The sequence below is a fragment of the Prevotella heparinolytica genome (assembly GCF_004342845.1).
In the GTDB taxonomy this organism is placed as follows: Bacteria; Bacteroidota; Bacteroidia; order Bacteroidales; family Bacteroidaceae; genus Bacteroides; species Bacteroides heparinolyticus.
The window spans coordinates 57,349-115,019 of sequence record NZ_SLXB01000002.1 but is presented as its reverse complement, the minus strand read 5'-3'; the positions used below and the strand labels follow the sequence as shown (position 1 = coordinate 115,019).

51 protein-coding genes, 2 tRNA genes and 2 pseudogenes (2 of these 55 only partly in view) are annotated in these 57,671 nt (G+C 43.1%); 21 read left to right on the top strand and 34 right to left on the bottom strand.

Annotation, left to right across the window (positions count from 1 at the left end):
* The 5 genes from EV202_RS01995 to galE all read left to right on the top strand — a co-directional run.
* A protein-coding gene (locus tag EV202_RS01995) for an RnfABCDGE type electron transport complex subunit D (protein ID WP_106068595.1) crosses the window boundary here: on the top strand, window positions 1-978 show its 3' portion. The gene continues 15 nt to the left of window position 1, outside the view; only the last 978 of its 993 coding nucleotides appear in the window; its start codon lies off the left edge, out of view; it ends in the stop codon at window positions 976-978.
* On the top strand, window positions 975-1,640 hold the full coding sequence (locus EV202_RS01990) for an RnfABCDGE type electron transport complex subunit G (RefSeq protein WP_106068596.1): 666 nt from the start codon (window positions 975-977) through the stop codon (window positions 1,638-1,640). The genes EV202_RS01995 and EV202_RS01990 overlap by 4 nt, the downstream gene beginning before the upstream one ends.
* 15 nt (window positions 1,641-1,655) lie before the next feature.
* Window positions 1,656-2,243 (top strand): electron transport complex subunit RsxE, encoded by a 588-nt coding sequence (gene rsxE / locus EV202_RS01985; RefSeq protein ID WP_106068597.1) that lies wholly within the window; start codon window positions 1,656-1,658, stop codon window positions 2,241-2,243.
* 38 nt (window positions 2,244-2,281) lie between these two features.
* Window positions 2,282-2,860, top strand: coding sequence for an electron transport complex subunit RsxA (gene rsxA / locus EV202_RS01980; RefSeq protein ID WP_106068598.1), 579 nt, complete (start codon window positions 2,282-2,284; stop codon window positions 2,858-2,860).
* Window positions 2,861-2,993: 133 nt separating this feature from the next.
* On the top strand, window positions 2,994-4,028 hold the full coding sequence (galE, locus tag EV202_RS01975; RefSeq protein WP_106068599.1) for a UDP-glucose 4-epimerase GalE: 1,035 nt from the start codon (window positions 2,994-2,996) through the stop codon (window positions 4,026-4,028).
* Window positions 4,029-4,396: 368 nt separating this feature from the next.
* On the opposite strand, the gene EV202_RS01965 is transcribed toward galE, so the two are convergent.
* Window positions 4,397-4,951, bottom strand: a complete 555-nt coding sequence (locus tag EV202_RS01965) for a DUF3332 domain-containing protein (RefSeq protein ID WP_106070445.1) — start codon at window positions 4,949-4,951, stop codon at window positions 4,397-4,399.
* A 145-nt stretch (window positions 4,952-5,096) separates the two neighbouring features.
* Window positions 5,097-5,534 carry a DoxX family protein gene (locus EV202_RS01960; RefSeq protein WP_131925077.1) on the bottom strand — a complete coding sequence of 146 codons (438 nt, stop codon included), beginning with the start codon at window positions 5,532-5,534 and terminating at the stop codon, window positions 5,097-5,099.
* A 528-nt stretch (window positions 5,535-6,062) separates the two neighbouring features.
* Here EV202_RS01960 and EV202_RS01955 point away from each other — a divergent pair.
* Window positions 6,063-8,711, top strand: coding sequence for a hybrid sensor histidine kinase/response regulator transcription factor (locus EV202_RS01955; RefSeq protein ID WP_234878225.1), 2,649 nt, complete (start codon window positions 6,063-6,065; stop codon window positions 8,709-8,711).
* Between the two features lie 1,531 nt (window positions 8,712-10,242).
* Here the strand turns inward: EV202_RS01955 and EV202_RS01945 are convergent.
* The 9 genes and pseudogenes from EV202_RS01945 to uxaC form a co-directional block, all read right to left on the bottom strand.
* On the bottom strand, window positions 10,243-10,668 hold the full coding sequence (locus EV202_RS01945) for a DUF1893 domain-containing protein (RefSeq protein ID WP_106068603.1): 426 nt from the start codon (window positions 10,666-10,668) through the stop codon (window positions 10,243-10,245).
* Window position 10,669: 1 nt separating this feature from the next.
* Window positions 10,670-12,067 carry an aldo/keto reductase gene (locus tag EV202_RS01940; protein ID WP_106068604.1) on the bottom strand — a complete coding sequence of 466 codons (1,398 nt, stop codon included), beginning with the start codon at window positions 12,065-12,067 and terminating at the stop codon, window positions 10,670-10,672.
* Window positions 12,068-12,087: 20 nt separating this feature from the next.
* Window positions 12,088-13,635 (bottom strand): annotated as a pseudogene (locus tag EV202_RS01935) (4Fe-4S dicluster domain-containing protein).
* Window positions 13,636-13,667: 32 nt separating this feature from the next.
* On the bottom strand, window positions 13,668-14,423 hold the full coding sequence (locus tag EV202_RS01930; protein WP_106068605.1) for a LytR/AlgR family response regulator transcription factor: 756 nt from the start codon (window positions 14,421-14,423) through the stop codon (window positions 13,668-13,670).
* A gap of 7 nt (window positions 14,424-14,430) precedes the next feature.
* Window positions 14,431-15,453: a sensor histidine kinase gene (locus tag EV202_RS01925; RefSeq protein ID WP_131925069.1), complete on the bottom strand. Its 1,023-nt coding sequence runs from the start codon at window positions 15,451-15,453 to the stop codon at window positions 14,431-14,433.
* 112 nt (window positions 15,454-15,565) lie between these two features.
* A tRNA-Lys gene (locus tag EV202_RS01920) sits at window positions 15,566-15,638 on the bottom strand.
* Window positions 15,639-15,732: 94 nt separating this feature from the next.
* Window positions 15,733-16,536, bottom strand: coding sequence for an MBL fold metallo-hydrolase (locus EV202_RS01915; protein ID WP_106068607.1), 804 nt, complete (start codon window positions 16,534-16,536; stop codon window positions 15,733-15,735).
* 105 nt (window positions 16,537-16,641) lie between these two features.
* Complete coding sequence (locus EV202_RS01910; RefSeq protein WP_131925066.1) at window positions 16,642-18,024, bottom strand: peptide MFS transporter; 1,383 nt, start codon at window positions 18,022-18,024, stop codon at window positions 16,642-16,644.
* A gap of 370 nt (window positions 18,025-18,394) precedes the next feature.
* A complete protein-coding gene (gene uxaC, locus EV202_RS01905; protein WP_131925063.1) occupies window positions 18,395-19,801 on the bottom strand; it encodes a glucuronate isomerase in 1,407 nt (468 codons plus the stop codon).
* 233 nt (window positions 19,802-20,034) lie between these two features.
* Here uxaC and EV202_RS01900 point away from each other — a divergent pair, with 233 nt between their 5' ends.
* The gene (locus tag EV202_RS01900; RefSeq protein ID WP_106068610.1) at window positions 20,035-21,096 is read left to right on the top strand and encodes a LacI family DNA-binding transcriptional regulator; all 1,062 of its coding nucleotides are present in this window, start codon (window positions 20,035-20,037) and stop codon (window positions 21,094-21,096) included.
* A 68-nt stretch (window positions 21,097-21,164) separates the two neighbouring features.
* Entirely contained in the window at window positions 21,165-22,604 is a 1,440-nt protein-coding gene (locus EV202_RS01895) for a tagaturonate reductase (protein ID WP_131925060.1), read from the top strand.
* A gap of 46 nt (window positions 22,605-22,650) precedes the next feature.
* On the opposite strand, the gene EV202_RS01890 is transcribed toward EV202_RS01895, so the two are convergent.
* Together EV202_RS01890 and EV202_RS01885 are read right to left on the bottom strand one after the other, a co-directional pair.
* On the bottom strand, window positions 22,651-23,172 hold the full coding sequence (locus EV202_RS01890) for an FHA domain-containing protein (RefSeq protein WP_131925057.1): 522 nt from the start codon (window positions 23,170-23,172) through the stop codon (window positions 22,651-22,653).
* 41 nt (window positions 23,173-23,213) lie between these two features.
* Window positions 23,214-24,266 (bottom strand): HU domain-containing protein, encoded by a 1,053-nt coding sequence (locus EV202_RS01885; protein WP_106068613.1) that lies wholly within the window; start codon window positions 24,264-24,266, stop codon window positions 23,214-23,216.
* Window positions 24,267-24,540: 274 nt separating this feature from the next.
* On the opposite strand from EV202_RS01885, the gene rfbC reads away from it, so the two are divergent.
* Window positions 24,541-25,089, top strand: a complete 549-nt coding sequence (gene rfbC, locus EV202_RS01880; RefSeq protein WP_131925054.1) for a dTDP-4-dehydrorhamnose 3,5-epimerase — start codon at window positions 24,541-24,543, stop codon at window positions 25,087-25,089.
* A gap of 3 nt (window positions 25,090-25,092) precedes the next feature.
* The gene (locus EV202_RS01875; protein ID WP_131925051.1) at window positions 25,093-26,406 is read left to right on the top strand and encodes a UDP-glucose dehydrogenase family protein; all 1,314 of its coding nucleotides are present in this window, start codon (window positions 25,093-25,095) and stop codon (window positions 26,404-26,406) included.
* Window positions 26,407-26,530: 124 nt separating this feature from the next.
* Here the strand turns inward: EV202_RS01875 and EV202_RS01870 are convergent, their stop codons facing one another.
* Window positions 26,531-27,043 carry a DUF6155 family protein gene (locus EV202_RS01870; RefSeq protein ID WP_106068616.1) on the bottom strand — a complete coding sequence of 171 codons (513 nt, stop codon included), beginning with the start codon at window positions 27,041-27,043 and terminating at the stop codon, window positions 26,531-26,533.
* 90 nt (window positions 27,044-27,133) lie between these two features.
* Window positions 27,134-27,961 (bottom strand): GIY-YIG nuclease family protein, encoded by an 828-nt coding sequence (locus EV202_RS01865; RefSeq protein ID WP_106068617.1) that lies wholly within the window; start codon window positions 27,959-27,961, stop codon window positions 27,134-27,136.
* Window positions 27,962-28,084: 123 nt separating this feature from the next.
* Between EV202_RS01865 and EV202_RS01860 the strand changes: the two genes are divergently transcribed.
* Window positions 28,085-28,294, top strand: a complete 210-nt coding sequence (locus EV202_RS01860; protein WP_131925048.1) for a helix-turn-helix domain-containing protein — start codon at window positions 28,085-28,087, stop codon at window positions 28,292-28,294.
* Window positions 28,295-28,382: 88 nt separating this feature from the next.
* Window positions 28,383-28,601, top strand: a pseudogene (locus EV202_RS01855) (hypothetical protein); the annotation flags it as partial.
* Window positions 28,602-28,871: 270 nt separating this feature from the next.
* Here EV202_RS01855 and mnmE read toward each other — a convergent pair.
* The 5 genes from mnmE to EV202_RS01830 form a co-directional block, all read right to left on the bottom strand.
* Window positions 28,872-30,260, bottom strand: a complete 1,389-nt coding sequence (mnmE, locus tag EV202_RS01850) for a tRNA uridine-5-carboxymethylaminomethyl(34) synthesis GTPase MnmE (RefSeq protein WP_131925045.1) — start codon at window positions 30,258-30,260, stop codon at window positions 28,872-28,874.
* 398 nt (window positions 30,261-30,658) lie between these two features.
* A complete protein-coding gene (locus EV202_RS01845; protein WP_106068620.1) occupies window positions 30,659-31,537 on the bottom strand; it encodes a nucleoside phosphorylase in 879 nt (292 codons plus the stop codon).
* 34 nt (window positions 31,538-31,571) lie between these two features.
* Window positions 31,572-32,573, bottom strand: coding sequence for a flotillin-like protein FloA (gene floA, locus EV202_RS01840; protein ID WP_106068621.1), 1,002 nt, complete (start codon window positions 32,571-32,573; stop codon window positions 31,572-31,574).
* Window positions 32,574-32,597: 24 nt separating this feature from the next.
* A complete protein-coding gene (locus tag EV202_RS01835) occupies window positions 32,598-33,068 on the bottom strand; it encodes an NfeD family protein (protein ID WP_106068622.1) in 471 nt (156 codons plus the stop codon).
* 10 nt (window positions 33,069-33,078) lie between these two features.
* Entirely contained in the window at window positions 33,079-34,509 is a 1,431-nt protein-coding gene (locus tag EV202_RS01830) for a tetratricopeptide repeat protein (protein ID WP_131925043.1), read from the bottom strand.
* Window positions 34,510-34,668: 159 nt separating this feature from the next.
* On the opposite strand from EV202_RS01830, the gene EV202_RS01825 reads away from it, so the two are divergent.
* Complete coding sequence (locus EV202_RS01825; RefSeq protein WP_131925040.1) at window positions 34,669-35,424, top strand: ATP-binding protein; 756 nt, start codon at window positions 34,669-34,671, stop codon at window positions 35,422-35,424.
* Between the two features lie 13 nt (window positions 35,425-35,437).
* Window positions 35,438-35,806, top strand: coding sequence for a DMT family protein (locus EV202_RS01820; RefSeq protein WP_131925037.1), 369 nt, complete (start codon window positions 35,438-35,440; stop codon window positions 35,804-35,806).
* A 392-nt stretch (window positions 35,807-36,198) separates the two neighbouring features.
* On the opposite strand, the gene EV202_RS01815 is transcribed toward EV202_RS01820, so the two are convergent.
* The 7 genes from EV202_RS01815 to EV202_RS01785 all read right to left on the bottom strand — a co-directional run bounded on the left by EV202_RS01815 (window position 36,199) and on the right by EV202_RS01785 (window position 40,824).
* Window positions 36,199-37,212 carry an FAD:protein FMN transferase gene (locus tag EV202_RS01815; protein WP_131925035.1) on the bottom strand — a complete coding sequence of 338 codons (1,014 nt, stop codon included), beginning with the start codon at window positions 37,210-37,212 and terminating at the stop codon, window positions 36,199-36,201.
* Window positions 37,213-37,238: 26 nt separating this feature from the next.
* Entirely contained in the window at window positions 37,239-37,820 is a 582-nt protein-coding gene (locus EV202_RS01810; protein WP_106068627.1) for a manganese efflux pump MntP, read from the bottom strand.
* A gap of 5 nt (window positions 37,821-37,825) precedes the next feature.
* Window positions 37,826-38,587, bottom strand: coding sequence for a DUF6048 family protein (locus tag EV202_RS01805; protein ID WP_131925032.1), 762 nt, complete (start codon window positions 38,585-38,587; stop codon window positions 37,826-37,828).
* A complete protein-coding gene (locus tag EV202_RS01800; RefSeq protein WP_106068629.1) occupies window positions 38,556-39,041 on the bottom strand; it encodes a DUF6452 family protein in 486 nt (161 codons plus the stop codon). Before EV202_RS01800 ends, EV202_RS01805 begins: the two co-directional genes overlap by 32 nt.
* Before the next feature lie 2 nt (window positions 39,042-39,043).
* A complete protein-coding gene (locus tag EV202_RS01795; RefSeq protein WP_106068630.1) occupies window positions 39,044-39,997 on the bottom strand; it encodes a glycosyltransferase family 2 protein in 954 nt (317 codons plus the stop codon).
* 71 nt (window positions 39,998-40,068) lie between these two features.
* Entirely contained in the window at window positions 40,069-40,605 is a 537-nt protein-coding gene (locus EV202_RS01790) for a DUF4199 domain-containing protein (protein WP_131752932.1), read from the bottom strand.
* Between the two features lie 145 nt (window positions 40,606-40,750).
* Window positions 40,751-40,824, bottom strand: a tRNA-Thr gene (locus EV202_RS01785).
* A gap of 761 nt (window positions 40,825-41,585) precedes the next feature.
* Here EV202_RS01785 and EV202_RS01775 point away from each other — a divergent pair.
* The gene (locus tag EV202_RS01775; protein ID WP_106068633.1) at window positions 41,586-44,474 is read left to right on the top strand and encodes a triple tyrosine motif-containing protein; all 2,889 of its coding nucleotides are present in this window, start codon (window positions 41,586-41,588) and stop codon (window positions 44,472-44,474) included.
* A gap of 236 nt (window positions 44,475-44,710) precedes the next feature.
* On the opposite strand, the gene spt is transcribed toward EV202_RS01775, so the two are convergent.
* Complete coding sequence (gene spt / locus EV202_RS01770) at window positions 44,711-45,898, bottom strand: serine palmitoyltransferase (RefSeq protein WP_131925026.1); 1,188 nt, start codon at window positions 45,896-45,898, stop codon at window positions 44,711-44,713.
* Window positions 45,899-46,104: 206 nt separating this feature from the next.
* Here spt and EV202_RS01760 point away from each other — a divergent pair, with 206 nt between their 5' ends.
* Both EV202_RS01760 and aspS read left to right on the top strand, forming a co-directional pair.
* Window positions 46,105-47,148, top strand: coding sequence for a diacylglycerol/lipid kinase family protein (locus tag EV202_RS01760; protein WP_125239321.1), 1,044 nt, complete (start codon window positions 46,105-46,107; stop codon window positions 47,146-47,148).
* 165 nt (window positions 47,149-47,313) lie between these two features.
* On the top strand, window positions 47,314-49,071 hold the full coding sequence (gene aspS / locus EV202_RS01755) for an aspartate--tRNA ligase (RefSeq protein WP_131925020.1): 1,758 nt from the start codon (window positions 47,314-47,316) through the stop codon (window positions 49,069-49,071).
* A gap of 116 nt (window positions 49,072-49,187) precedes the next feature.
* On the opposite strand, the gene EV202_RS01750 is transcribed toward aspS, so the two are convergent.
* The 3 genes from EV202_RS01750 to EV202_RS01740 form a co-directional block, all read right to left on the bottom strand.
* Window positions 49,188-50,072, bottom strand: coding sequence for a carbon-nitrogen hydrolase (locus EV202_RS01750; RefSeq protein WP_106068638.1), 885 nt, complete (start codon window positions 50,070-50,072; stop codon window positions 49,188-49,190).
* A 62-nt stretch (window positions 50,073-50,134) separates the two neighbouring features.
* Window positions 50,135-51,244: an agmatine deiminase family protein gene (locus tag EV202_RS01745; RefSeq protein WP_106068639.1), complete on the bottom strand. Its 1,110-nt coding sequence runs from the start codon at window positions 51,242-51,244 to the stop codon at window positions 50,135-50,137.
* Between the two features lie 86 nt (window positions 51,245-51,330).
* Window positions 51,331-51,873, bottom strand: coding sequence for a ferredoxin domain-containing protein (locus tag EV202_RS01740; RefSeq protein WP_131925017.1), 543 nt, complete (start codon window positions 51,871-51,873; stop codon window positions 51,331-51,333).
* 93 nt (window positions 51,874-51,966) lie between these two features.
* On the opposite strand from EV202_RS01740, the gene EV202_RS01735 reads away from it, so the two are divergent.
* The 4 genes from EV202_RS01735 (at window position 51,967) to EV202_RS01720 (ending at window position 55,461) form a co-directional block, all read left to right on the top strand.
* Entirely contained in the window at window positions 51,967-52,590 is a 624-nt protein-coding gene (locus EV202_RS01735) for an ABC transporter ATP-binding protein (RefSeq protein WP_106068641.1), read from the top strand.
* Between the two features lie 36 nt (window positions 52,591-52,626).
* Window positions 52,627-53,427 (top strand): ABC transporter permease, encoded by an 801-nt coding sequence (locus EV202_RS01730; RefSeq protein WP_106068642.1) that lies wholly within the window; start codon window positions 52,627-52,629, stop codon window positions 53,425-53,427.
* Window positions 53,428-53,527: 100 nt separating this feature from the next.
* A complete protein-coding gene (locus EV202_RS01725) occupies window positions 53,528-54,622 on the top strand; it encodes a Nif3-like dinuclear metal center hexameric protein (protein WP_131925014.1) in 1,095 nt (364 codons plus the stop codon).
* 5 nt (window positions 54,623-54,627) lie between these two features.
* The gene (locus tag EV202_RS01720; RefSeq protein ID WP_106068644.1) at window positions 54,628-55,461 is read left to right on the top strand and encodes a zinc ribbon domain-containing protein; all 834 of its coding nucleotides are present in this window, start codon (window positions 54,628-54,630) and stop codon (window positions 55,459-55,461) included.
* Window positions 55,462-55,554: 93 nt separating this feature from the next.
* On the opposite strand, the gene cobC is transcribed toward EV202_RS01720, so the two are convergent.
* The 3 genes from cobC to cobT all read right to left on the bottom strand — a co-directional run.
* Complete coding sequence (gene cobC, locus EV202_RS01715; protein ID WP_106068645.1) at window positions 55,555-56,094, bottom strand: alpha-ribazole phosphatase; 540 nt, start codon at window positions 56,092-56,094, stop codon at window positions 55,555-55,557.
* An 85-nt stretch (window positions 56,095-56,179) separates the two neighbouring features.
* The gene (locus EV202_RS01710; RefSeq protein WP_131925012.1) at window positions 56,180-56,938 is read right to left on the bottom strand and encodes an adenosylcobinamide-GDP ribazoletransferase; all 759 of its coding nucleotides are present in this window, start codon (window positions 56,936-56,938) and stop codon (window positions 56,180-56,182) included.
* Between the two features lie 66 nt (window positions 56,939-57,004).
* A protein-coding gene (gene cobT / locus EV202_RS01705; RefSeq protein ID WP_131925006.1) for a nicotinate-nucleotide--dimethylbenzimidazole phosphoribosyltransferase crosses the window boundary here: on the bottom strand, window positions 57,005-57,671 show its 3' portion. 371 nt of this gene lie beyond the right edge of the window; 667 of the gene's 1,038 nt are visible here — the last part of the coding sequence; its start codon lies off the right edge, out of view — the gene reads right to left on this strand; its stop codon occupies window positions 57,005-57,007.

Genomic DNA, 57,671 nt, shown 5'->3' with positions numbered 1-57,671 from the left:
GTATCCCTTTCGCCCCACGTTCATGGAGGCGACAGCGTGAAGAAGAATATGTACGGCGTACTCGTGGCATTGATGCCGGCCTTCCTCGTGTCGCTCTACTTTTTCGGACTGGGTGCGCTGATTGTTACGGCCACTTCCGTAGCAGCCTGCCTGTTTTTTGAATGGGCCATCGGCAAATATCTTTTAAAGAAAGAAACCGCAACTATCACCGACGGGTCTGCCGTTATCACTGGTGTATTGCTGGCATTCAACCTACCTTCCAATCTTCCTGTCTGGATTATCATCTTAGGTGCACTGTTTGCTATCGGTGTAGGTAAGATGTCTTTCGGCGGTTTGGGAGCCAATCCGTTCAACCCCGCATTGGCCGGGCGTGTGTTCCTCTTGCTCTCATTTCCCGTGCAGATGACTACTTGGCCGGTAGTTGGTCAACTAACCGCATATACCGATGCCACCACGGCCGCCACTCCTCTGGCCATAATGAAAGGAGTCATCAATGGTGCTCCGGGCATGTCGTTGAGCGACCTTCCGGGAGCTTTCGACCTGCTGATTGGTAACAATGGCGGTTGCCTCGGCGAAGTCAGCGCATTGGCCTTACTGTTAGGACTGGTCTATATGTTATGGAAAAGAATTATTTCTTGGCATATTCCCGTGTCTATTCTTGCAACAGTGTTTGTTTTTTCCGGCATCATGCATTTGGTGAATCCCGGTCTTTATGTATCTCCGTTTGTACAGCTGCTCTCAGGTGGTTTGATGCTGGGAGCCGTCTTCATGGCAACGGACTATGTCACTTCTCCGATGAGCCACAAAGGAATGTTGATTTATGGTGTATGCATCGGCTTGCTGACAGTCGTTATCCGTCTTTTCGGAGCTTATCCAGAAGGTATGTCGTTCGCCATTCTGATAATGAATGCGTTTACTCCGTTAATTAATACGTATGTCAAACCTAAACGCTTTGGGGAGGTAGCGAAGAAGAAATGAAAAAGTTAGAATCATCCTTGAAGAATATGTTGCTGGTGCTTACGGGTGTCACTGTCATCTCCGTAGCGTTGCTGGCTTATGTGAACGAACTCACCAAAGAACCCATTGCGAAGGCCAACGCCAAAACCCTGAGCGATGCGGTCAGTGCAGTAGTGCCGGGATTCGACAACGACCCCATAGCCGAAAAGAAAATGCAGGAAGTGGATGGAGTGGAATATGCCGTATATCCGGCCACTAAAGCCGGCCAATATATCGGTGCGGCCATCGAAGCTACAAGCATGGGCTTCGGTGGTGAGCTGAAGGTACTGGTAGGCTTCGATGCCGATGGAAAGGTTATAGACTATTCCTTGTTGTCGCATGTAGAGACACCGGGATTGGGTTCCAAGGCCTCCGATTGGTTCAAGAAAGGCAATAAGGGCGATATCACCGGTATGAATCCGGGTGAAACGCCGCTGACAGTCAGCAAAGACGGAGGTAAGGTAGATGCAATCACGGCTTCTACCATAACCTCGCGTGCTTTCCTTAAAGCCGTGAATGCTGCCTATGCCGCTTATGCCGGACAAAACACGGCCGACGGCACTACGAGCGCTACTCAAAAGAATGTTGAACAACCCGCCGACACCGTAGCTACCCAAGCTGCGGATACGCTCGGTGCTAAATAAGAAAGGAGTAGAGATATGAATAATTTTAAAGTGATGATGAACGGGATTGTGAAAGAAAATCCCACATTTGTGCTCCTGTTGGGCATGTGTCCTACACTTGGTACTACCTCCTCGGCCATCAATGGTATGGGCATGGGACTTGCCACCATGTTCGTACTGATTTGTTCCAATATAGTGATTTCTGCCATCAAGAATCTGATTCCCGACATGGTGCGTATCCCTTCTTTCATTGTGGTAATCGCCTCTTTCGTGACATTGCTTCAAATGGTGATGCAGGCCTATGTGCCGGCACTGTATGCCACACTGGGGCTTTTCATTCCGCTGATTGTGGTGAACTGCATTGTGCTGGGGCGTGCCGAAGCTTTTGCAGCGAAGAACGGTCCTGTGGCATCCATGTTCGATGGTTTGGGTATGGGACTTGGTTTTACGCTTGCACTGACGTTGCTGGGAGCCGTTCGCGAATTCCTCGGTACCGGAAAAATTTTCAACTTCTCCATTCTGCCCGAAGAATACGGTATGTTGGTTTTTGTCCTTGCCCCGGGTGCATTTATTGCTCTGGGATATCTGATAGCCTTGATTAACAGCCTGAAGAAGAGCAATTAAAGTGAAGGATTGAAAGAACGAAATAAACAATTAGAATTATGGAATATATATTGATATTTATCTCGGCAATCTTTGTAAACAACATCGTATTGTCGCAATTTTTGGGAATCTGCCCGTTTCTGGGCGTTTCCAAGAAAGTAGAGACGGCATTGGGCATGTCGGCGGCAGTGGCATTTGTGCTAACCATTGCTACTATTGTCACATTTCTTATTCAGAAGTATGTACTCGATGCCTTCGGATTGGGATATTTGCAGACAATTACTTTCATTCTGGTGATTGCCGCTTTGGTACAGATGGTGGAAATCATTCTGAAGAAAGTTTCTCCATCATTGTATCAGGCATTGGGTGTATTCCTCCCGTTGATAACCACCAACTGTTGTATTCTCGGTGTGGCTATCCTCGTTATCCAGAAAGACTATGACCTGCTTACGGGTGTGGTTTATGCTTTCTCTACCGCGCTCGGCTTTGGGTTGGCGTTGACCCTGTTTGCCGGCTTGCGCGAGCAGATGAGCTTGGTGGATATCCCCAAAGGCATGCGAGGCACTCCCATAGCCCTGATAACTGCCGGTCTGCTGGCAATGGCATTCATGGGTTTCTCTGGGGTCGTAAAAATCTGAGAAACAGAAACTATAAAAGATAGAAGAGGAGATAAACAAAATTTTATCTCCTCTTCTATCTTTTATATTAAAATATTTTCGTACATTTGCATCGTAATTCATAACTCTAAAGGCTAAATCGCTTAATTTGAATATGAAAGAAAAGATATTAGTTACGGGAGGAACCGGATACATCGGTTCACATACTGTGGTAGAGCTTCAGAGCGCCGGTTACGAAGTGGTTATCATCGATAACCTGTCGAACTCTTCCGCAGACGTCGTAGATAATATAGAAAAAGTGTCCGGCATACGTCCTGTGTTCGAGAAACTGGACTGTCTGAACTTTGAAGGTCTCGATGCTTTGTTTGCAAAGCACAAAGGAATCAAGGCCATCATTCATTTCGCAGCCAGCAAGGCTGTGGGCGAATCTGTTCAAAAGCCGTTGATGTATTATCGCAATAACTTGGTGTCATTGATAAACCTGCTGGAATTAATGCCGAAATATGGAGTAGAAGGTATCGTGTTCTCCTCATCTTGTACGGTCTATGGCCAGCCGGACGAACTTCCGGTAACGGAAAAAGCACCTATCAAGAAAGCAGAGTCTCCTTATGGCAACACGAAGCAGATAAACGAAGAAATTGTTCGTGACACAGTTGCTTCGGGCGCTCCTGTCAAGGCTGTCTTGTTGCGTTACTTCAATCCGATTGGTGCACACCCCACTGCATTATTGGGTGAGTTACCTAACGGTGTGCCGCAGAACCTGATACCATATCTAACCCAGACGGCCATCGGCATTCGCGAGAAATTGAGTGTATTTGGTGATGATTACAATACTCCCGATGGTTCTTGCATCCGCGACTTCATCAATGTGGTAGATTTGGCAAAGGCGCACGTAGTGGCCATCCGCCGCATATTGGAGAACAAACAGAAAGAAAAAGTAGAAGTGTTTAATATCGGTACGGGACGTGGACTTTCAGTTTTGGAATTGATAAACGCTTTTGAAAAAGCTACCGGAGTGAAGTTGAACTATCAAATTGTGGGTCGTCGTGCCGGTGATATAGAGAAGGTATGGGCAAATCCGGAATTGGCCAACAATGAATTGGGATGGAAAGCGGAAACCGGAATCGAAGATACATTGCTTTCCGCATGGAAGTGGCAGTTAAAGCTTCGTGAAAGAGGAATACAATAAATGTATATATAGTTTAAACTGACTATGAACAAATGTTCTCTACATTTGTTTATAAAGAGACAATCCGCCTGAAGCTATCGATGTATATGTGAATATCCATAAGGTAGTACGTATGTCTCCCCGACATAGACAGGTGCGATTGCATAGTAGTTTTGTCGTGTTTTATTTTGTGTTTGTGTTGTGAGTGGGCCTTATCGAGAGATAAGGCCCATTTTTTATATGAGAAATAGGCTCTGTAAGTATGGCTATAAAAAATACAGATCTCACAGAATTGACATGCTTAAAATTATATAGAAGCATGCGTTTTCTGTGCAATCTGTACTTAAAAAAATGAGAGTTTTTATTCTTACTCTCTTTCCTATCGGGAATTATCTTGCTGCATAATAAGTGTTGATCATTGTTGCCTGATGAGCTGCTGCCACACCATTAGCATCCAATGTAACCGTCATTTCTTCACCGTTAGGGAGAGTGATCTGTGCAGTACCGTCATTGTTCATCTGCAAAAGTTCGGTGCTGACACCTTCGGTCACAATATTCCAAGTATTTAATTCTTTGTTGTATATCAACTCCATAGAAGTACTTTCACCTTCTTTTGTGATAGAGTAACCATTCTCAAGAGTTTGTACCAAGTAATTGCCGTTTTCACCTTTTACTTTTTTTACATCACCTACACTGGCTATAGGATTGTTACCACTCCAGAATTCGATGGAGTTGATAACCAAAGCATCGGCTACATAACATACACCATATACCGGAACAATGTTGAATGCAAGGAAAATCAATTCGTTCACAAACTTGTTGCTGACATTTTGATTCCAATTTACCAATTTACCATGCAAAGCAAAAGAGCCAATGCAGGAACTCAAAAGGAAAGCACCACAAACCATTACAGTGGCAGCCATCTTGAAATTAAGCTTTTTCATAATCATTCTTTTTTAAAGTTTAATGATATTTTATTATGGATAGCTCTTTGAGAGAGCCATTGTTAATTACCTGCAAATATATACTTTTTCAAATAAAAAGTACATAACTCTTGAAAAAAAACTGTTTATTAAAAATAAATAACAACTATTTATCTCTTTTTTGATATATAAACTTCTCAAGCCAACTGTCTATTGCATACTTCCCCGAACCCACAATATACATCAGGATAAATACTGCCAAATAGATAAAAGCAAGTCCTTTGGCGGCAAAAGGGTCGTTAGCATGAATGATGAAGAAAGCGACTATCATTGTGAATATCATGGGGATCATTGACAAATGGTATAAGAAACCTAAAATAAAAGCAATGGAACATGCCAATTCTCCAAAAATGGCTAAACTTAAAGAAAGGGAAGAGCCTACCCCTAAGGGATCGGGAAAAACTGCGGATAACTCTTGAAAATCTGTCCATTTCCGGATACCATGAGTCATCATTAATATACCAAACACTATTCTTGCCATTAGCAGTATAACAGATACGATTTTTCCATCCGGTTGAGTAGGAAATAATAATTGTCTAAACATAATTTTCTCTTTTTTGGTTTATATAGAGAGTGTAACAAAAAATAATTCTGAAAAGTTTATTCCTGTTTCAATAAATGAAAGATGAATCGAATCGGTATTCTTTTGTTTTCAGCAATTGCTCTTTCCTTGACTTATTTGTCTTTCGCTTTGTAACCACAAGGTATAGATTCTCCTGTTAATGTCGTACATTTGAATTATTATGTTCGGTCCAAATACAGAATACATAGTGCACATTCTTAGCAGCAGCATCCGTGAGGAGGATTCATGAATGAACCTTGTCACGGAAGAATATGTCTGTTTCATTGTAGTTAGCAGAAAGTAAATATAAATAAACAGCTATAGGAAGTGTAATTTATTGAAAAAAATGTATATTTGCAACGTTCTCTTATAATAATCACTTTTGATTTCATATCCGATTGTGTTATGAGGAAAAAGACTATATATAAACTAGCAATTCTAGCTATAACAGGTTTATTGTTACTTTCGTGCTGGGATACTGATAAAAGCAGGCTTATTACTCAGGAACATTTGGATATAGATAGTTTAGAGGTACAAGGTGTGCGCTATCGCGAGCATGCACGTTTCAATGAAGCCATCGAATGCCATCGCAAAGGATTGCAAATAGCAATGCATCTTAAGGATACATTTGCAATTGTGCGAGCTTTGAATAATATTGGTACAAACTTTCGCCGTTTAGGTATTCTGGACGAAGCATCCACTTATCATTATCACGCGTTGCTGCTATGTGAACAATTTAAAGACAAAAGCAGTGTTCAAGCCAGAAAGAATAGGGTTATCACATTGAGTGGCATTGGGAATATACACCTGACATTAGATAATCGAGATACGGCAGACAGCATTTTCCGGGTAGCATTGATGGAAGAAAAAAAGCTGAATAGTAATCTCGGACTGGCCATGAATTATGCCAATCTGGGGTATATTTTTGAGCAGAAAGGGATGCTGGACTCCGCATTGGTTTATTATCAGCATTCAATGGAGCATAACCGCATGGCCAAATCCATTGTGGGGATTTCTCTTTGCCACAATCATTTCGGACGCTTGTATGAGAAAGAGAAGCGTTGGGACGACGCTTTGCGTGAATATCGCAATGCTTACAATCTGATGGTGGATAAAAGTGACCTCTATCATTGGCTGGAAGCTTGTTTGGCATTGGCGCGAGTAAATCTGTCGAAAAAGAATCTGCCGGACGCACGGTCTTACTTAGAACGTGCTAAGAAAGCAGCAAAAGAAATGAATTCCTGGGAACATTTGTCCGAAGTGTATCTGTTGAATTATCTTTATCATGAAGAAACGGGAGATTGCCGTCGTGCCCTAGACAGCTATATCCTGAATAGGACTTATGCTGATAGTATAAAAAATGCCAAGAACCAAAATCATATACAGAATTTGCGTATTGATTATGAACGAGAGAAGAATAACAGGGAATTATTGTCGGTTCGTGAAAACTATCGAATGGAACAGCGCACAAAAAACATTATTTTGAATAGCACGTTCTTTATCTTGTTCATTATGCTGGTGGCACTTGGCTTTTTGTGGTATGCTTTTCGCATGAAATCGCGTAGCCAACGGGTTATGCGGCACATGGAAAACGTACGTAACAGTTTTTTTACTAATATTACCCACGAGTTTCGCACACCATTGACGGTGATATTGGGGCTATCGGAACAATTACAGGAGGGAAAGCTGACACAGGAAGAGCAAAAGCAGGGGTTGGCCACCATTGTACGTCAAGGCAAAAGCCTGCTTGAACTGGTGAACCAATTATTGGATATCTCTAAAATAAAATCAGAATTAGGCACTCCGGAATGGCGCAATGGTGATTCGGTAGCATATATGCGTATGGTTATGGAGAACTATCGTGCTTATTCGCGACAAAAACAGATAGAGTTGCGTTTTATTCCTGCCGAAACCGTGATTATGATGGATTTCGTTCCCGAATATTTTTGTAAAATAACTCGTAACCTGCTTTCTAATGCCTTCAAGTACACTCCCAAAGGAGGAAGCATTCTTGTAACTATGAAGCAAAAGGAAGAACGGCTTATGCTATGTGTTACAGATTCCGGTATGGGAATCAGCAAAGAAGATATTCCTAATATATTCAACCCTTTCTACCAAGGAGTGAACAGCAAAGAAGGCCTTAGTACCGGAATAGGTCTTCCATTGGTAAGGCAGATAGTAGAAAGTATGGGCGGCGATATCAACGTGGAAAGTATGCCTGGAAAAGGGACTACATTTACAGTTTCTCTGCCTTTGAAACATGGAAGCACAGCTTGGAAAGCATGGACTACAGAAGAACTGTCAGAAGAAAAAGGTTGTATGGCAGAGTGTTTTGATACAAACAATTTTTCTGATATACAGGCCACATCCGAAACTTCGGAATCGCCGCTTGTCCTGATAGTGGAAGACAATGAAGATATCTCTTACTACATTGGGAGGTTGCTAAAGGAGAAATATCGCCTGCTGTATGCCCGCGACGGCGAAGAAGGGTTGGAAAAGGCAAATGAGTTTATTCCCGACCTGATAATTACAGACCTAATGATGCCCCAAAAAGACGGTTATGAATTATGCCGGGAAGTGCGCAAATCGGAACTGCTAAACCATATTCCCATCATTATCGTTACTGCCAAAAATAATGACAGCGACCGTATCGAAGGGCTTGATGCCGGAGCGGACGCTTATTTGCAAAAGCCTTTCAACCCCGACGAACTGCACATTCATGTTCAGCATCTGCTGGAACAACGCCGCATGTTGCGCGAAAAGTATTCACGCGCAACAAACGAATGCGAGAAACAAGCTGTAGAACTAAGCCTTAACGACAAGAACTTTTTAATGCGCTTGAATGATGTGATCTACTCCATGCTAAGTAATCACGATTTGAGTTCGGACATCGTGGCAGACCGTATGTGTATGAGTCTTTCACAACTAAACCGTAAGGTAAAGATCATCACAGGTTTCAGTACTTCGGGGTATGTCCTTCAAATGCGGTTGGACAAATCGAAACGTCTATTGGCCTCCACCGAAACACCGATAGGGGACATTGCCTTGAAATGTGGATTTCCGGAAATATCTTACTTTTCACGTATATTCAAGCAGACATTCCAAATGACACCTTCGCAGTATCGCAAAAGTAACAAAGAATATCTCAGTCGAGGATAAAAGTTCATTTTCCTTTCTCATGAATGCATCCGCAATGCCCGTTCATAAATACTGTGCATACTAAATCAAGCTGTTTGAGTGAACAGTAATCATTGAGTTTGTGTATTGTACTTATAGGATAAATCTGCCGGATTCATAGAATAAAACCGTTTGTGGCAAACTGTAAACTTGTTCGAAGCCTGAACAAATCTCTGTTCGCGCCGTGCGAATACAAATTCGCAGCCTGCGGTCAACACGAAGAGGTCATAGTGCCAATGTGTGATTTATGAATGTCATGGTCTTGCGGGCTGCTTGAAAGCACGTTAAAAACACTCTGTATGGAAAGCATAAAATAGAATGAAGCGGATTATCCAAGAATAGTTTTAGTTGACAGCAATCATACGACATCTTGATTATTGCAATCTAAAAATGATAGATGGTACTTTTATTGTATTTTTATTTTTGTTTAAAACAACGTCTGTAAATCAAACGATTATCTTGTATTAATGCGCATATTAGTCAAATGCTTTCAATGAAAAATGCGCAGTAGATACCAATTATTGCGTATCAGATGCAAACATTGATAGGGGCTATAGGCTACCTTTGCCAACAGAAAAACCGATGTTTTACTCAACCGTTATTCAGAATATGGATAAAAAGAAAAAACCATTACTGACATACGAACAAGTGGTAGATATAATTGACGAGCGCATTTCATGTGATGAAGACGATGCATGTGATGAGCGTATAGTACGGGTTGAAAAAGCAGCGGAGGAACTTGAACATAAGAATATGAGAAGAAAGTGGAGCAGGAGGTTGCGCCTATGCCTACGACAGTTTTGGAAAATATTCTTCAGGAATCGTTCTCAACAATAAGATAGGTTATAGGCGAAAGCTAAAAAGAACCTCTATTAAATAAAAAAGCGAACTATAATTTTAGGTATTAGATATTCGCAATGATGTATAGCACATCTTGCTTTTTAGGAAGCCTGTGAAGGTGAACATTTTTTCTTGAGGGAGATGTCCTTATAACGTTTTGTTTTGTTTGAGTTATATACTAAGGCTCCATCTCCCTCTTTATTTTTTCGTAAGGGAAGTAGAAAGTGAAATTGAAATATAACTTGGTGAGCTAGACTAGACATTCGGTATAACGTTAACAGAGAGTTCTTTTATTCTAATTCTCTCGATAAGGGCATAAGCTCTGTGAATGAAGGTCTGCCGCTGCGGCAACATCAGTGGTAGATTCTTCAATTCAAATGTTCTCAAAGGTATTGATTGAATGGAGCCTGTTTAATATTGTCCGGCACTCTCTTGATGAAATATAAAGAAACTCCGATTAAATAGAAGAAACTATTAAACAGGCTCTCAATCAAAAAAACAGCTTTTTCTTCGTGTAAGAAAAGCATATCTTTATTCTGAAGAGTAAACAGTCATAAGACTTCAAGATATTCCTGATTGTGAAATCAGATTTTTAATGAAAACTGGTGTTGGGTTCTCTCCTTCAGTAACATTTCTCAACTTTGAGCAATGGCTCTGGAGGAGAGATTATATTTTAGGTATTAGGAATAGAGCGAATTCCGGATATAAAGCTTCGTATCACAGGAAACATCTCTTCTGCTGATTTTAACCCGCTGCAAGCAGCCTCCAAAGGACATTGCCCTGTACCCATTCGGTTTATAATATGCGGCACTTCTTCTGCAAAAGCCACATCTATATCTGCTTTGCGCAACAGCCCCAATGCCGGGCTACTGATGACATCGGCATAAACTTTTTTGATTCCTCCCAATACTATCAGAGCAGCCGCCCCTTTTCCTATTATCTTGTCGGCAATGGCAGCCCCACGCATAAATGCAGGGTCTGCCTGATACAAATCGTATAAATCCATCACCCCTCGTCGGGTAAAGGTGCGAATTTCCTTATCATTTCTCATCACACAAGAGTATCCTCCTTTATGAAGCATGTCGATGGTGCATTCCATCTTACAGCGTTTCTTGTTTCAAATGTTCTACAAACCTGTCTATGCGATGTAACTCCTTGGGAATGTCAATTGTTTGCGGACAATGAGGGGTGCACTGATTGCAACCAATGCAATGGTTGGCCTGCCTCAGTTTGGGTACACTACGGTCGTAGCCCACAAGAAATGCCCGGCGTGCTTGCCGATAGTTTTCGTCCTGACTGCTTTCGGGTATATTTCCTTCGTTGACGCATTTGTTATAATGAAGCAGTACTGCCGGAATGTCGATGCCATACGGACAAGGCATACAATACTTGCAGTCATTGCAGGTTATGGTTGGATATTCCATCATCAAGTCTGCCGTATCATACAGAAATTGGGTTTCTTCGTCAGTCAGCGACACCAATGGCGAGTAGGTGCGTATATTATCTTGCAGATGCTCCATATAGGTCATCCCGCTCAACACCGTAAGCACATCTTCAGGCGAACCGGCATAACGGAACGCCCAAGAAGCCACACTGTTGTCCGGTTCGCGTTGCTTCAGCCGTGCCACAATGTGATCGGGCACTTTGGAAAGCCGTCCTCCCAATAGAGGTTCCATTACGACAGCCGGGATATTGCGTTTAGCCAATTCGTTATAAAGGTATTCGGCCTTGAAATTGCTGCCCGAAGCATGTTTCCAGTCTATATAATTCAACTGGATTTGCACAAAATCCCAATGCACCTCTCCACGGTCGTGCATTTGCAAAGCATAGTCATACGCCTTGATATCTCCATGAAACGACCACCCCAAACGACGGATGCGTCCTGCTTCACGCTCTTTGACAAGAAAATCAATCATGCCGTTGTCAATATAGCGTTTTTTGAATTGTTCCATTCCACCACCGCCAATCATGTGCAGCAAGTAATAGTCGATATAATCCACCTGCAATTCTTTGAACGACTTGCGATACATGGCAATAGAGTTCTCGCGGCTCCAAGTGTCGGGATGAAAATTGGAGAGTTTGGTTGCTATATAGAAAGACTCCCGCGGATGACGTTTCAATGCAATTCCCGTAGACTTTTCGCTCCATCCCTGTACATATACCGGAGATGTATCAAAATAATTCACACCATGGGCAATGGCATAATCCACCAGTTCATTAACAGCATCCTGATCTATCATATCACCCTTACCGTCCGAAGCTGGAACGGTGGGCCAACGCATGCATCCATATCCCAAGATGGAAACTTTGTCATCTCCCAAGCCCGAGAAGCTTCGGTAGGTCATTTTATCCGTAGGGATGGGTCCCAATACTTTGTTGCTTTTATTACTTCCTTCTTCAGATTTGCAACCATAGAGAGCGGCGGTAGAGCTAACGGTCGTAATACCTACGATTTTCAGGAAATCACGACGATTCATATTTTTGTTCTGTTCTTCCATAACGATAAAAGTTCTAAAGATTATACAATCCGATGTCTTTCATGCCCTTCCACATAGATGGCTGTGAACGGACGGGCCGGACAAAGATTCTCGCATGCGCCACAACCAATACAGCGCTCGACATTAATCGCCGGTATTTTCGTGGAATTTCTGTCTTCCGCCACATTCGGCACCATTTGTATAGCTCCCACGGGGCAATGACGGGCACAATTGCCACACTCCACACCATCCGTCAGCGGGATGCAGTTTCTCTTCACCCATACGGCATGGCCTATCTGAACAGACGATTTATCAACCCTGCTAATGGGTAATATAGCCCCTGCCGGACAAACTTCAGAGCACTTCACGCACTCCGGCCTACAATAACCACGTTCATACGACATCTCCGGCTGCATCAACTTCATCAAGTCAGTAGAAGGACGAAGAACTTGATTGGGACAGACTGATACGCAGAGTTGGCAGGCCGTACAATGCTGCGCCATATTATGTGCACTCAACGCCCCCGGAGGAGTGATGGGCGTATTGCGATGGGGAATTGCTTTATCTTCAATTGTAGCCAGTCCGCCATCAACTTTCTTCTCCTGAGCTTTTACGAGAGAGGTGGCGGCAACCAAAGCTGTAGCCGTGAAGAAGCTGCGACGAGTATTATCCATATTATTATCTGAAGATATATTCGTGGCAGAAGAAGCTGCCGTTACAATGCTTTCTCCTTTTTGACTCCCGGCTGCATGATAGCTGCCTATGGGGTGATACTTATAAGAGATAGCACCGTGATTGCATGTTCCGATGCAATCCATACACGTCACGCAACGGCTGTTGTCTATGCGATATGATTTAAAATCAATGCATGCAGCCTTGCAACGACGGGAACATAGACTACACTTGTTACATTTCTCCGGATCTATCGTGATACGAAAAAGAGAATATCGTGAAATAAATCCCAAGACGGTGCCCACAGGACAGATTGTATTACAATAGGTTCTCCCGTTGCGCACGGCCAAAATGATGAGTAAAACGAAAGTTGCAACGGCAATGAGCAATGTAGGCAAACTCTTTATCCAGACCTCTGTTTCATAAAAGGCATAGCTGTCTGCACGCTCGGCCAAGTAAGCTAATCCGTTATTAGCCCATTGCCATATCGGTTGGAACAGGTTATTGGCTATGCGTCCATACGAACTGTAAGGTGCAAGTAAGGCAACGAACGAGCCAACACCGGCAATCAATGCAATTACAAACACTCCCAGTACACCGTAGCGCAACCATGACAAGGCGGGCGAGTAAGAGTAGGGGAGTTTTCTGCGTTTCGGGATTCTTCGTCCCAGCCATGCCATGACGTCCTGAAGGACACCCTAAGGACAAATGACGGAGCAATAAATACGTCCGCATACCAATGTGAGGATAACGAGCAACAGTATCACTCCCACGTTTAACGCCAATACGGCGGGGAGGAACTGAATTTTGGCCAGCCATCCGAACCACCCGTGCAATGTCCCTGTAAAGTCGAGGAACAATAAGGTGATAAGTGCAAAGAAAATCAATGCAAGAGTTAGTCTAATCTTCCGTAACATGATATTTTGATTTTAGGGTTTCTACAAGGGTATCAATAACCGGCGGTGAGCCATGTCTTAAATTCTGCTGCTTTATTTTTACTGATATAAATTCGTTCAGGCACTTCTGTATCAAGAGTGACAAGCAAGCGATTATCAAACCAGATTGTTATATTGACCACATTGTCTCGTCTGATTATAAATTGCTTGTTGGCACGAAAAAAGTTATTGGAATCAAGTGTTGTCATTATTTGATCCAATGTTTTGGAATAAGGATAATGAGTACCGTTTTTCAAATATATAAAAGAATTCTTATCGGCAGTATAAAAGAATGCAATATCGCTGAAACCTATCGGAATCAATTTATCTTTATAAGGTATCAGCATCTTGCTTTTATGCATTGAAGAGGGAGCAAGTTGCAGCAACTGCGATAAATAATGGCTAACATCAGTGTGGCTTAGTCTCTTGAACTTATCAATGGCGTGTTTCACTTCGCAGACTTTGATAGGCTTCAGCAAATAATCTATACTATTCACTTTAAAGGCCTCAATGGCATACTGGTCATAAGCCGTAGTAAATATAATGGGAGTTTCCACCTCCATTTTATCAAATATGGCAAAGGCTGAATCATCGGAAAGATGTATATCCATAAATATTAAATCGGGAGCAATTCCGGTTTTTAACCAATTGATGGTCTGCACCACACTTTCCGTATTGCCCACAACTTCAATATCCGGATCTATTTCACGCAGAATTTCCCTCAGATTTTCATACGATGATGTCTCATCCTCAACAATCAATACTTTCATTGCCACTTCATTTTAGAGGTAGATAAACAGTAAACCTTTTCTCTGTCATTTCAACCCTGATTTTTCGATTGGTCAACAATAGGAATCTGTTTTCCAGGTTTTTCAAACCGGTGCCGTTTGTCAATGGAACGGACAGTTTGGGATGTATCGGGTTAGAAACAATCAATTCGTCGCACTCATTCATAAATATGGAGATTTCCATTTTATGATCCGCATCTATTTTATTATGTACTATTACATTATCTACCAGTGGGAGCAAGGAAAGGACCGGCAAGGTCAAGGAATCTTTCGCAGCATTATCTATGTCGATTAAAAAAACGAGTTTATTGGCAAAACGTACTTCGGCGACAAATTGAAAGGCTTCAATAAATTCCAGTTCTTCGCGAAGAGAGACCACTCCTTTACGGTCGCTCTGCAAAATATACCGGAACATGTCCGACAGCTGGTCTACATATTCCAGTGTTTTTTTATCGTCCTTTTTACGGATCAATGATGAGATTCCACTGAGTGAATTGAAAAAGAAGTGAGGATTGATCTGATTAGTCAAAGCGTCACAACGGCTTTGCAGATTCTCCGTGCGCAAGCGTTCTATCTCTATTTCCTTTTCCTGCTGGGTTTTGTATAGCATAATGATATGTCCCAACAAAGTGGATATACAACAAACCACAAAGAATTGAAAGATGAGTATGCTTCCTATCGCATCGCGTGCCCCACAAAATTTAAAATTCAACGAGATAGGAACAAAAATGACATAGGCTGCCACTGCAATCATGAAATTGTAGAAAAACCTACGTTTGAGTTGATATAACGTGGCCTTGCGTAAATTGAAACGAAGTAATAAAGTGAATAAACCGGCGATATAAAGATAGCGGAAGATAAAAAACAAGCTGAAAACGATCCGATGACTTTGTGCAGCAGGAGAGTAAAATTCCCATGGCAGACATATTACGTTGGGATAGATAATGAGCATAGCCCCTATCAATCCGATAAGTAAAATCCTCCGGGAAATGTGTGCTGCGAATGAATTCATGGAATAACTGATAGTTCTTCATGCAAATGTACACAAAAAAAGGAGGAAGCTATGATTCGGTGGGAATTAAAACGAAAGAAAAGAGGATAAAAGCGAATTTACTCAATCGTTGTACACCCTCAGGGATTCGAACCCTGGACCCACTGATTAAGAGTCAGTTGCTCTACCAACTGAGCTAAGAGTGCATTCTGTTTTTTCTAATTTTGCGGGTGCAAAAGTAGTCTTTTGAATTTATTTAGCCAAACAAATGTTTATGTTTTTGCGAAAGGAGGGTGGTTTTTACTCAAATTCATACAAATCGGAAGGTGTTGTACGTTTCAATGCACAAAGATGTACGTCTTTTCCTACAACAATTCCTTTTTCTTTTAACTTCCACTCCACTGTTTTGTATGCCAATTCCGGATGATTATTGTCCTTACTCAAATGACAAAGCCAAATGTATTGCAAATGTCCCGTCATGTTTTCCGAAATAAATTCGGCGGTAGCTATGTTGCTCATGTGTCCGGTACGGCTGGTTATACGCTCCTTTAGATAGGGAGGATAACTGCCCATGCGCAACATCTCATCATCATAATTGGCTTCCAGTATGAGATAATTGGCCTTTTTAATATATTCCGCCGCAGTAGGAGTGATTTCGCCAAGGTCGGTGAGGAATGAAAACACCTTACCGTCTATTTGGATGCAATAGCCCACATTGTCCGTGCCGTCATGAGGCACTTCGAAAGACTCGATGGTAAAATCTTCTAATTGCATGGGTTGCTGTTTCTCCAAGTTACGGGCAGACGAATGTAGTTTTTCCGTCATGCAATAGCTCCGGTTGATGCCTTCATGAATCCGTGCAGTAGTATAAATGGGTATATTCAATTTTTCGCCCAATCCGCCTACCGCCTTAATATGATCGGCATGGTCGTGTGTGACGAATACGGCACGTACCATATCCATACTGATGCCGGCTTCTTTCAGCCCTTTCTTAATGGTTCGTACTGCAATACCTGCATCAATGAGTATTCCGTATTTTTCTGTTCCTATATAATAGCAGTTGCCGCTACTTCCGCTGGCAAGGCTTATGAATTTTATTTTCATTTTTATCTCCTTAATTGCAAAAATAGAGAGTTATCTCAGAAAAGTCGCTCTGAACTCATCTTTGCTTTGAGGGAACAAATATACGAAAACTATGCGATATGGAATTTATGCTTTCTTCTTTTTGTCAATGAATTCTGTGGTTTTGGCAAAAACAGACAGTGCAACCGCGGCAACCAGTCCGATGCCGGCAAAGTAATACCAGATATAATGCGCATTAGTGCTGGCGGCCTCCCACGCTTCGCGTGTTTCAAATAAAACCGGGTCGGGACAGTATTTTGTCAGAAGCACACCGGCTATACCGAATCCGAAAATGGATGACAAGAACGAGTGGAGATGGCTGAAGCCGAGATACATGCCCTCCTCTCCCTTAGGAGCTTGCAAAGAGAAATATTCGAGATAGCGGGGGGAGATGAAGCATTCTGCCAGAGCCTGCACCACGATGCCGAGTACCATCATCAGCGTGATGTTGCTCATGCCACCGATCACCTCATTACCCAATAGATTGCCACATGCCATCAGCAATGCCGAGATGGGAATCAGAAACATGCCTATATTCATGGATAAGATGGCCGAACGTTTTGCCATCAGCCGGGTGATGAAGCTTACGCAGCAGACCACGACAAACGGATTCACATTGGCTATCCATCCCGGCTTGGCGGTTTCGCCTGCCATGCGAATCACGTATTTGGGCATGGTGGCATACAATTGCTGCTGTACCATCCAGAAGCCCGTGACGATAAGAATAAGAATCAGCAAACGCCAGTTAGTGATGATGCGCATAAATCCCCGGCCTATTTCGCGCATACTCTTTCCTTCGCCGGCCGTATGTGCCGATTTATACAATAAGATGACGGACAATAAAGCCAGAATTGTCATTGCAGCCGAGAAATAATTGATATAGATATAGGCTTGCTCGCCAATGAGATTCCGCAATGGGTCGACAACGGTTTTTCCGGTGAAGGCTCCTATGTTGACCATCATATAGAAAATGGAATATCCCCGTGCCCGGGTAGCTTCTGTTGTTTCTTTGGCTACCGACCCTGATATGATGGATTTGATAAATGAGCCTCCTACCATGATAACAAACAAAATGGGAACAATCATCCACTTGTCGTTACTCTCCGGTAATCCGGAGAAACGAGTCACCTCACCATATTCCACCAATCCGGCAGCTTCCAGCAGAGTAGGGAGCAAGCCCAGTCCCAAATATCCTACGGAAAGCAACGAAAAAGCTATAAGCATCGATTTTCTGAAACCTATTTTATCGGCATATGCTCCGGAAAAGATTGGTAATAAATAGAGGCCGCCCGAAAACAAACCAGAAATCATACTCGCTTCAAAATCATTGAAACCTAAAATGCTGGAAAGATAAATGGTGAGAACAATAAATACGGCATAATATGCCATACGTTCAAAAAGCTCGACTGTGGTACTTACCCAAAAGGCTTTACTGAAGCCTTTGGAGGTGGCTTGAGGTGATTGCATCATCCTAATGTATATTTTGTTGGGTTGATAAAAAAATAAACGCAAAAATACATTTTTAGAATAAAAGAAGCAAATCCCTCTTATTCTTACCGATTGATTATTTATGGCAAGGCTATTAATCAGAAGAGGAGCGGGGCTTGGATGCAAAAGTTACCGGAAAAGGAAGCGTTTGGTAACTTACTGAAAATAGGTGTTTTACACTTATACAAGTGTGAGCTTGCGCTTGTACAAGTGAAAGCTTGCAGTTGTACAACCGTAACCCCACACTTCAGCAAGCGTCCGCCCACACTTCAGAAGCTGTAATCCCACACTTCAGGAACGATATGGTGTGGGCTTACGGGTGCTTTGCCCGGCGGTTATGATTGGCCCACTGTCAGAATCGGAAGAAGTTCTTAGCGTTATGATAGCTGATATCTTCAATCATCTGATTTACACGTTCCATTTCGGATGCGGGAATTTCACCGTTTTCCACGTCACGTCCCACAAGGTTGCACAATGTACGACGGAAGTATTCATGACGAGGATAGGAGAGGAAAGAGCGGGAATCGGTCAGCATACCCACAAAACGGCTCAGTAATCCCAACACGGAAAGCGCGTTCATCTGTTTCTCCATACCGTCTTTCTGGTCGAGGAACCACCAACCGGAGCCGAACTGTATCTTACCGGCAACCGTTCCATCCTGAAAGTTACCCAACATAGTAGCAATCACCTCATTAGCGCATGGATTCAGGTTATAGAGGATGGTCTTTGTAAGCTTTCCTTCCGAGTTCAGACGGTCGAGGAACTTAGCCATTGCCTTCGCCGTAGTAAATTCGCCGATGGAATCAAAGCCTGTATCAGGCCCCAACAATTTAAACATCTTGCTGTTGTTGTTGCGGATGGCTCCATAATGGAACTGTTGCGTCCAGCCCTTTTCCCAATCCATCTCTCCAAACACTACCAACATGGCCGACTTGAATTTCAAGACCTCTTCTATGGTCAGCATCTTACCGCCATATACTTTATTGAATATCGCTTTGATTTCCGCATCTGTATAATCTTCGGCATAGAACTCCTCGATGCCATGATCGGACAATTTGCAACCTTGTTCGGCAAAGAAGTCATGACGCTTACGCAAAGCGGCAATCATGTCGTCAAACCCCGAAATGGTAACACCGCTCACCTCTGCCAGCTTTTCTACGTAAGCGCGAAAGTCGGCAGGACTTTCCACTGCCATAGCCTTGTCGGGACGCCAAGTAGGCAACATCTTGATCTCAAAACCGCTTTTGCGGGTCTTGATGTGATACTCCAAAGAATCAACCGGATCATCGGTCGTGCAAACTACTTCCACATGATAACGCCGCATCATGCCGCGTGCCGAATATTCCGGCTGCTTCAGTTTCTCGTTGCACTCCTCATAGATTTCACGGGCGGTTTTAGGATTCAGAATCTTGTCAATGCCAAAAGCTGTTTTCAGTTCAAGATGAGTCCAATGGTACAACGGGTTGCGGAAAGTGTAGGGTACGGTTTCCGCCCATTTCTCGAATTTCTCCCAATCGGTGGTGTCTTTGCCCGTACAGAAACGTTCATCTACGCCATTGGTACGCATGGCACGCCATTTATAATGGTCTCCACCCAACCAGATTTCCGTCAAGGACTTAAACTGATAGTCATCTGCCACCATTTGAGGAATCAAGTGGCAGTGATAGTCGATAATCGGCATTTTAGCCGCATGCTCATGATATAACTTCTGCGCAGTTTCTGTTTGCAACAAGAAGTTCTCATCCATAAAGTTCTTCATCTTTCTGTGTTTTAAATATCTAAAAATATTACTTGACTGACATAATACGCATATAGCATTGATTGTAAGGCATATAAGACTGATTACCCTTTTTATTTTTATTAACCGTTATCGAACACAAAAGTAGAATTTTTACTTGGAGAAACAAAATAATTCGTATCTTTGCGGCAAATATTTATAATATTTAAGTATTAAACGTCACACCTTTATCGACTCAGGAATACACCTTAAAAATGGAAAATAAAATCTATACCATTAAAGACATCGCACGTATGGCAGGCGTCTCTGCCGGAACCGTGGATCGCGTATTGCACAATCGCGGAGACGTATCCCATGCCAGTATGGAGAAGGTTCAGAAAGTACTCGATGAGATAGACTATCAACCTAACGTGTTTGCCATTGGGCTGGCTGCCAAGAAGCGCTATCGCATTGTTTGCATTATACCTTATTATATAGAGCACGATTATTGGCATGCCGTAGCTCAAGGGGTGGGGCGTGCTGCGCAAGAACTCCATCTTATTAATGTAGGGGTGGATTATTTATACTATTCGCATGCCGACAAGCAGTCATACGAAGAAGCGTGCCGGCTTCTCCAACAAGAATCGGCCGATGCGGTATTGATTGCACCGAACTTCGAGGAAGAGACATTGAAGCTTACATCTTATCTGGAAAAGAACGATATTCCATATGTATTTGTCGATTTCAACATTGAGCACACACATGCCTTATGCTATATCGGGCAAGATTCCAGAACCAGCGGATACATTGCTGCCAAAATCCTGATGAGCAGCTACGAAGCAGGGCAGGAGCTTGTGCTTTTCCTCAACAACCAGAAGAACAATCCGGCCGAGATACAGATGCAGCGCCGCTTGGAAGGATTCATGCAATATCTTGCCGAGAGACATTACAACCTGCCCATTCACGACATCGTTCTGCACAAAGAAGACGCAGATACCAATCTGCAAATATTAGACGCGTTCTTTAATGAACACCCAAAGGCTGTTTTAGGAGTGGTATTCAATTCCCGCGTATATCAAGTGGCGCACTATTTGCAGCAGAAAGGGCAGAAGTTGAAGAATCTGTTAGGTTACGACCTTCTGCAAAAGAACGTGGAATACCTGAGAACAGGCGAAGTGAACTATCTCATCGGCCAACGTCCCGGCCTGCAAGGTTATTGCGGCGTAAAAGCCTTGTGTAATCATATTGTCTTCAAGAAAACGGTCACAGCCGTGAAATACATGCCTATTGATGTGATGATGAAAGAAAACATTGATTTTTATTTTGAGTTCGAGTAATGCCAGTCTTTTCTTCAATGACAAGTAACATAAATAACCATATCAATCATTTAAACCATTTTTTTGAAATGAAAGCATTAAACAGAGAAACAGTTACCAAAGTACAACGTCCGGAACGCATCATCCAGTTTGGTGAAGGAAACTTCCTGCGTGCGTTTGTGGATTGGATTATCTACAACATGAATCAAAAGACAGATTTTGATAGCAGCGTAGTAGTAGTGCAACCCATCGACAAAGGTATGGTGGATATGCTGAATGCGCAAGATAATCTTTATCATGTCAACCTGCAAGGCCTGGACAAAGGCGAAACAGTCAACAGTCTGACTTTGATTGACGTAATCAGCCGCGCATTGAATCCTTATACACAAAACGAGGAGTTCCTAAAATTGGCAGAGCAGCCGGAAATGCGCTTTGTTATCTCCAACACTACGGAAGCCGGTATTGCCTTCGATCCCTCGTGCAAACTTACCGATGCCCCCGCTGCTTCCTATCCGGGCAAGCTGACACAATTGCTGTATCATCGTTTCAAAACATTCAATGGCGACAAGAGCAAGGGACTTATCATCTTCCCCTGCGAACTGATATTCCTGAACGGGCACAAACTGAAAGAGACGATTTATCAATACATCGAATTATGGCAGTTGGGCAACGAGTTCAAAGCCTGGTTCGAAGAGGCTTGTGGTGTGTATGCTACATTGGTCGACCGCATTGTACCGGGATTTCCCCGTAAAGATATTGCCGCCATTAAAGAAAAACTGCAATACGACGACAACCTCGTGGTTCAGGCTGAGATTTTCCATTTGTGGGTAATTGAAGCGCCGCAAGAAGTGGCAAAAGAGTTCCCCGCAGACAAGGCCGGACTGAACGTGCTGTTTGTTCCATCCGAAGAACCTTACCACGAAAGAAAGGTAACACTGCTGAATGGTCCTCACACTGTTCTGTCTCCGGTATCCTACCTATCCGGAATCAATATCGTTCGTGACGCTTGCCAACATCCGGTAATCGGTAAATACATCAATAAAGTGATGTTCGACGAATTAATGGAAACATTAAACTTGCCTAAAAACGAGCTGAAGAAGTTTGCCGAAGACGTATTGGAGCGTTTCAATAATCCGTTTGTCGATCATGTCGTAACCAGTATCATGCTGAATTCATTTCCCAAATACCAGACTCGAGATCTTCCGGGATTGAAGACCTATTTGCAACGCAAAGGCGAACTGCCCAAAGGATTGGTGCTCGGCCTTGCAGCCATCATTACATATTACAAAGGTGGTGTTCGCGAAGACGGTGCTGAAATCGTTCCAAACGATGCTCCGGAAATCATAGAACTTCTGAAAGATTTATGGGCAACCGGCGATACCCAAAAAGTAACAGAAGGGGTATTGGGTGCAACATTTATTTGGGGAGAAAACCTGAATTCCATTCCCGGACTTAGCACAGCTGTGAAAGCTAACTTGGACTCGATTCTATCTAAGGGAATGCTGGAAACAGTGAAAGGTATCCTTTAAAAATAAGTAGCCCCAAGAGTCATGAGGCCCTTGGGGTTACCTATTTCTATTCTGCCGTACGCAGAATAAATGTGGTGGCGCCAATAGTTACAATTGCTCCATCCTTAATGCGGACACGATCTTTGTCACCTAAAAGTTCATTGTTCAGGAAAGTCCCTGTCAGGCTGGGAGCATCGCGCAGTATATATACCAGTCCGCCTTGCTTGCCGCGTTTTACATTGATAATGCAATGCCTGCGATCCATGCTCATGTCCGAGCTTTCTATAGGCGCATGAATTACTGTTCCCACACAACGACGCCCTATCACATTATCCCCCTCCTTGAGAGGTAGTACCTGTTTGAATCCGAATACATTTTCTATAACCGTAATGCTACCGAAAGCATTTTTGTATTCTTCTTCATTGGGTAGCTCCTCTTTTTGAGGAGCTTGCATTTTTGTCTTGCCTAAGCGAATGCTGAATTGCTTTTTACATTGCTCGCAAACAAAGACCAATGACTGGCCTTCGCTATACTTTGTTTCATCGAACGTTAAATAACTCTCACATTTAGGACAACGGATTCGTTTCATTGATTATCAAAATATTATAATTGATATGGAGAGGTATACTCTTATTTCTTCAGTACCCACGCATTCTGATAAGCTTCATGCTTACGAATTTCATTTAAAGCCTGATAAGCTTCTGTTTCAGTACTGCACGACTGAATGCAGACACGCATCTTTCCGTCGCCAATAATGGCTTTTGCGCCAGAGAAGCCTTTTTGTATCAGGCGCTCTGCCATCAGATGTGCATCGTTTTCTGTTCCCACACTTGCAACAATGATATGATAGGGTAGGGTAGGAGAAACGGGATTGACACCCTCTGGAACATCCACTTTCATCGTAGCGGCTATTGTCGGACGAGGAACATTTGCTACGACTTTGGGCTTTACGGGCGCAACAGAAGCCGCCGGATTCTTTTTGTTTTCTGCTATCTTCGAAACGACAACCGGAGTAAAAGCCAGAGATTGCTTTTCTATCTTCTCAAAAAGCTCCTCAGGAAGTAGCTGCGCATAGTTTCCTTCTAACACTTCCGTGTTTTCCAGTGGAGTGGATAGCAGGAAGAATAGAACAATGACCGCTATCATAGCTACAGCATTCGACAAGTATGAACGGTTAACCTTGATTTCAAAGTTCTTTTTCTTATTCTTCTCTATTGTAGGAATCATTGGGATAATCTTCCCTCCGGTAAATTGCGTCAAAACAGATAGTTCTTTCATTTCAAAACTATCCAAGCCATACAAATAAGGGCTGGTGATTTTATCATCGTAAGGGATAAATTCATATGTGCCATGAATAGAATAACGAAGTTCTCCTACATTAGACAAACCCACTTTTCCTTCTTCATGAAGAGTAGCAAAAATCCCCTCCACTTTTCTTTCGATCATTCGGGTAGCATCTGCAAAACTGGTGTTATAAACAGCCATATAAGATTGCACCAACACTCCATCATTCATCTTCAGTTGAGGATTGAAACCGATGATGCGGGTAGGGGGTAGGAAGAGATTCTCTTCTTCAATTCGTGTTGCTGAGGTATAGTGAGCAACAAAGCCGCCTAATCCAGGAACAATGACACAATCATTTTCCAATAATAACGCTTCTATATGTTGTGACAACTCAATCATGCAACAAAAATAACTGAAATATCGGATATAAACCAGTTCCCGGCGTTTTTTCTTATCAACAATTTATAAACAATACCCCCTCTTACCTGCCACATATAGTATAGGAAAAGCTTTTTCAAGCCAGACGAGAAAGAATCAGTTTTTTTTTATACATTTGCAATGTTTTATATACCTTTCCAATGTAGAAAGATAGAAGCTTAGTGTTCTATAAATCAGAACCAGACCAAGCTATAATATAGAATAAAAAAGAAAATACATAAATCATTTTGAAAGAATGAACTACATACAGACAGAGATTGATGGTGTATGGCTGATTGAACCAAAAGTTTTTCATGATACACGCGGATATTTCATGGAGGCATTTAAAGAAGAAGAGTTTCGTATCCATATAGGAGATGTTCACTTTATTCAGGACAATGAATCTAAATCGTCTTTCGGAGTATTGCGTGGTTTGCATTATCAAAAAGCAGAATATAGTCAGGCCAAGCTGGTACGCGTTCTGAGTGGAAAGGTTTTGGATGTCGCTGTCGACTTAAGGAAATCATCTTCTACATTCGGAAAACACGTCAGCATGGAGTTAAGTGAAGAAAACAAACGACAGTTTTTCATCCCGAGGGGCTTTGCACATGGTTTTTTGGTACTGAGCGATGAAGCTGTTTTTACTTATAAAGTAGACAATGCCTATACCCCTCAATCCGAAGCATCTATTCGCTATAATGACGAAACGATCGGCATTGAATGGCCCATTGATGAAGAGTTACTCATATTATCAGAAAAAGACAGACATGCCGTATCATTCAAAGATGCGGTTTATTATAAATAAACTATGAAAATAGCCATCGTTGGTACAGGGTACGTCGGTTTAGTGACCGGCACCTGTTTTGCAGAAATTGGTGTCAATGTGATTTGCGTAGACACTAACAGTGAAAAAATAAAAGCACTGGAAAAAGGCATTATCCCCATCTACGAAAATGGACTGGAGGAAATGGTAAACCGTAATGTGAAGGCAGGTCGCCTGCAATTCACAACTTCTTTAGAGAGTTGTCTAAACGAAGTGGACGTTGTATTTAGTGCCGTAGGAACACCTCCCGATGAGGATGGTAGTGCTGACCTGAGTTATGTATTGGAAGTTGCTCGCACTATTGGACGAAATATGCAGAAGTATGTATTGGTGGTCACAAAAAGTACCGTACCTGTAGGTACTGCTCAGAAAGTGCGTGCAGCCATTCAGGCTGAGTTGGACAAGAGAGGATCAGACCTTGAATTTGATGTGGCTTCAAATCCGGAATTTTTGAAGGAAGGCAATGCTATCAATGATTTTATGAGTCCTGACCGTGTAGTAGTGGGAGTGGAATCGGAACGTGCAAAGGTGATAATGAGTAAACTTTACAAACCTTTCTTGCTAAATAATTTCCGTGTCATTTTTATGGATATACCTTCTGCCGAGATGACCAAATATGCCGCTAATTCCATGTTGGCCACTCGTATCAGCTTCATGAATGACATTGCCAATTTGTGCGAATTGGTAGGAGCAGATGTCAATATGGTACGTAGTGGTATAGGCTCTGATACTCGTATCGGACGTAAGTTCCTATATCCGGGCATCGGCTATGGTGGCTCTTGTTTTCCAAAAGACGTAAAGGCTTTGATAAAGACTGCCGAACTGAATGGGTATAAAATGAGGGTACTTCGAGCAGTAGAGGAAGTCAACGAAAACCAAAAAAACATCTTGTTTGAGAAACTCCAGAAGCATTTCAATAACAACCTGAAAGGAAAAACCATTGCTCTTTGGGGATTATCGTTTAAACCGGAAACAGATGATATGCGTGAAGCGCCGGCTTTGGTCTTGATCGACAAGCTATCGAAAGCCGGATGCAGCATACGGGCATACGATCCCGCTGCCATCAATGAATGCCGTCGCCGCATCGGTGATAGCGTATATTATGCAACAGATATGTATGATGCCACATTGGATGCAGACGCATTGATGCTGATTACCGAATGGAACGAGTTTCGTTTACCATCATGGGCGGTCATCAAGAAAGCTATGAAGCAGTTGCTAATACTGGATGGCCGTAATATTTATGACAAAAAAGAACTGGAAGAACAGGGCTTTACATATCACTGTATCGGCAAATAAGTTACAGGATATGATTATTGGAGTCGATGGAAATATAAAAATAAGAAAGGTGGAAATCACTCCGTCTTTCTTATTTTTATTTTACACAAAATTATGGATACTGCCTATCAAAGCTTAAAAACCACTACCGATATTCAGAATAAATATCTTGTAATGTGTAATAAAATCCCCAGCCACAATTCGATACGCTATCAATAAGCTTTTCAATCCGTTCGTAATAACAGGCTAACAATCCGTTGAGAAAGATAAAGCGCATAGCCTTGTTGAAATTTCCCTCCAGTGTTGTATAGAACTGTTCCCACATATCGCCAAATTCAAGTGTGTATTCGCATCCTTGTTCGATATAGAACAACATTAAATCGGCAACAGTGGTTGGCTCCGGTTTTAGTTTTTGAAAATCGGAAATGACTTTTCGACATTTGGCAAATGACGGCTTTTCGGAAAATCCACGAGTTGGGAAGAACTCGTTTCTGATAGCTTTCTTGCTCTTTTCTAATTCAGCGTTGCAATCTGGGGCAAGATAAAATTCCAGATAATCTTTTGCCTCTTTACGTGCATCGTATAGTTCAAGAACAATATCGGTTATCTGTTCTTTTGTAAGTGAAAACAAGTGTTTTTTTAGCTTTGCTTTTGACATAGATTGATTTTCAATAATTGTGTATTTTACATTCCTGCTAATTTCCAAACAATCCTTTTTCTTCCATATATGCTTCCAATTGATATGTTATTAATCCAGCTGTTTTCTATAAACTGAATCCAATGTGTTTCCATCTTTGTCTTTCCATATCAACCAGCCATTATTACTGCTACCAATACAGAAATCTGCAGCAGTACTGGGACTTGAAAAAGTTTTATCTGATGTCAATACCAATATTCCGTTCTCAGTAGAAGTGTAATCTTGAAGCATCTTTTCTCGTTTTTCTTTCCAGTTGAAAGACGGAACCATTGTTTTGGCAACAGTACTTCCTTTTAGGACTGTAAAGCCATCGGAACTATAGAAGCCTTTTGCATTGCATCCTCTACCTTTGGTGTAGAATAGATGTTCTTCTTTGGGTTGTGATACATCAAAAATATTGCAACCGATAAATGATGCCAGAAACTTCACATCTTCGAAAAATTCATCCATTGAGTCCTGTTGATGCTCTGGTAGATTCGGTGCTTTAGAGATTTGTTTATTATCGCTTAAAACAAAAGCGTTTGCTTTCTTGGCTTCGGCTATCGCTTTATGTTCTAGGTATTGCACATCAACTTTAGTCATATCGGCGTCTTTCGATACGAATATGAGTGCTTTTTGCCAAAACGCTTTTTTGCTGTCGTGGTCTTTTACACGTTCTTTGAAATTTTCCGTTTCACCTATATATGCCTGCGGTTTTGTTGATTCATCTTCCCCCAGTAATATATAGAATGCAGGTTTTTGTAACTTCTCTTGTGTATTCAAATAGGAGAGATTAGAACGTGGTACGACAAACATTTGGCAAATTTTGTTGCTAATGAATGCGTATTGAGTTCCTTTAGGATCTCCGTCAATTAAATATGTTGTTACAGTCTTTCCCATAAATATGTCAAAATTCAATTACTTTGAGGTATAACTCATTTAAGAACTGACTTTTCTTAATGCAAATATACACTATTATAGAATATAATTCGCTATATTTGCATTATAAAATCATATCAAAGAATGAAACTGAATAGAATAAAGGCTGTATTATCTGAAAAAGGTATCTCTCAAACATGGTTGGCAAAAAAACTAGACAAGAGTTTCAGTATGGTAAATGCCTATGCTTGTAATCAGATTCAGCCAAATTTGGAAACCTTGCAACAGATTGCGGAGATATTACAAGTCGATTTGAAGGATTTGATAACCGATAAAAAAGAAAGATTACAATAGTATTTAATACGGTTAGGAGGTTCAGGTTTCTTTTGTAACCTGTTGCAGATGTGCCTATGAACTTCCGATAATATACAATATCAAGAACATGACTCCTGAAGAAAAAGCAAGAATAAAGATAGACCAGTGGTTTGCCGATGCTGGTTGGAAAGTAGTCAACAGGGAGGATTATGAACCTACTTGTACAGCTGTAGCCATAAGAGAAGGTTTATTGAAAGGAAATCTTGAAGCAGATTATTTCCTTTTCATTAATGGAAAAGCAGTAGGGGTACTTGAAGCTAAGCGTGAAGAAACAGACGCATTTGCTGAATGTCGATTTTACTACTCATTATTTATCCGTTTATTTCGCCAAATCTGTTTCATCGCGTACCACCACGTACCATGACGTACCAGTGTGTCCACGACCTTTCCGACCTAAAATCGGAGAGTAACAAGCGAGCAACAAATGCGGTACAAAAATGAGCTGAAAAAGCCCTATAAACGATAACCATCGCTTATAAGGCTAAAAAGAAAGGCACTCAAAATGAACGCCTTGATAATCGTTGATGAGATATGCTAATCGTTGGTAATCACCACTTTACTTGCCGATGCAAAAGTTCTCAAAGATATTCTTAAGTACCATATCGTTTGTGACTTCTCCTGCAATGTCGCTCAAGTGGAAGATGCACTCTCGGATATCTTGTGAAATGAAATCTCCGGAAAGATTATCGGTCAGACCTTGCTGAACTCGTTGGATGGCTTCGAGAGCATGGGTTAGGGCCTCGTAGTGGCGGAGGTTTGTGACAATGACATCGTTCTGAGTTACGATCGGCAGATTGGCGGTAGAAACTAACATTTGCTTCAAGGCATCGATATTGGTTTGTTTTTTGGCGGAAATCGCAATGGATTGTATCTTTTCCGGAAAGGGGAGGGTAGAGGAAATGTCCGAAGGGTTTTCTACTAAATCGGCTTTGTTGAATACAAGAATAAGTTGTTTTCCTTCGCAACGAGGGAGTATTTGCAGGGATAGCTGTGATATCTGAGATGCAGTGTCAGTTGCATCAATCATCCATAGAACAATTTCTGCTTGTTCTAGTTTTTGGAAAGTACGTTCGATGCCAATACTTTCAATAGTATCACTTGTTTCGCGGATGCCTGCCGTATCAATGAAGCGGAAAGTGATACCACCAATGTTGACTGTATCTTCTATTACATCGCGTGTCGTTCCGTGGATATCGCTGACAATCGCTTTTTCTTCATTCAACAGTGTGTTCAGTAGTGTGGACTTGCCGGCATTCGTTTCACCTATTATGGCTACGGGGATGCCGTTCTTTATGGCATTCCCCACACTAAAAGAGTGTATCAGGCGGGAAATAACTCTTTCTATGCCGTCGGCCAGTTGGCAGAGCTCGGATCGGTCGGCAAACTCCAGCTCTTCGTGGTCGCTGAAGTCCAATTCCAGTTCTATAAGGGAGGTGAAATGTAATAGCTGATTACGCAATGCGGTAAGTTCTTTACTGAAACCACCTCTCATCTGGTTCATGGCAAGACGATGGGTTGAGGCGGAGGAGGAAGCTATCAGGTCGGCTACAGCTTCTGCTTGACTTAAATCCATTTTGCCATTGAGGAATGCGCGTTGGGTATATTCTCCGGGTTGTGCCATGCGACAACCTTTTTTAATGAGTAGTTGCAGTATCTTTTGCATGATATAGCCGGAACCATGGCAGGTGATTTCGGTGCTATTCTCTCCGGTGTATGAATGTGGAGCACGGAATAAACTGATCAACACTTCGTCGATGATTGTTTCTTCTTCGTGAATACGACCGAAGGTGAGTGTGTATGGTTTACTTTCTTCCAATATCTTGCCGGGGGAGGCAGGGGTGAAGATGAGCGAGGTTATTTCTATTGCTTTCGGTCCGGAAACACGGATGCAACCTATGGCACCTCCTTGGGCGGTGGCTATGGCACAAATAGTATCTTGATTCATTTTGTTCTGTATATTTTACCTTTTGCAAATATAATGTTTTCTTTGCAAAAAAGGTTCGTCTGAAAAGTCCGTTACTTGTTTTATTTTTTCTCCCGACTTATCGTTCCTAAGGTGTGGGCTTATACTTTCCAAAGTGTGGGATTGTGTCTCCTGAAGTGTGGGGAGAACTCCTTTGAAGTGTGGGCATACGTTTCCTAAAGTGTGGGCATACGTTTCCTAAAGTGTGGGGTTACGGCTCGTTAAGTGTGGGCATAGGCTCACTGAAGTGTGGGGCTTAACAAAGAAAGGTCATATCAATACTCCGATGTAGAGTTTGAAATGACCTTTTAGAGGGGTGTGCTATAACGGCTATCGGTTGAATGGAGAGAGGCGTTGAAGCTGAACCAATGCCGTACTTGTTAGATACGATCGAGTACGGTTTTGATGAGCGTATCGATTGTATTCTTGTATCCGGTATTGGCTTCTTTTATCAACCGGTTGGCAATGACCATGCATACGGTCATCGCCTTGTGTCCCATCAGGCGGCTTAGTCCGGCCAGTGCAGAACTCTCCATTTCGAAGTTGGTAATGCGATATCCGTCGTATTCAAATTTTTCAATTTTCTCATTTTGGTGCGGGTCGGCCAATGGAATACGAAGCTCCCGGCCTTGCGGACCGAAGAAGCCTCCGGCGGCAATGGTTACACCGCGCACCATGTCGTCTTGCGCAATACGATTTATCAATTCGGTGTCTGCGTCAATGACATAAGGAGCAGGTGCGCAGATATTGCCCGACCATCCCATATGGTTCAGGAAGGCACGCTCAAAGGGCAGGTCGCAAACAGAGTTGCGTCCGGCATAAAAGTTCAGCAGGCCATCAAAGCCGATGGACTTCTCGGAACATACGAATGTACCTACCGGCGTGTCGGGTTGCAGACCGCCACAGGTGCCGATGCGCACTACTTCAAGCTGACGCAGTTGAGGCTTCTCTTCGCGCGTATGGAAATCGATGTTGGCAAGAGCATCCAATTCGTTCATTACTATGTCGATGTTGTCACAACCGATGCCGGTGGAAACTACGGTAATGCGTTTTCCTTTATAAGTACCGGTCGCGGTTCTGAACTCACGGCTTTCCACTTCGCATTCTTTGTGCTCGAAATGAGAAGCTACTAATGCCACCCGCCCGGGGTCGCCTACCAGGATTACTTTGTCTGCCAGCCATTCCGGCTTTACGTGCAGATGGAAGACTGAACCATCTTCATTGATTATCAGTTCGGAAGAAGCAAAATATTTTTTCATTTTCGTAGATGCTTGAACTTATCTCTTTTAGAGGTTATTTACTTAACGGTTGATTGTTGTTGCCGGTTGCGGGCTTGGCTATATTTTCACGCATGGAAGTGTCGGCTTCGATGTTCTTCATGCGATAATAATCCATGATGCCGAGATTGCCGCTGCGGAATGCTTCGGCCATAGCTTTAGGCACTTCAGCTTCGGCCTCGATTACTTTGGCGCGGGCTTCCTGTGCTTTGGCTTTCATTTCCTGTTCGCTGGCCACTGCCATGGCACGGCGTTCTTCAGCTTTGGCTTGAGCTATGTTCTTGTCAGCATTTGCCTGATCTATTTGCAGGGCGGCACCAATGTTCTTGCCTATATCGATATCGGCTATATCAATAGAAAGAATTTCGAAAGCTGTTCCGGCATCCAGACCTTTGCGCAATACCAATTTGGAAATAGAATCGGGGTTCTCTAATACGGTTTTATGGTTCTCGGACGAGCCAATGGACGATACGATACCTTCGCCTACACGGGCCAAGATGGTGTCTTCTCCGGCTCCACCCACCAATTGGCGGATATTGGCGCGTACAGTGACGCGGGCTTTGGCTATCAATTGGATGCCATCTTTGGCAACGGCAGTTACAGGAGGTGTATCTATCACTTTGGGATTTACTGACATTTGCACAGCTTCAAACACATCACGACCGGCAAGGTCAATGGCAGTGGCCATTTGAAATGGCAACTCAATGTTGGCTTTGGAGGCAGAAACCAATGCATGTACTACTCTTTCCACATGTCCTCCGGCAAGGTAGTGCGCTTCCAATTCGTCTCGGGTGATATCTTTTAAGCCGGCTTTATGCGCTTCGATCATTCCCGGAACAATGATATAGGGAGGAACATTACGAATACGCATCAGGAAAAGCTGCACTAACGAAATGTTGACTCCCGACACCTTGGCAGAAAGCCACAAGAAGAACGGTACGTAGTGGAAGAACAGTACCAGAAAAATAATGCCTCCTATGATAAGAAAGGCGGTCAGATACATTGTGTTTGGATCCATAAGTTATCAAGTATTAAGTGAATATTAGTTTTTTAGCTTTTCAACCATAAGTACCCCGTTCGTAATGCGGTTCACTACGATGGAAGTCTTTTCATCCAGAAAACCGTCGATGGATTTAACTTCTACAATGTCACCGTTGATTTCGGCATAACCGATAAGAGCCAGGCGAGTGGTAGTGACGCCTACGTCGCCCACCTTTACCCGTTCTTCGGCTGTGCGGTCTACTTTGGAAGTGATATCTTTTTTAAGCGAAAGCCTGTCCAATGTTTTTGAACGCATAAATCCGATTAATGAGCCGATGCAGGCCACGGCAGATATGGCCAGTGTTATGAAGCCTGCTGTTGTTCCCATTTGTACAAAGGCATAATAATTGGCAACGACAATGCATCCTCCTGCCAAGAAACCGGCAATACTGATGCCCGGAACAATGAATAGCTCCACTAAAAACAGAATGATAGCTGCAATGACCAATACTGCGATGATTAATATGTCCATGATTCTTTATTTATTTGATGACTTGTTTTTCGGTATTTCTCACTTTGACGATGGCTTGCTCCAATTCTGCCGACAATTGTTGAACCCTTTTCTCCAAATCGAGAATAGCGGCAGACATTCCGTCTTTTTCGTTTTTACCGGCATTGGCATATTCCGAGCGCATCTTTGCCAGCTTTTCCTGTTGCTGCTTGTAGCTTTTTTCCAATAGGACGTATTGGTTGTGCAGGGCTTTGGCCTGCGGAGACCGGAAATCGTCTGACCGGTAATACGTGTTGTTATCGTCAATGATGAACTGGAACTCGTGTTGTTGGGACGTTTTCGGTTTTTCATCGACCGACTTCTGTAATCTTTCCTGAGCAGCCGTAACGGCGTCAGTATTTGTCCATGTGTCTTTTATGGAGTGGATTTGTGCCAATGCAATTATTTTATCCTGTTCCATAGCCTCATAATTGTACACCTGTTTTGAGGTATTAGGGATAAACACATAAATGCAGACTTTATTTTCCGGTTGGTATCTGTCGGAGGCAAACCATCCCAGATTGTTGAATTCGTCTATTACGTACATGTAATCATTATAGGGGGAGTTGAAAGGCATGCCTACATTTTCCGGTGTCAGATAGGAATCCGTATTCGTATTGTATCGTGTGACAAAGATGTCATAGCCCCCCATCGAATGAGAACCGTCCGATGCATAATAGATGGTTATTCCGTCTGTGAGTACGTATGGATAACTCGCATTTATACCTTCATTGATGCTTTCGGGCAGGAGATTGCCGTTGCTCCATGCATCCAGCAGTTTGTTGCGTGAAAGTATGCTGAGCGTGCTGTCCGGTTGCAATTCGCTGTAGTATAGCTTGTTGCCCAACTCTGTTTCATATACGGTTCCTCCTTGTGTGTTGGAGTCTTTGAAGTAACTGTTGTACATGAAAAGTTTGCCTGATTCATGACTGAGCTTGTATGCTTCCAGAAAGTTTTCTTTGTCTACGACGAAACTGTCTACAAAGCAGACCTCCTCCACGCCTTTCAGCATGCGTAAATTGCTTCTGCTCTTTTCCAATAACTTTTCGGCTTCTTGCGTAGGGCGTTTCCTCTTGTTTAAGTCCGAGATATAGGTCTCGTAGGTTGTAACGGCATCTTCATAACGATATAGGTCATTGTATGCCCGTGCTAAATACAGCTGTCCGCCCGGAGTGCGTTTCTTCACGGCTGTTTCCAGATATTTCAAGGCTTCGGCTGCTTCTCCGGTTTCCAGACAGCACACGCCGTACCACAAATTATAGTTGCCGTTTGCCGGTTGTGTCCTTACAAGTTTCTTAAATGCCGGTCTGGCTTTTTCGTATTCTTTCTTTTCATATAGAGCTTTTGCTTCAGCCAAAGTCTGTGCCGAAACTGTTATGTTCAGAAAGCCGAATAGAAAGAAAAATATATATATCTTTTTCATCTTGTAGTCTGCTGAATTTGTTCAGGATTTCAAAAATACAAATTTATCGGGAATAAAGCCTGTTTCCTTAATTCTATTATGTTAATTCTTCTTTAAATCGTTCTTTTCTCTTACTTTTGCAGCCGTTTATTCAACAACCAAAAAACAATCATTGTATTTATGGCGCAATTTTCCGAAGAAGAAAAGCTGCTGCGTCGCATAGAGAAGCGGTTCAGTAAAGGGGTGGTAGAGTATGGCCTGATCGAGGAAGGAGATAAGATACTCATCGGTCTTTCCGGCGGCAAGGACTCTTTGGCATTGGTCGAACTTATGGCCAAGCGTGCTCGGGTGTTCAAGCCGAGGTTCTCTGTCGTTGCTGCTCATGTGGTGATGAAGAATATCCCATATCAGAGTGATGTGGCCTATCTGAAAGAATATGTCGAGTCATGGGGCATACCTTTCGTCCTTTGCGAAACGGAATTCGATGCTTCTACCGATACTCGTAAGTCTCCTTGTTTCCTTTGTTCCTGGAATCGGCGCAAAGCGCTGTTCACTGTGGCCAAAGAGCAGGGATGCAATAAAATAGCATTGGGGCATCACATGGATGACATCTTGGAGACGTTGTTGATGAATGCCACCTATCAAGGAGCATTCAGCACAATGCCTCCCCGGCTTGTCATGAAGAAATTTGATATGACAATCATCCGTCCGATGTGTCTGGTTCATGAAGCAGATTTGATAGAATTGGCAAAGGCCAGAGGCTATCGCAAACAAGTGAAAATTTGTCCTTACGAGTCGCAGTCCAGCCGTAGTACGATGAAAGGCATTCTGAAGCAATTGGAAGCAATGAACCCCGAGGCGCGCTATAGTTTGTGGGGCAGTATGGCGAACGTGCAGGAAGAATTGCTCCCCCAAAAACGAACCACTGATCATTAACCCCTAACCGTTTATGAAAGCATTTTATACCATTCTATTGTTGATCGTATCCAACATTTTTATGACGTTTGCCTGGTATGGCCATTTGAAATTGCAGGAAACAAAAGTTATTTCCAGTTGGCCACTGTATGCTGTCGTCCTGTTTTCATGGGCGATTGCTTTGGCAGAGTATTCCTGTCAAGTGCCGGCCAACCGTATCGGTTTCATGGGAAATGGGGGACCGTTTTCTCTGATGCAGTTGAAAGTGATTCAGGAAGTGATTACTTTGATTATTTTTACTGTATTCACCACAGTCCTTTTCAAGGGAGAAACGTTGCATTGGAATCATTTTGTAGCTTTTATCTGTTTGGTTTTGGCAGTGTATTTCGTGTTCTATAAGTGATTCCGTGGTGTTTTACCCTCGTCGTCTTGTCTCGGCCTTTTTGTGAGAGTGGAAAGAACGCTTGCAGTAACAAAGGTGTATCTATATAAAAAATCTGTTGGCTGTACAGAATAAAAACGTTTGAGGTAAACAGTAAACTTGTTCGATGCTTGGATAAATCTCTGTTCGCACCGTGCGGATACAAAAACGCACACTGCGGACAAATATCCGCAATGTGCGAACGAATATCCGCGCACTGCGAATAAAGGTTCGAGTATAAAACGTGGGGTGATTCCCGTAAGTTGACGTATGTGGGGAAATCAGCAGGAAGAGAGGGAGTACCGAGGCGATGTTACATCAGCGAGAAGCGGTATGCAATAAGGAGAAGCTCCGGTAAGCAACGAAGAGGTTGCTCACATATACTTCTTCATGCCCTTGGTCAGGAACATTTGCAGTTTGCCTTTTTTATCTGCATAGATAAAACATGCGTCAATGTCAGGGTGCATGTCCGCAAAACGCTCCGCTTCTTCCAGCCCCATCACCATGAATGCTGTGGCATAGGCATCTGCGCTCATGCAATCTTTGGCAATGACCGTTGCCGACAAGATATTGTGCTGTACGGGATAGCCGGTACGCGGGTCGATGGTATGTGCATATTTTTTCCCGTCTTTGTAATAGTAGTTACGGTAGTTTCCGGAAGTGGCTATGCCCAAGTTCGTGACTTTCAAGATGGTTTGCAATTCTTGGTTTACTGCTAACGAATCGTCTACGGGTTTGTTTATGCCGATGCGCCAAAGCCCGTCCTGCGGATTCTTTCCACGGACAACCACTTCTCCTCCGATATCTACCATGAAGTTGCCGATTCCTTTTTTTTCTAATAGATGTGCTACGACGTCTACGGCATAACCTTTGGCCACGGCACTACACGAAAGCATGATACGTGGGTCTTGCTTCACCACTTTTCCTTTTGTGGATATTTGCACTTTATTATATCCTGTAATTTCCAGCAGACTGTCTATCACGACAAAGTCGGGGAATGCTCCTTTCTTGAATCCAAATCCCCATGCATTGGCCAATGGAGCAATGGTGATGTCGAAAGCGCCGTTGGTCTCTTTGGATATTTCCATGCTGCGATGAAATACGTTGATAAAAAAACTGTCGGCAATGATGTCTTCGTTTCGGTTGATACGGGTGATGATTGCCGTATCGTTGAAGGGTGAAAGCGAACCGTCGAAGCGTTTAAGTTCTGCTTCTATCTCCTCTTTCAGGCTTCTGTCATGTTGATAGGTCACCTTATATATTGTACCGAATATCAGTCCGCTGTCGGTCTGATAGGGGATTGGGCGGTTGTGGCGTGCCAATATCCAGATGGTGCCTAATAAGAGCAAGGCAATCCATAAGAAATTTCGTTGTACTCTTTTGTCCATTGTCGTAGTTGTTTGAAAAGAACTCTTTAAGTGAAAAACAAATGCTCAATCAGAATCTTGGCACCGATGGCGATAAGAATAAAACCACCGAAAAGCTCGGCGCGCAGCTTGCGGGCTATGCCGCAACCAAAACGGATGCCAAACATCAAACCCACCATCGACAGGATGAACGATACAAAACCTATGATGCTGATGGATGGTAGCAGTGTCTGGAAACTTTTGATATCCAGCAGAGCGAACGAGATGCCTACCGCCAAAGCATCGATACTTGTTGCCAAGGCCAATGTCAACACAACTTTCAGGCGGGTGGGGTCATATTCTTGCCTGCAATCTTCATCCTTAAAAGATTCTATCACCATTCTTCCTCCCAGAAAAAACAAGATGCCGAAAGCAATCCAATGATCTACACTCTCTATCAGATGGCTGAAAAAACCGGTTCCCATCCAGCCGAGCAGTGGCATAAGTGCCTGAAAGAAGCCGAAGAAGAATGCCATGATCAGCATGGGCTTCGGTCGGGTGCGTTTCAATATTATTCCACTGGCTATAGAAACGGCAAAGCAATCCATTGCAAGTCCTATAGCCAGTAGCCAGATATCTAATCCTGTCATAAATCTTAAAGAGGCAATTTATAAGTTATCGTATAAGATACTCCCATTGTGCTGGAACCGTATTTCCCAAAACCCGGCACATACCATGGATCACCATGTTCATCGGGTGTGGTAGATAATTTGAATTTGAAGCGTAAGGACCATCCCATATAGAAGGCCTTCCATATATGAGCCTTGATACCTACGCATAATTCCGCCCATTGCATGGCGCTTTTCATGTCTTTATGCACATAAGGGTGGCTACCTCCCCAGATATTATCTTCCAAGTTCGGGTTACCCACTGTGCCGCCATATACAGGGTCGTCCAGTTGTGCTGCTGCTATGTCGTATTTGAAGCTACTTGCACCATAACGCAAGCCTACAAGCAGCATGTGCCCATGTTTTTTCTTGTACAGTGCATTATAGTCCATTCCTATGCGAAGGTAGGGAGAAGAACTTTTATAATGTATCCCTTTCTCGCTCCAAGAATCGGTGCTTCCATACCCAAGTTCGAGAATGGGGAAAAAGCGGTTTTTCAGATTGATGTCCACTGATACTTCGGAACTCAGGAAGTCGCCTCCAAGGGCAGCACTGCCGAACCCCCATAGTTCAACCCCCATAGATACACCGTTGTAGAGTGGATATACAGCTTCTTCTTTTTTATCCTTTTTCTCTTTCCGAGGCGCTTTACCTTTAGAGGATGCCGGTGCATTCTGCGCCCATAGCGGAAAGACTGTCAGCAGGCAGAGTACAAGGCTAATAGAATAATTTAAGATTTTCCTTTCCATATATGCCTGCTTCATTATTTGCTATAAAGATCGAGTCGAGAGAAGTACGGGTATAATGCACGCTTGTGATGGCTTGTTTCATCTGGTAACCACAATCCATTGACAAGAAATAGGGGGTATTGGTATGGCGGATGACCACGGTATCCCTTTTTGTTTTGCTGTATTTGAATATCAGTTTGGTGGAATCGACCGTATATCTTAATGGCAACGAAATATCGTGTACTTTCTTTTGATTATTGATGATGATAGAGTCTGTTCCATAAGCAGTTACTGTAAGGGAATCAAGCGTGTCGTTTTGTGCTATTTGGGTATCCTTGTCTATCTTATATAGATAGCATTGCACCATGCTGCGTGCTGCCATGGAGCAATCGGCTTCTTCCGAGCAGGAAAGCACTATGCCAAGTAAAGGACATAGGATACCACCGAGTATTATAAATCTGACTAGATTTTTCATCGTTAAATTGTTTTTTCTATTTGATACTTGTTGCGTTCGGGTGCATTGCGTGAAATCAGTTCTCCGAGAAATCCTGCTACAAAAAGTTGGGTGCCGATAATCATCAATGTCAGCGACAGGAAGAAGTAGGGAGAGTCTGTCACTAGGCGGTAGGGCATGCCGTTGTGCATATAATACAGCTTACTGGCACCTACAATGATGACGGCAATGAATCCAAAGATAAACATCAACGAACCTAGCAAGCCGAAGAAGTGCATCGGTTTTATTCCAAACGTAGAGAGGAACCAAAGAGAAAGCAAATCCAGATATCCGTTTATGAAACGATTCAGTCCGAATTTGGTCTTTCCATATTTTCTTGCCTGATGGTGTACCACCTTCTCGCCGATTTTCCGGAAACCAGCATTTTTGGCCAAATAGGGGATATAGCGATGCATTTCACCATATACTTCTATGTTCTTTACTACATCCTTGCGGTATGCTTTCAATCCACAATTAAAGTCGTGCAGGTTCTTGATGCCTGATACGCTGCGGGCAGTGGCGTTGAAAAGTTTGGTAGGTAGCGTTTTCGACAGCGGGTCGTAGCGCTTTTGTTTCCAGCCGGATACAAGGTCATATCCTTCTTCCGTGATCATCCGGTAGAGTTCGGGTATTTCGTCCGGACTGTCTTGCAAGTCTGCATCCATCGTTATTACTACATCGCCCAATGCTTGCTCGAAGCCACAAAACAGTGCCGGAGACTTTCCGTAGTTACGGCGGAACTTAATGCCTCTTACTCTGTCCGGTGCTTGTGCCTGTAATTGTTCTATCACTTGCCACGAGTGGTCGGTGCTTCCATCGTTCACAAAAATCACCTCATACGAAAAACCGTTGGCTTTCATCACCCGTTCAATCCATGCGAACAATTCCGGAAGGGATTCCTCCTCATTGTATAGAGGTACGACAACTGAAATATCCATTTTTCTTTATTTTGATATTAACAATTTACGGTTGAGGCAGCATTACTGCTTAGGTTTCACTCTCATCTTCTCTATTTGTCTCCTCTCTTCCGTCTCATCACGAATAAAGAAGTGGGAAGAGCCAATATCGATCCTATAAAGACATTCCATGACACCAACTGCATCGTGATGTCTATAGGCGTAAGTAGTCGGGCAGCCTCTAATGCTTCCCGGTATGTAGCGATATACTCGTCCATTCCCGGCGCATTGCTTTGTGCAAGTGCGTCAATCACTGTCTCGCAGGCAGTGATGATATAACCATGATCAATGAAACGGAAATAGATATAATGCGCCACGGCAGTAAGTAGGGCGGCGAACATGTACATGAAAACGGTAAATACCCATGCATGTAGAAAACTGATGCTCCCTCCACACGCCACATTGCGATACATCCGTACATAGTAGTACCCCATGAAAGGGACGCAGAACGTAAGCCCCATGAAGAGAAGGGCTAAAAAGGGAACTGTCAATCCTATGGGAAAGAGTATGAATTTCAATATCCAATACATTCCTATATAGGTACCGAATAGCATTGCATATCTCTGCATGTGTCCTTTATTCTCTGTCATTCTTTTTAGAAATAATATGCAAAGGTATAAATATAGTTGGATTCGAAAGCAAGCGAATGTGTAGTTTTTTAATAAATTAGAGGATTGGGGTAGGGACGAAAAAAAAGAAAGCAGCCGACACTTTCGTATCACCTGCTTTCTTTTGAGCCTCTTGTCGGATTCGAACCAACGACCCCGAGATTACAAATCACGTGCTCTGGCCAACTGAGCTAAAGAGGCGGGTGGGTAAGCTTACTATATCGCGCCGCTACAACCAACTACCTTTGCTGCGATCAAGCCCTGGAGGATTCGAAGGGAGCTGGCCGTATAGGACTTACCCGTTTTGCGGTTGCAAAGGTACGCCTTTTTTTGAAATGAGCAATAGGCTTCGAGCGTTTTTTGCATTTATTTTTCGGAAAAGGGCTTTCCTGGGGAGGTAGGGTCGAGAACATATTTGCTTCTTATCTTTTTCTTGTCATCTCCGTAACTATAATATATCCGGGTTCGGGATAAGAAGCAGGACGATAACCTCACACGGATACTTGTATTTTAAAGTAGAATCCCATTGGTTAACAGATGTTTACTCCTGCCCTGTCAGACACAAGTGTCTGACGGCTCAAACACCAGTGTCTGTCACGTCAGGAACTTGTGTCTGTCGGCTTGGACACTTGTGTCTGTCATGACAAAGGCTTGCAGCTGTCAAACAGGGGGCGCTCGACGTAAAAGGCTCTCTTCTCTTCTGCCTGACCATTGTAAACCGGTGCATTCAAGAAATATCCGCCCGATAGGATGCAGCCCCTCATCTTTAGAAGAAAAGAAACCGTCTATCCCGAATTCTGGTATAATGTTATATGTACGGAGTAGCTACGGAGTTAGTATACCTCGGACACGGAGATGATAAAAGGAAGCGGCGGAAAACCTATGAAAAAATGAAGAGTGATGGGAAATAGCTTGAAAATAAACACTATTTTTGTACAAATAAACTTGAAAACAAAATACTCATGAAAAACTCAGCATTATCATATCATATCTTTCTGCTCTTACTTTTTCTGCCTTTAGCGGGAGTTGCCGCCAGATGGAACAATTTCATCATCAATTTCGATAAAAACGTCTACGGTAAAGGTGCCCAGACGTGGCAGATAGCTCCTTATAATGAGAACTGGACTTATTTTGCCAATAAAAACGGTATGCTGCAATTTGACGGTAACGTATGGAATGTATTTCCCATGAATAATGCTTCGGATGTACGTTCCGTACTGGCTTCGGCTACCCAAAAACGCATTTATGCAGGGGGAATCAATGAGTTTGGATATTATGAGCCGAGTGTCGACGGTTCTTTGAAGTATCACTGCATGTCCGATACACTGGATAGTTCTGTCCGTCTGCTAGGAAACGTATGGGGGATACACGAGGTGGATAATATCTTGTATTTTCAAGGGGATGAATGCGTGGTGAAGTATCTGAACGGGAAGTACACGGTTATTGAGATGAATGCCAAGATAGACTGCTCCAATATGGTGAATGGCATTTTGTATATTGGCACGGATAGGGGAGTATGGCTTTTGGTGGGAAACACTTTTTTCCCTTTGCAGGGTGCTGATGAATTGGCTTCTAAACGTATACGTGGTATAATTCCATATAAAAAAGGAGTTTTGGTGGTGACGGCATATAGCGGCTTGTATTATTGCGACGGACGTAGCATGGAGCAGCTCGTCACCGGAGTCGAAGACTTTATGCGCGAGAATGAGGTGTTTTGTGTGGCCAAGAAAGATGATAGGATTGCTTTGGGGACTATTCATAAAGGTTTGTTGCTGATAGACTGCAGCACCGGACAATTGGAGTTTTTCAATGAAAATAATGGTCTTCGGAACAATACGGTGCTTTCCGTTTCTTTCGATGCCATCGGAAATCTTTGGGCGGGCCTTGATAGCGGTATAGATTACGTTTGTCTCAGTTCTCCCTTTACCAATCTTTATTCTTATCCGTACTCATATGGAACGGGTTATACGGCAGCTGTCGATAAGGAGTTTCTTTATTTGGGAACCAATCGCGGGTTGTATTACACCCGTTATCCGGTGAAGATGAATGGGAATTTGCCTGATATTCGCTCTATACCTCAGTCCAGCGGACAAGTGTGGAATCTTTGTCGTATAGGTGGTGAACTTTTCTGCTTGCACGACCGGGGCATATTCCTGATTGAGGGAACATCGATGAGGCGTATCACGGACATTGCCGGCGCATGGTGTTGTCAACTTGTAGAGGGGCATCAGGACATGATGTATATCGGGGTGTACAATGGTCTTTATTTAGTTGCCAGAAAGAATGGTGAGTGGCAGGTGGTTTGCAGAATTGAAGGAGTGAATGGCTCATGTCGCCTTTTTGAGCAAGAGAGCGAAAAGGTGATTTGGATATATAACACAGATCATGTGACCCGTGTGGAGCTGGACAATGAACTGAAAAAATCAATAAGCATAAGAGAGTATGGATTTAAAGACGGCTTTCCGGCAGGGCATGACATGTATGTGTCGAAGATTGAAGGACGCATTTGTTTTGCCACGTCGCAGGGCATCTACAAATACAATCCTCATAAGGATATCATGGAGTCTTGGCCCGACATGAACAATCTGCTGAACGGATCATCTTCTTATTTGCGGCTGTTGGAGCATAATGACCGGTTGATAAGTCTCAGTCCACATGAAATCTGCATTGCCAATCTGGGGACGTATAAACGGGGAGCGAATACAAGCATCAATCCCATTCGTCAATCGTTGATGGAGCTTGTTCCCGGTTATGAAGCGGTGATCCCCCTGTCCGATTCGTTGATGGTGATTCCTTCCGAAGAGGGGTTCGCCCTGTTCAGTATTCCGACGGCAAGAGAACGGCAAGATCACAGCCACTCCCTACATATAAAGAATATGTATTTGTCCTATCCTAAGGACTCGTTGGTGTATACAGCTAATTTTTTAGGAGAGAAGACCGTTCCTGTCATTACCTATTCGTTGAATTCCGTCCGTTTTGAGTATGCACTTCCTTTTATGGCGATGGGTGATGACGTTCGCTTCCAGTATCGTTTGAACAAAGGGAGTTGGTCGGACTTTACTACGGTACATACCAAAGAATATAGCAATTTGTCCGAGGGTGATTATGTGTTCGAGGTGAAAGCTATTTTCCCGGATGGAACAACGGCCATGGACATGATTGAGTTTCGCATACTTCCTCCGTGGTATCGCAGCGTTACTGCTTACATCTGTTACTTCATCCTGTTGTTGTTCGTCTTGCTCTATGTGTATCGCTGGGACGATGTCCGCGTGAAGCGTAAGAAACAGCAGGCTGTTGTGGAAAAAGACAAGGAGCTTCATGAAATGGAGAAGGAGTACGAAGCAGAGAAAGCTCGCCAAGAAAAGCAAATCATGCAGCTGGAAAAAGAAAGGTTGGAGTATGACCTCAAGCATAAGAGCCAGGAAATGGCCAATCTGATGATAAACTTTGTCCGCAAGAATGAAATGCTTACTGAAATCAAGTCGGAAATCATCAAGGTGGCTGCCATGCTCAAGGGGGAAGGAGTCCGTGAAAGCAAGCAGCAACTCATCCTTATCAATAGCAAGATAGATTCGAACATTCAAAGCGATGAAGTCTTGAAACGTATTGAAGAACAGTTCGACTTGATACACAACAATTTTATGAAACGTCTTCACGAAAAGCATCCCGAACTCTCGAATAACGAACGCATGATGTGTGCTTATTTGAAGATGAACCTTTCCACCAAAGAGATAGCGCCTTTGCTGAACCTCTCCGTGCGCGGTGTGGAGACCATTCGCTACCGTCTGCGCAAGAAGTTTGGCCTGGAAAGGGAAGACAATCTGACGGATTATCTGGAAAATCAATTGTAGACTATCGCCGTTTTTGACGGGGGCAGTCCCGAAATTCCGCGAACGGTGTTCCTCCTTTTTATAACCTTAAGTATTTCCGAAGCTGTTTAAAAATGAATTAAAATAATTACTATGTGAACATTTAGGGACATTCAATAAATAGCTTCTTATATGAGGAAATACAAAGAACCATATCATACTCGACATTAGAGTAATGATATGGTTCTTTAAAATTATTAAGCTTTTTATGCTCGTTCTTATTTGATGATCTCCAATGCCTTAAAACATTTAGTCAATTTTTCTACGGCATAATCCACTTGTTCTACTGTGTGGGTAGCCATTAATGCTACGCGCACCAATGTGTCTTGAGGAGCACATGCGGGTGGAATAACCGGATTAATGAATATACCTTCATCAAAGGCTAACTTTGTCACAATAAAGGTTTTTTCCGTATCACGTACATAAAGAGGAATGATAGGAGACTCTGTTTCGCCGATTTCAAAACCTGCATCACGGAATTTCTTTAAGGCATAATTGGTTATATCCCACAAACGTTGAATACGTTCCGGTTCGGATTTTATAATGTGAAGAGCCTCACGGGCGGCAGCGGTTGCCGCCGGAGTGCTGCTTGCTTGGAATATATAGGAGCGGGCATTGTGGCGTAGCCAATTGATAACATCTTTGTCTCCGGCAATAAAACCGCCGATGGAAGCCAATGACTTACTGAATGTACCCATTATCAAGTCAACATCGTCTGTAACGCCGAAATGGTCGCAAACGCCACGACCTTGTCTTCCGAATACTCCCAAACCATGAGCCTCGTCTACATAAACACTGGCATTATATTTTTTCTTCAAACGAACAATTTCAGGTAAATTGGCCAAGTCTCCTTCCATAGAAAAGACTCCATCGACAACGATTAATTTTACAGCATCGGGCTCACATTTTTGAAGTTCTTTCTCAAGAGCTTCCATATCATTATGCTTGTATTTTAACTGTGTGGCAAATGTCAGACGACGTCCATCCACGATAGAGGCATGATCACGGTCATCACAGATGATATAATCTCCACGTCCCACAACTGCAGGAATGATACCTTCGTTTACGGTAAATCCGGTAGAGAAACAAAGTGCCTCATCTTTTCCAACGAACTCGGCTAACTCTTTTTCCAGTTCCACATGAATATCAAGGGTGCCGTTAAGAAAGCGGGAACCGGCACAGCCTGTGCCATATTTTTCCGTAGCGGCTATTGAAGCGTCAATAATACGTTTGTCGTATGTCAGTCCCATATACGCATTAGAACCAAACATCAGGACTTTTTTACCATCCATCATAACTTCTGTATCCTGATGGCTGTTAATAGTGCGGAAATAAGGATATACACCTTTTGCCATAAACTGTTGCGGCAAGTCGTATTTCGCAAATTTGTCTTGTAATAAACCCATGAAATATCTTTTATATTATGAATATTTAATCCGATTAAATACGAGTCTTAAAAAACAGGGGGCAAAGATAGCAAAATATGTCGGTATATTGTGCTATTTGTTTCAAAAAACTATTTGTATTCATTTTAAGACATGTCATATTATTATTTTCTCAGATATTTGTAGTACATTTGCCGATTAGAAAATCTGCATAGCACAACTCTTGCATGAGCGAAAACAAAGAGAAAATAGTATTTATTATAAACCCTATATCTGGTACCCAAAACAAAGAAGCGATTCTGAAATGGATTGGCGAGAAGCTGGATAAGGAGAAGTATGTACAAGAGGTTCTTTATACTGAGCGGGCAGGGCATGCAGTAGAGATAGCTGCGCAAAAGGCGAAAGAAGGAGTGCATGCGGTCATTGCAATCGGGGGAGACGGTACGATAAACGAAATCGCCCGTTCATTGGTACATACTAAAACGGCGTTGGGCATAATTCCTTGCGGTTCCGGTAATGGGCTTGCCCGTCATCTGCAAATTCCGATGGAAGCTAAAAAAGCAGTCGACATCATCAATGAGGGGGTGATAGAACTCATTGATTATGGAAAAATCAATGAAGTGCCCTTTTTCTGTACCTGCGGTGTAGGGTTTGATGCTTTTGTAAGCCTGCAATTCTCCAAAGCGGGAAAGAGGGGGCCGCTCACTTATTTGGAGAAGACTTTGCTTGAGAGCCTGAAGTATCGGCCGGAAACTTATGAGCTGGAAATGGATGGCAGCACTTTACGCTATAAGGCGTTCTTAATAGCCTGCGGAAACGCTTCGCAATATGGAAATAACGCATACATCACTCCTCAGGCCACATTAAATGACGGACTGCTGGATGTAACTATCCTTGAACCTTTTACGGTCCTTGATGTTCCTTCATTGTCTTTCCAGTTATTCAACAAGACCATCAATCAGAATAGTCGTATCAAAACTTTTCGTTGCCAAACGTTGCAAATCCATCGCTCCAAGCCGGGAGTTGTTCATTTCGATGGCGATCCGATGATGGCCGGAGAAAACATTGATGTGAAAATAGTAAAGAAAGGCTTGCAAGTCATTGTTCCTCGGGATGTGGAGAAAGAGACGACAAACGTGTTGCAGCGAGCACAAGACTATATCAACGGATTGAAACAAATCAATGATGCTTTTGTGGAAGACATTGCACATAAAAATAAAATGATATTGGATAAGGGAAAGGAACAATTCAAGAAACTGACAAAAAAGTGAATTTTTCTTATATTATCATTTTGTAGGAAGTGTTTTTCAGAAACTTTTCTGCTGCGATAAGTCATTTGAAAGATGTTTTGTGTATTTTTGCACGATATTTTTGCAACGTCTTTAATCCGGTATGCGGAAAGAAATAAGATTGGTAAACTATAATAGTATATAAAGATGTATAGATCACACACCTGCGGAGAACTTCGTATCTCCGATGTTAATAACCAAGTGATATTGGCAGGATGGGTACAGCGTAGTCGTAAGATGGGCGGTATGACTTTTGTCGATCTTCGCGACCGTTACGGAATCACTCAATTGGTGTTCAATGAAGAAGTGAATGCTGAACTTTGTGAACGTGCCAACCGTTTGGGGCGTGAATTTGTGATTCAGGTGAGAGGAACTGTAAACGAACGCTTCAGTAAAAACAGCAATATCCCCACCGGTGACATCGAAATCATCGTGTCGGAACTGAATGTTCTGAACTCATCTCTGACTCCTCCTTTCACTATTGAAGAAAACACTGATGGAGGCGATGATATTCGGATGAAGTATCGCTATCTGGATCTTCGCCGTGCCAACGTGCGTAGTAACCTGGAACTCCGTCATAAGATGACGATTGAAGTTCGCAAATACTTGGATAATCAGGGATTTATTGAAGTTGAAACTCCGATTTTGGTAGGATCTACTCCTGAAGGTGCCCGTGACTTTGTTGTTCCTTCACGCATGAATCCGGGGCAATTCTATGCTTTGCCGCAAAGCCCGCAAACATTGAAACAGTTGTTGATGGTTTCCGGTTTTGATCGTTATTTCCAGATTGCCAAATGTTTCCGTGATGAAGATTTGCGTGCCGACCGTCAGCCGGAATTTACGCAAATAGACTGTGAGATGTCTTTCGTGGAGCAAGATGACATTATCAACCTTTTCGAAGGTATGGCAAAATATCTGTTTAAGGAAATCCGTGATGTGGAAATAACCGAACCTTTCGTACGTATGCCGTGGGCAGATGCCATGAAGTATTATGGTAGCGATAAGCCTGACCTGCGTTTCGGTATGAAATTCGTGGAGTTGATGGACATCTTGAAAGGACATGGCTTCTCTGTGTTTGATGATGCTGCCTATATCGGTGGTATTTGTGCAGAGGGAGCTGCGCACTATACACGCAAGCAATTGGATGCCTTGACCGAATTCGTGAAAAGACCGCAAATCGGAGCAAAAGGCATGGTATATGCCCGTGTAGAGGCAGATGGCAATGTGAAATCGAGTGTAGATAAATTCTATACTCAAGATATATTACAAGAAATGAAGGCCGCTTTCGGTGCCAAACCGGGTGACTTGATGTTGATTTTGAGCGGCGATGATGTAATGAAGACGCGCAAGCAGCTGAACGAATTGCGCCTTGAGATGGGTAACCAGCTTGGATTACGTGATAAGAATAAATTCTCTCTTTTGTGGGTGGTAGATTTCCCGATGTTTGAGTGGAGTGAAGAAGAAGGCAGGTTGATGGCCATGCATCACCCATTTACACATCCTAAAGATGAGGATATACCTTTGTTGGATACTAATCCGGCTGTTGTTCGTGCCGATGCATACGATATGGTGTGCAACGGTATCGAATTAGGCGGTGGATCTATTCGTATTCATGATGCGCAGCTGCAAGCGAAGATGTTCGAAATTTTGGGATTCACACCCGAAAAGGCTCAGGAACAGTTCGGCTTCTTGATGAATGCCTTTAAATATGGCGCACCTCCCCATGGTGGTTTGGCTTATGGTCTGGACCGTTGGGTTAGCATTTTCGCCGGACTTGACAGTATTCGTGACTGTATTGCATTCCCGAAGAACAACAGCGGACGCGATGTCATGCTGGATGCTCCGTCCGTCATTGATCAAAAACAATTGAACGAACTGAACCTGATTGTCGAAATCAAAGAATAAAAGTGAGTCAGGCATTTTATGTTTTTTTTAGGTACGAATTATGTGGAATTTCATGTTTTTATCTATGCATGATCCACGTAATTCGTGCCTAAATATTTTCTGACTCAGATGCTTTTTTAATCTAAAAATCTTTTTGTTAACCCTTCGTAGGCATCAATCCTGCGATCGCGCAAAAACGGCCACCAGCGACGCACGTTTTCCGAACGCTCCAAATCGACTTCAACAATCATGTTTTCTGAACGTTCGTTTCCAGCTTGCGCCAGAAACTCGCCTTGCGGTCCTACAACGAAACTGTTTCCCCAAAACAAAATTCCTCCCGTTGCGCCGGAAAGATCGGGTTCGTGCCCAACACGATTCACGGAAACAACCGGCAAACCATTGGCTACGGCATGGCCGCGTTGCGATATAATCCATGCATTAAGTTGGCGGTCTTGTTCTTCTTTCGTATCATTACTATCCCAGCCAATGGCGGTGGGATATATCAATATCTCCGCACCTTTCAGTGCCATGATGCGGGCAGCTTCCGGATACCATTGATCCCAGCAGACCAATACGCCGAGTTTACCCAAAGAGGTCTGTATAGGCTCGAATCCGATATCTCCGGACGTAAAATAGAATTTTTCGTAATAAGCCGGATCGTCGGGGATATGCATTTTCCGATACTTGCCGGCGATGCTTCCGTCGGTGTCGAAAACAACGGCTGTATTGTGGTATAAACCGGGGGCGCGTTTCTCAAACAAAGAGGTCACCAACACAATATGGTTGGCGGTAGCCAATTCCGAATAGAATCCCGTAGAAGGTCCCGGAATAGGTTCTGCCAAGTCAAATAGTTTCGTATCCTCTGTCTGGCAGAAGTATAAAGAGTTGTGTAGCTCTTGCAATACCACCATTTGAGCACCGTGTGCAACGCACTCTTCAATATTCTTGGCCAGATTCATCAGATTTGTTCGCAGGTCTGCAACATTATTTTGCTGAATGACACCCACTTTAATCTTTCTCATATATATTTATTTTTTAGATGATTACTCAACTTGCTCTATTATTCTAACACGTCTGTCTATGTTTATTTTAACACGCTTGCAGGATATTGCATGGTGACGCAGTGCAGAGATCCGTGCTGTTTAATCAAAGCTCGACAATCTATACCTATGATTTCACGATCAGGAAAGGCTTCTTGCAGTATCTCTCCGGCACGTATATCGTTTTCCGGTTGGCGATAGGTAGGATAAAGTACAGCTTCGTTTATAATCAAGAAGTTGGCGTATGTGGCAGGAAGACGCTCACCCCCTTCTTCAATCTTATCGGCCATGGGCAATGCCAGCAGACGATATGGCTCGCCTTTCAGAGTACGAAAGGCTTTCAATTCTTCTTCCATTTTGTAAAGTGCTTCGTAATGTTCGTCTTCGGTATCGTCGCACTTCACATAGGCTATGGTGTCCGGTGAACAGAAACGGGCCAAAGTGTCGATATGGCTGTCTGTATCGTCACCTGCAAGATAACCATAATTCAGCCAAAGCACACGTTGCAAATGAAAAACGGAACGGAGATATTCTTCTATTTCCGTCCGGTTCATCTGTCCGTTGCGGTTGGGAGAAAGAAGACATTCGGAAGTTGTGAGCAAAGTGCCCATGCCGTCACTTTCAAAGGAACCACCTTCGAGCACGAATCCTAAGCGATTGACATACCTTCCTTTCAGCATACCGGCTTTTACGGCATGGCGTGTAATCAAGTTATCCTTGTCAGACGCAAACTTCAGTCCCCAACCATTGAACTTGAAGTCGAGCAGGGAAACGCCGTCAGTATCCAACATGCTTACGGCTCCGTGGTCGCGCGCCCACGTATCATTTGTTTCACACTTCAGAAAGCGGACGTTTTCCATATTGACCGTGGCTGCTATTTGCTTTTCAACGATCTCTGGTTCGGGGGTAACAATCAGCAGTTTTTCTCGTCGGGCTACCTCACGGGCTATCTCCATGAAGCATTTCCTCACCTCTTCGAGCATGTATGCCCAGTCGGTTCCGGCGTGTGGCCAGGTCAATTGAACCCCGCTTTGAAGTGCCCATTCGGCAGGTAATAGAGGAGCGTAAGTCTCCACAACAGCGTTTTGGGCAAACCGTACTTGATAATCTTTTTCTGATGCACTTCCATTTGGAAGGCCTACTGTAATTCCCATTTATTTGTCTGTTGAAGTCTTTAAAATCTATCTCTTTATACAGTTATACAAGCGTAGGCTCACACTTGTACAAGTGTAAATCATTGTCATTTAGCGGGTTTCTCATTAGGCTTTCGGTCGAAGAACGGATTCTTTGAAGATGCGCTTATCGGAATGGCGAATACCGTTTTGCATCCCTTCAGCCAGTCCAAACGTTGGACGGCAAGTCCGGCCGAAAACATTACACGAGTATCGACACGCATATCGGCCGCCATAGCACAAGCCGAACCTATGGCAATACCTACATCTATCGTGTTCAATGCGCATGGAATTCCTTTTATACGTTCTCCGCAAGTGGGGAAGCCGCAATGTCCGCAGTTTAGTCCTTGAGCTTGCTCGTTCGTACCTATTATTATGGTACATTCGGCCTGCAAAATGTTTTCTGCATCCCGAAGAAAGAATTTCATGCCAAGCTCTTCTGCCATTTCGACCATTTTTGTCGAAAGTTTTTTAAGGTCTTCACCCGTCACCAAGGCTGCTTCAAGCACATCGATACCTTTTCCTTTAGGTGCGGTACGTGCGGCAGTCATCATTTGACGAGCCACATCGAGCACGTGCTCGTGCCGACAATCACGTTCATTCTGTATCATAATCTTTCCTTCCTGAATTAATTAGTGCGTCAAAGATAGCACAAATATTTTTTTGCACTATCTTTGCAATATAGAAAGATAAAAAGAATGCCCATGTTGCAAATAGAAAATGCCGGTATCGCTTATGGTAACAACGTGCTTTTTTCAGGATTTAATCTGTTATTGAACAAGGGAGAGATAGTCAGTATATCCGGTCCGTCGGGATGTGGAAAGACTTCACTGCTCAATGCCATCCTCGGATTTGTCCCGTTGAAAGAAGGGCGTATCATATTGAATGGCATTTTGCTGAACAAAGAAAGTGTTGACAAGGTGCGTAAACAGATAGCTTGGATTCCTCAAGAGCTGGCATTACCGTTGGAGTGGGTGAGAGACATGGTACAACTACCTTTCGGCTTGAAGGCAAATCGAAGTACTCCTTTTTCCGAATCTCGATTGTTTGCTTGTTTTGAAGACTTGGGGTTGGAACGGGAGTTGTACGATAAACGGGTTAATGAAATATCCGGCGGACAGCGTCAACGCATGATGATAGCCGTGGCCTCCATGATTGGCAAGCCTTTGATTATTGTCGACGAACCGACTTCTGCTCTTGATTCAGGTTCTTCGGAGAAGGTGATTTCTTTTTTCCGAAAGCAAGCGGAAAAAGGAAGTGCCGTATTGACAGTGTCTCACGACAAAAGATTTGCCGATGGATGCGACCGGCACATTATCATAATGTAATTTATTACTGTTATCAAACAGCACGTATATAAAAAATTGGAAACAATAGACATCTCATATCTCAGTTTAGGCATCGGATTATTGCTGTTGTTGATACCGCTGTTTTACATTTGGAAGTTCAAGACAGGACTATTGCATGCTACCGTGATAGGTACGGTTCGTATGATTGTACAATTGTTCTTTATAGGAGTATATTTGAATTATCTTTTTCTGTGGGACAATCCGTGGATAAATTTTCTGTGGGTGATTGTCATGATATTCGTCGCGTCGCAAACGGCATTGGCACGCACACAGTTGAAACGAAAAATACTGCTTCTTCCTATCTCCGCAGGATTTCTATGCAGTGTAGTGTGCGTGGGATTATTTTTTATCGGAATTGTTTTGCAGATAGAAAAAGTGTTCAGCGCCAGATATTTTATTCCCATTTTCGGTATTCTTATGGGCAATATGTTGTCCAGCAACGTAATTGCTCTCAATGCCTATTATAGTGGCTTGAAACGCGAACAGCAACTTTACCGTTATCTTCTTGGGAATGGAGCTACAAGAGCAGAAGCGCAAGCCCCCTTCATTCGTCAAGCCATCATCAAAGCCTTCAGCCCACTGATTGCCAACATCTCTGTAATGGGATTGGTTGCTTTTCCCGGAACCATGATAGGACAGATATTGGGAGGCAGCAGTCCGAATGTAGCCATCAAATATCAAATGATGATTATGGTCATCACCTTCACCGCATCCATGCTTTCTCTGATGATTACCATCTCTTTGGCCTCTCGAAAGTCTTTCGACGCCTATGGCAAACTGCTGTCGGTGATGGTGGAAAAGAAAGAACATAAATAGTTGCAAACTGCATAAATATTTATAGGTATGACTTTTTTATCCGGAACTTTTTTTAATCCGTTGATTTTTCCTATATTTGCGGCCAAGTTTTCTGGTTACAATGAAAATTAAAGAAATAGTAAGCGCCCTTGAACGGTTCGCGCCTCTGCCATTGCAAGACGGATTTGATAATGCCGGCGTGCAAATCGGATTGACAGATGCGGAAGCAACAGGGGCTTTGTTGTGTCTTGACGTTACCGAAGCCGTATTGGATGAAGCGATTTCATTGGGATACAACTTTGTCATCGCCCATCATCCCCTCATCTTTAAAGGGTATAAATCCATCACGGGCAGAGATTATGTAGAGCGATGCATCTTGAAAGCTATCAAGAATGATATTGTTATCTATGCAGCCCATACCAACTTGGATAATTCGCCGGGAGGGGTGAATTTCAAAATGGCCGAGAAGATAGGATTGAAGAATGTACGAATTTTGGAGGCAAAGGAAAACGCTTTGATAAAGTTGGTTACATTTGTTCCAGAGGCGCAGGCGGAAACGGTGCGAAAAGCCTTGTTCGAGGCCGGATGCGGACATATCGGCAACTATGATTCTTGCAGTTATAATTTGGAAGGAGAGGGAACGTTCCGTGCACAAGAGGGTACGCATCCTTATTGTGGGGAGATAGGGAAATTGCATACGGAGAAAGAAATGCGCATTGAAACGATACTTCCGGTCTATAAAAAAACGGAAGTTGTCAAGGCTTTGATGGCAGTGCATCCATATGAAGAACCGGCTTTCGATCTATATCCTCTTCAAAATTCGTGGACGCAAGCCGGAGCCGGTGTCATAGGAGAACTTGAAGCATCGGAAACGGAACTAGAGTTTCTGAAACGAATCAAGAAAACCTTTGAAGTAGAATGTCTGAGGTATAACAAACTGTTCGGAAGAGAAATCAGGACAGTTGCGTTATGTGGAGGTGCGGGCGCCTTTTTAATGCCGCTTGCCATACGCAACGGGGCAGATGTCTTTATTACGGGCGAAATAAAGTATCACGATTACTTCGGGCATGATTCTGATATACTGCTGGCAGAGATAGGACATTATGAAAGTGAACAATATACGAAAGAAATTTTTTATACGATAATCAGGGATGCGTTTCCTTATTTTGATATTCAAATAACCAAAGTAAATACAAATCCCATAAAATACTTATAAGTAAAATGGCTAAAGAAGCAAAGAAAGATCCTCAGGAATTGACCGTGGAACAAAAGCTGAAAGCTTTGTTCCAATTGCAGACTATGTTGTCTAAGATTGATGAAATAAAGACGTTGAGAGGTGAGCTTCCGCTGGAGGTGCAAGACTTGGAAGATGAGATTGCCGGTCTCAGTACACGTATTGACAGAATCAAAGCAGAAGTTTCCGAACTGAAATCATCCATCGCCGGGAAAAAAGTCGAAATTGAAGCAGCAAAGGCTTCTGTTGCAAAATATAAAGACCAGCAAGATAATGTACGTAATAATCGGGAGTATGATTTCTTGAGTAAAGAAATTGAGTTCCAGACTTTGGAAATAGAGTTATGCGAAAAGCGTATCAAAGAGTTTGCCGAACAGGAAGTGGAAAAATCCAAGGAAGTGGCCGATAGTTCTGCCGCTTTGGAGGAAAGACAAAAAGACCTTGAGGTGAAGAAAAGCGAATTGGACGAAATCATTTCTGAGACGAAGCAGGAAGAAGAAAAGTTGAGAGACAAAGCCAAAGATCTTGAAACCAGAATAGAACCGAGGTTGCTTCAGTCATTCAAGCGCATTCGTAAAAACTCACGTAACGGACTTGGCATTGTATATGTACAGCGCGATGCCTGCGGCGGTTGCTTCAACAAGATTCCACCTCAGAGACAATTGGATATTCGTTCGCGCAAGAAAATCATCGTTTGCGAATACTGCGGACGCATTATGATTGACCCTGAATTGGCGGGCATAACTTCCGAACAAAAAACTGAGACAGCAAAGGAAAAGCCGACAAGAACAAGAAAGAAAGCGGCAAACTCCGAAGAATAATTGCCCCTGTAAATAATGTAAAAGCGGTGACAGATAGAATTCTGTGCCGCTTTTTTGTTCGATGGCGTAAGTTTGGGAGGACAATTATTTTCTTCATTTCTTATTCAGATGGATACGTATGATGCCTCCATAGGGAGTTAATGCCCTGAAAGCCTCTTCTACATGGATGATTCCGGCATAAATTTGTGCGCAAATCAGTACGCCTCCATGTGCAAAGATGGCTACTTTCTTGTATGGTTTCTGTTTAAGTTCGTCCAGAAAACCACTGACGCGTTGATATTGCATGGCAAATGACTCTCCGCCTGTGGCAGCCACGTTCAGATAGTCAGCATACCACTCCTTCAAGCGAGGGTCGTTATTATGGTCAAAAGGCTTCATTTCCCAACTGCCGAAGTTTATCTCCATGAGGCGATTGTCGTGTTCGGCATCGGGATAACCGCAAAATGAGGCGAGGCGGACACACCGTGTCAACGGACTTGTGTAGACATGTTCGAAGGGAAAATACTCCTTCAGATTTTCCGCTGTCACGGAGGCTTCTTCTTTAAACGTTGCTTTTAAGGGTACATCTGTCTGCCCGTAACATACACCCGGCGGCACATCTACCGAAGTGTGGCGAATCAAGATTATTTCCATTGTATAGGTAGCTTCTATTGTTGAATTGTTACTGTGTCACTGATAAAAGGAACTTTACCTTATGTAGAATGACAAATCATACCAATCAACCATTTATATATGTAAGGTTTATCAGTATCAGACTTCCTATATAGAACGATAGTTCGCAAAGCAGAAAAGTGGCTCCGCAGCAGTCACCCGTATATCCTTGCAAGCGTCGTTTCATCAGTAGGCATAACAAGGCAAAGGTGAATATGGGGAAGAAAGCGGCAACCCATATCTTTGCAGGCAATAGTACCGCAAGTGGTAGCAGACCGACAATGAGACAAACGAATAATTCGCCGATAGTCATACGATTGTATAAAACTCCGGTTTTACTTTCTCCTTCTTTACGGGCGTAAGGTAAGAAGTTGACAATCTGAGAAGCGCAACATTTGCTCCAGCAGTCTCCGCAGAATACAAGGATACAAAGGCTGTGGAGCGGAAGATGATGCAATTGCCATAAAAGCAGGAAATAGCAAATCAGTCCGATGACTCCGTAACTGCCAATATGAGAATCTTTCATGATGGAAAGTGTATGCTCGCGTGTCTTTCCTCCGCCAAAACCATCGAAGAAATCGGCCAGACCATCTTCGTGCAAACATCCGCTGACGAGCAGGCGGCTCACAATAGCTATTCCCCATGCTGTCGGCAGCGGCAAAACCTGAGCTGTCAACCATAATGTTGTCACCATTATGCCACCCGTCAACCAACCCACGAACGGCCAATAGGGGACTATGTGTTTGAAACTATCGGTCGGTACTTCTTTTATTCTCCAGAAAGGTAATCGGGTGAGTAATATGAATGCTGCCAGAATGTTGTTCATGGTTTACGTTGAGAATCTATGGTAATCTATTCTTTATTAAAAATTGTTTGTCCAGGATGTGTCGGATTAAAAATATTTCGTAATAGAAGCATGTGCAAAATTATCCATTTCATTAATCATCCTTACGGCGGAGTCTACAATGGGATATGCACATATTGCTCCCGTACCTTCTCCCAAACGCAAGTCCAGATTCAGTAACGGTTTGGCGTGCAAAGAATCGAGTACAAGCCTGTGTCCTGTTTCGTTTCCGCAATGCCCGAAGATGGCATAGTCTTTCACTTCCGGATGGAGCATGGAAGCGGCAAGGAGGCAATTGGTCATGATGAATCCGTCCACCAATATAATCATTTTCAATTCTGCCGCTTGCAGCATGGCACCTACGGCCATCACCATTTCCAAACCGCCGAAGTGACGCATGATGTCGCGTACGGAGCCGTTTCCTTTATAATTATCCATTGATTGCTTTAATACTTCGTATTTGTGACGGATGCCCATATGGTCGAGACCGCTGCCAGCTCCTACACATTGCTCTAACGGAATGTCGGCAAAGTAACTCATCCATAAAGAAGACGAAGAGGTATTTCCTATACCCATTTCACCGAAACTGAGGATGTTGCTGCTTTCGTTGTGACATAGGCGCACCACTTCGGCGCCTCGTTCCATACATTGTTCCATTTCTTCTTCGGTCATAGCGGCTTCGTGTAGATAATTTCGCGAACTTTTGCGTACTTTC

Bases quoted from the DNA above. Each gene is read 5' to 3' on its own strand.
- uxaC (WP_131925063.1), bottom strand. From the start codon at position 19,801: ATGAAGAACTTTATGGATGAGAACTTCTTGTTGCAAACAGAAACTGCG.
- EV202_RS01885 (WP_106068613.1), bottom strand. From the start codon at position 24,266: ATGATTGAGTTGTCACAACATATAGAAGCGTTATTATTGGAAAATGAT.
- rfbC (WP_131925054.1), top strand. From the start codon at position 24,541: ATGAACTACATACAGACAGAGATTGATGGTGTATGGCTGATTGAACCA.
- rsxA (WP_106068598.1), top strand. From the start codon at position 2,282: ATGGAATATATATTGATATTTATCTCGGCAATCTTTGTAAACAACATC.
- EV202_RS01875 (WP_131925051.1), top strand. From the start codon at position 25,093: ATGAAAATAGCCATCGTTGGTACAGGGTACGTCGGTTTAGTGACCGGC.
- EV202_RS01815 (WP_131925035.1), bottom strand. From the start codon at position 37,212: ATGGACAAAAGAGTACAACGAAATTTCTTATGGATTGCCTTGCTCTTA.
- EV202_RS01925 (WP_131925069.1), bottom strand. From the start codon at position 15,453: ATGAATTCATTCGCAGCACACATTTCCCGGAGGATTTTACTTATCGGA.
- EV202_RS01820 (WP_131925037.1), top strand. From the start codon at position 35,438: ATGAAAGCATTTTATACCATTCTATTGTTGATCGTATCCAACATTTTT.
- EV202_RS01910 (WP_131925066.1), bottom strand. From the start codon at position 18,024: ATGATGCAATCACCTCAAGCCACCTCCAAAGGCTTCAGTAAAGCCTTT.
- EV202_RS01845 (WP_106068620.1), bottom strand. From the start codon at position 31,537: ATGAAAAAATATTTTGCTTCTTCCGAACTGATAATCAATGAAGATGGT.
- EV202_RS01750 (WP_106068638.1), bottom strand. From the start codon at position 50,072: ATGAGAAAGATTAAAGTGGGTGTCATTCAGCAAAATAATGTTGCAGAC.
- EV202_RS01900 (WP_106068610.1), top strand. From the start codon at position 20,035: ATGGAAAATAAAATCTATACCATTAAAGACATCGCACGTATGGCAGGC.
- EV202_RS01740 (WP_131925017.1), bottom strand. From the start codon at position 51,873: ATGATACAGAATGAACGTGATTGTCGGCACGAGCACGTGCTCGATGTG.
- EV202_RS01805 (WP_131925032.1), bottom strand. From the start codon at position 38,587: ATGGAAAGGAAAATCTTAAATTATTCTATTAGCCTTGTACTCTGCCTG.
- EV202_RS01945 (WP_106068603.1), bottom strand. From the start codon at position 10,668: ATGGAATGCACCATCGACATGCTTCATAAAGGAGGATACTCTTGTGTG.
- mnmE (WP_131925045.1), bottom strand. From the start codon at position 30,260: ATGAATCAAGATACTATTTGTGCCATAGCCACCGCCCAAGGAGGTGCC.
- EV202_RS01895 (WP_131925060.1), top strand. From the start codon at position 21,165: ATGAAAGCATTAAACAGAGAAACAGTTACCAAAGTACAACGTCCGGAA.
- EV202_RS01790 (WP_131752932.1), bottom strand. From the start codon at position 40,605: ATGACAGAGAATAAAGGACACATGCAGAGATATGCAATGCTATTCGGT.
- EV202_RS01720 (WP_106068644.1), top strand. From the start codon at position 54,628: ATGGCTAAAGAAGCAAAGAAAGATCCTCAGGAATTGACCGTGGAACAA.
- EV202_RS01860 (WP_131925048.1), top strand. From the start codon at position 28,085: ATGAAACTGAATAGAATAAAGGCTGTATTATCTGAAAAAGGTATCTCT.
- EV202_RS01890 (WP_131925057.1), bottom strand. From the start codon at position 23,172: ATGAAACGAATCCGTTGTCCTAAATGTGAGAGTTATTTAACGTTCGAT.
- spt (WP_131925026.1), bottom strand. From the start codon at position 45,898: ATGGGTTTATTACAAGACAAATTTGCGAAATACGACTTGCCGCAACAG.
- EV202_RS01745 (WP_106068639.1), bottom strand. From the start codon at position 51,244: ATGGGAATTACAGTAGGCCTTCCAAATGGAAGTGCATCAGAAAAAGAT.
- aspS (WP_131925020.1), top strand. From the start codon at position 47,314: ATGTATAGATCACACACCTGCGGAGAACTTCGTATCTCCGATGTTAAT.
- EV202_RS01775 (WP_106068633.1), top strand. From the start codon at position 41,586: ATGAAAAACTCAGCATTATCATATCATATCTTTCTGCTCTTACTTTTT.
- EV202_RS01865 (WP_106068617.1), bottom strand. From the start codon at position 27,961: ATGGGAAAGACTGTAACAACATATTTAATTGACGGAGATCCTAAAGGA.
- cobC (WP_106068645.1), bottom strand. From the start codon at position 56,094: ATGGAAATAATCTTGATTCGCCACACTTCGGTAGATGTGCCGCCGGGT.
- EV202_RS01825 (WP_131925040.1), top strand. From the start codon at position 34,669: ATGGCGCAATTTTCCGAAGAAGAAAAGCTGCTGCGTCGCATAGAGAAG.
- EV202_RS01830 (WP_131925043.1), bottom strand. From the start codon at position 34,509: ATGAAAAAGATATATATATTTTTCTTTCTATTCGGCTTTCTGAACATA.
- EV202_RS01930 (WP_106068605.1), bottom strand. From the start codon at position 14,423: ATGAAAGTATTGATTGTTGAGGATGAGACATCATCGTATGAAAATCTG.
- EV202_RS01735 (WP_106068641.1), top strand. From the start codon at position 51,967: ATGTTGCAAATAGAAAATGCCGGTATCGCTTATGGTAACAACGTGCTT.
- floA (WP_106068621.1), bottom strand. From the start codon at position 32,573: ATGGATCCAAACACAATGTATCTGACCGCCTTTCTTATCATAGGAGGC.
- EV202_RS01835 (WP_106068622.1), bottom strand. From the start codon at position 33,068: ATGGACATATTAATCATCGCAGTATTGGTCATTGCAGCTATCATTCTG.
- EV202_RS01960 (WP_131925077.1), bottom strand. From the start codon at position 5,534: ATGTTTAGACAATTATTATTTCCTACTCAACCGGATGGAAAAATCGTA.
- EV202_RS01760 (WP_125239321.1), top strand. From the start codon at position 46,105: ATGAGCGAAAACAAAGAGAAAATAGTATTTATTATAAACCCTATATCT.
- EV202_RS01795 (WP_106068630.1), bottom strand. From the start codon at position 39,997: ATGGATATTTCAGTTGTCGTACCTCTATACAATGAGGAGGAATCCCTT.
- EV202_RS01800 (WP_106068629.1), bottom strand. From the start codon at position 39,041: ATGAAAAATCTAGTCAGATTTATAATACTCGGTGGTATCCTATGTCCT.
- EV202_RS01710 (WP_131925012.1), bottom strand. From the start codon at position 56,938: ATGAACAACATTCTGGCAGCATTCATATTACTCACCCGATTACCTTTC.
- EV202_RS01870 (WP_106068616.1), bottom strand. From the start codon at position 27,043: ATGTCAAAAGCAAAGCTAAAAAAACACTTGTTTTCACTTACAAAAGAA.
- EV202_RS01940 (WP_106068604.1), bottom strand. From the start codon at position 12,067: ATGGAAGAACAGAACAAAAATATGAATCGTCGTGATTTCCTGAAAATC.
- EV202_RS01990 (WP_106068596.1), top strand. From the start codon at position 975: ATGAAAAAGTTAGAATCATCCTTGAAGAATATGTTGCTGGTGCTTACG.
- EV202_RS01915 (WP_106068607.1), bottom strand. From the start codon at position 16,536: ATGAAAATAAAATTCATAAGCCTTGCCAGCGGAAGTAGCGGCAACTGC.
- EV202_RS01725 (WP_131925014.1), top strand. From the start codon at position 53,528: ATGAAAATTAAAGAAATAGTAAGCGCCCTTGAACGGTTCGCGCCTCTG.
- EV202_RS01965 (WP_106070445.1), bottom strand. From the start codon at position 4,951: ATGAAAAAGCTTAATTTCAAGATGGCTGCCACTGTAATGGTTTGTGGT.
- EV202_RS01810 (WP_106068627.1), bottom strand. From the start codon at position 37,820: ATGACAGGATTAGATATCTGGCTACTGGCTATAGGACTTGCAATGGAT.
- rsxE (WP_106068597.1), top strand. From the start codon at position 1,656: ATGAATAATTTTAAAGTGATGATGAACGGGATTGTGAAAGAAAATCCC.
- galE (WP_106068599.1), top strand. From the start codon at position 2,994: ATGAAAGAAAAGATATTAGTTACGGGAGGAACCGGATACATCGGTTCA.